We start from the raw sequence: 57,671 nt of genomic DNA on the forward strand, positions 1-57,671 counted from the left end.
CACATAAAAACCATGAGAAACTATTTCCAAACCACAAATCGACCCTGAAAGTAACCGACCCGGAACTGATCGAAGTCTTTGACAACTTCGCCTTCGACGAAGTAATTGTTCAGAGCAAGCTGGATACAAAGACAAGAGTCGTGCTGATTCTGGCATCTATCATCGGCAGCCAAGCAGTAAGTGAATACAGGCTTATGGTGGACGCTGCGCTCAATGTTGGAGTAACGCCGATTGAAATCAAAGAGATCCTGTATCAGTCAGTACCTTACGTGGGTATGGCAAAAGCATTTGATTTCGTCCATGCCACGAATGAAGTGATGTCCAACAGGGGCATTCAATTACCTTTAGAAGGGCAATCGACCACCAACCCGGAAACACGCTACGACAAAGGGCTGGCAATACAGAAAGCTGTGTTTGGCGAGACGATCGATCAAATGTATGAGCGATCGCCCAAAGACCAGCTACACATTCAAAGGTTTCTGTCTGCCAATTGCTTTGGCGATTATTACACTCGCAATGGGGTAGACATCAAAGTAAGGGAGCTGATTACACTGTCTATCCTCATAGCTCTGGGCGGGGTTGAATCGCAGATAAAGGGGCACATTCAAGGCAACCTGAATGTCGGAAACGGCAAAGACACACTACTGGATCTGATTACACAATTGTTGCCTTGGGTGGGATATCCCCGAACACTGAATGCGTTGAAATGCCTGAATGAAGTGGTGACGGAGTAATGGTGACGATCGCGATTGACTCGTGAAGAATATGTTCTCTAATTCCTTTAATTCAAAGACAGGAGTGCAAAAAATGCAAAAGCGCCAACTTGGAAACAGCAACTTAGAAGTTTCAGCGATCGGGCTTGGTTGTATGGGAATGAGCTTTTCTTATGGCCCGCCCAAAGACATACAGGAGATGACCGCCCTTCTGGGGGCTGCCGTCGATCGCGGTATTACATTCTTTGACACCGCCGAGGTCTACGGCCCGTTCTTAAACGAAGATCTGGTGGGTGAAGCCCTCGCTCCCTTCCGCGACCAAGTGGTTATCGCCACCAAATTCGGGTTCGATATCAGTCCGAATTCCGATCCGCGTGGGATGAAGGGTTCACCCGGACTGAATAGCCGACCGGAGCATATTAAGGAAGTCGTGGAAGGTTCGCTTAAGCGACTCAAGGTGGAAGCGATCGATTTGCTCTATCAGCACCGGGTTGACCCGAACGTGCCGATCGAAGATGTGGCCGGAGCAGTGAAGGAACTGATTGCGGAAGGTAAAGTGAAGCACTTTGGACTCTCGGAAGCAGGAGTGCAAACGATTCGTCGCGCCCACGCGGTTCAGCCCGTCACGGCACTTCAGAGCGAGTACTCACTGTGGTGGAGAAAGCCTGAAGCGGAAGTGATACCGACCCTGGAGGAACTTGGCATCGGCTTTGTCCCCTACAGCCCTTTGGGCAAGGGCTTTCTCACGGGCAAGATCGACGAAAGCACGACTTTTGACAGTTCCGACTTCCGCAGCACCCTGCCTCGCTTCACTAAGGAGGCTCTCAAGGTGAATCAAGCCCTGATCGATCTGCTCGGCAGCATCGCCGAACAAAAGCAAGCGACACCTGCTCAAATTGCGATCGCCTGGCTCCTTGCCCAGAAGCCGTGGATTGTTCCGATTCCAGGCACCACAAAGCTGCATCGCTTGGACGAAAACATCGGGGCAGTCTCAGTCGAACTCACACCCGACGATCTGCGTGACATCGATGACGCTGCCTCCAAGATCGAGGTGCAAGGCGCTCGGTATCCCGAAAAGCTAGAGCAAATGACTGGTCGTTAAACTGGCACTAACTTAAGCCGTATAGTAGGCAGCATAAGGGTTACAGAGGAGTAGAGGGGAAAGATGCAACAAAGCACTTTACTCAAAAGTTCCCCCTCCTCTTGTTTGCTCCTCTGCTTCCCTGCTCCCCTGCCCCCTTGCTACCTCGACAATTTACCTTTTGTTAGTGCCATTCGATACTGACACCTGTGCAACTAGCGCTTGTGATGATTTCGCATGGATTTATGAATCTTCTTCCATCGTTCTTTCTCAGCTAATTGCGCCCTTTGGTCTTGTTTGCGGTTAAGGTAGTCGAGTTCTTTTTGTAACTTTTGGTAGCTAAGAAACCTGGAATAATCAAGTTCTCCCTCAGCTAAAGCCTGCTGCACAACACAACCCGGTTCGTTATGATGCTGACAATTGCGGAAATGGCAATCTTGCGCCAAGGTTTCGATGTCTGCAAAAGTTTCTTGCAAACCTTCATCACCTGCCCAAATTTGGATTTCCCGCATTCCTGGAGTATCAATAATTAATCCGCCAGTAGAGAGCAAAATCAACTCACGATTAGTTGTTGTGTGTCTACCTCGGTCATCACCTTGCCGTACTGGTTGCACAACTTGCACTGATGCACCTTGCAGTTGGTTGGTGATGGTGGATTTACCAACACCAGAAGATCCCAACAAAGCAACTGTCTGTCCTGGTTGCAAGTAAGGTTTTAAGGCATCCAATCCTTGATGATTGGTGGCACTTAAAACTGCAATTGGTACACCCAAAGCAACTGCTTCTATTTGGGTTAAATACTCTTCTAGAGAGTTGCACAAATCTGCTTTGTTTAACACAATTACCGGATTTGCACCACTTTCCCAAGCCAGAATCAAATAACGCTCAACTCTTCTTGGGTTAAAATCGCCATCCAATCCTGAGACTAAGAAGACTGTATCAATATTTGCTGCAACAATTTGTTCTTCTGTTTTACTACCCACCGTCTTGCGAGAAAATTTGCTTTTCCTGGGTAAAATCTCGTTGATAGTGGCTCGTCCTTCAGATTCTCTGACACTAATCACAACCCAATCTCCAACGGCGGGAAAATCTTGTGGTTGAGAAGCACGATGCCGCAATTTACCTGAAACTTCTGCTGAAAGTTCCCCTTGTTCGCTATAGAGGGTGTAAGTATTTCTGTATTCAATGGCAACCCTACCAACGCTAAATCCTTGTAAGCGATAGGGTTCAAAACTGCGAGCAAAAAAGTCACTCCAGCCTAAATAATCCAAATTCATTGATGTTTCCTCGATGTGTGCTACTTGTTTTGCACAAGGTTCCACAGAGGAAGACACTTCTATGCAGGAGAACTCCCCACACCAGAATGTCTGTGAATTCTAGTTTTCATTCCTGTAGAAAAGAGGACTGAACAGAATCTCTGCGCCTTGCGTTCTTTGAGTTGGGATGGTCAAAGTAACCCGGACTGCTAGTAATTCAGTCATAGTTCGTCCTCCTTGTGTACTACAGTAAATAATCTCCATTATTACATTAGCTTATTCCAGAAAATTCGTTTAAATTATGCAATTTTAACCATAATGTAGAGACGCGATTGATCGTGTCTTGAAAGACCAATGCACAAATTTGTACATTATAAAAACAATTTTGGTAAAAAATATCTGCTCATCTTTCAGCAACTTCTAGCGAAAGAAAGAGTTTGAGGGTGAGTATCTCTGTAATCATGAATGCGGATAAGTGTTTACCTGCTAAATAACTGATATGCCGCAATATTTCGGAAAACTACCCACAACTAACCAAGCTTGGACAACTATTAGCAATGTAAAAACTGTAACTTGGGAAAATAATATTGTTAATTTTGACTGTGGCGACTCACGCCTGACTATCAGTGTACTTACTCCAAATTTAATCCGCGTGCGTTTCGCACCCAATGGGGAATTTATGCCTCGTCGCTCTTGGGCAGTAACGCCAGATGATGCAGAATGGACAATAACACCTTTTGCAGTGCGCGAAACTGAAGCAACAATCGAAATTGAAACAGCACAGATTCGGGTGTGCGTTCAGCGGGAAAAGTGTCGCATCACCTGTTTTGAGAAAGCTAATCGTCCCTTCGCCCAAGATGCGGATATGGGAATGGGTTGGCGGATGGGTGCAGTTGCAGGGTGGAAGGAAATTGCCGCCGACGAACATTTCTATGGCTTTGGTGAACGTACTGGCTTTCTGGATAAACTCAGCGAAGTAAAAACTAACTGGACAACGGATGCCTTAGATTATGATTCACTAACTGATGAAATGTACCAGGCAATTCCATTTTTTATGGCTTTGCGTCCGCAGGTAAGCTATGGCATCTTTTTCAACACCACTTTTTGGAGTCAGTTCGATATCGGTGCTGAACAACCAGGTATTTGGAAGATGGAAACTCGTGGCGGTGAATTGGATTATTACATTATCTACGGCCCTGAACCAGCCCAAATATTGGAGACTTACACTCAGCTAACTGGGAGAATGCCATTACCGCCGAAATGGGCGCTAGGTTATCATCAATGCCGTTGGAGTTACGAATCAGAAAACGTTGTGCGAGAACTAGCAAAGGAATTTCGTCAACGCCGCATTCCCTGCGATGTTATTCACTTGGATATTGACTATATGCGGGGCTATCGAGTGTTTACTTGGAGTCCTCAACGCTTTGCCAACGCGGCAAAACTGATTAGTGATTTAGCAGAAGATGGTTTCAAAACAGTCACAATTATCGATCCTGGTGTGAAGTATGAACCAGAAGGTAATTATCATGTTTTTGACCAAGGAATAGAAAACGATTATTTTGTGCGTAAAGCTGATGGTACCTTGTTTCACGGCTATGTTTGGCCTGAGAAAGCTGTTTTTCCTGATTTTTTACGTCCTGATGTGAGTAACTGGTGGGCTGATTTACACAAAAGCCTAACTGATATTGGTGTGGCAGGAATTTGGAATGATATGAATGAACCTGCCATAAACGATCGCCCTTTCGGCGATGATGGAGAAAAGATTTGGTTTCCTCTAGATGCACCGCAGGGAGGAGAAAATTCAAAATTCAAAATTCAAAATTCAAAATTAGGAATTGATGTAACTCATACAGAAGTGCATAATTTGTATGGGTTGATGATGGCTAAAGCTTCTTATGAAGGGTTGCAACGGCATCGAAGTTCACAGCGATCTTTTGTGTTAACGCGATCGGGTTATGCTGGTGTGCAACGCTGGTCTTCTGTGTGGATGGGAGATAACCAATCGTTGTGGGAGCATTTAGAAATGTCTCTGCCGATGCTTTGTAACATGGGACTTTCGGGTGTGGGGTTTGTGGGTTGCGATATTGGCGGGTTTGCTGGTAATGCCACTGCTGAATTATTCGCTCGGTGGATGCAGGTAGGAATGCTTTACCCATTGATGCGCGGTCACTCGGCAATGTCTACTGCTCGTCATGAACCTTGGGTATTTGGCGATCGCGTTGAAAATATCTGTCGAGAATACATTAATCTACGTTACCAATTACTTCCCTATATTTATAGTCTTTTCTGGGAAGCGGCAACCACGGGCGCACCGATTTTAAGACCTTTATTATATCATTTCCCCAACGATCCGAAAACCTATAGCCTCTACGATCAAGTATTGCTAGGTGCATCGCTGATGGCTGCACCAATTTACCGCCCTGGAGTGGAGCATCGAGCTGTCTACTTACCCGCTGGCACTTGGTATGATTGGTGGAGTGGCGATCGCTATGAAGGCCCGATTCACATTCTTGCTCATGCACCATTAGAAAGAATGCCATTGTATGTCGGTAGCGGTGCGATCGTTCCTATGCAACCTGTCAGGCAATACGTTGATGAATCGCCACTCGACCAGATTCGGTTACGAATTTGGCCTGGTAACAACGAATATCAGTTATTTGAAGATGATGGACAGACAAGCAAGTATCAAGATAATAACCACTCAATAACTAACATCCGTGTATTTACCCAGGCAAGCCAAACAGTAGTGGAAATTGCAGCAAGAGTTGGAAAGTGGACACCTCCAACACGCGAAGCGATTGTAGAGCTTGTTGGTGTTGGAGAGCAACGCTTTCAAGATGACGGTAAGCCACATAGTCTGCAATTCTGAAATACTCGTAATGGTGGTTTTTGAGCCACCATTATTTTTTATTTTAAATTATGCACGAAAAAATATGCATAGAGGTAGATGAAAAAGCAGCGGAAGTGTAATTTAAAATACAAGGAACATGAATGATTAGCTCGTAAGAAATACGTAAGTTTACTACGCTAGATAGATGCGGTTAGAGAACACTCAATGTTAAATATTAACCGCTTGCGGCTGCAAGATAGATTTAAAATCTCTACAAATGCACTTGTGGCAAGAGTCGCAAGTGCGATCGCTGTTTTTGTTGGTAGCTTGGTATTAGTTGGCTGGTGTCTTGGTATTGAAGTTCTTAAGCGCGGCTTCCCTGGTAGTCCTGCCACGATGAAAGTCAACACAGCGCTTTGTTTTGTGTTGTGTGGTGTGTCGCTGTGGCTATTTTTAAAAGGGGAGCAGGGGGGCAGGGGAGCAGGGGAGCAGGGGAGCAGGGGGGAAAGAAGAATTCAAAATTACCCGCACAGTTCTACAGCCTCCTTGCCCGTACTTACTTTTCTAATCTCTCAGGTCTGTGCAATAGCTGTCACCACAATTGCGGCGCTTACTCTGTGTCAATATATATTCGGTTGGAATCTGGGCATTGATGAGTTGGTGTTCCGTGATTCGCAAACTAGTATAGCGACATTGCATCCGGGGCGAATGGGGGCGAACACAGGACTGAACTTTATCCTGGTCAGTGTCGCCCTACAGATTCTGATTCATCTAAAAACCCACCGCAGTTATTGGTATGCCCAAATTATTGCTCTGATTGCTACTTTAATTTCCTTTCAAGCGCTGATGGGCTATGCCTACCAAGTGAAAGTTCTCTACGGACTCGCCCCTTATACAACATCAATGGCGTTACACACAGCGATGTTGTTCCTCTTCCTAAGTATAGGTATTCTGTGGGCGCGGGCAGAACATGGCTTAATGAAGGTAGTTACAAGTGATAGTTACGGCGGCTTACTTGCACGTCGTTTACTAGTTGCCGCGATCGCAGTACCTTTTATATTAGGGTGGGTAATTGTCGAAGGACAACGAGCAGGACAATACGATCCGGCATTTGCAGTATCGGTATTTGCGATCGTTCTGATTGTAATTTTTACTATTTTGATTTGGCAAAGTGCCAGGGTTATTGAACGCCTCAGCTATCAACGCGACCTTGCTCAAGAAGCACTGAGAACCTATGAAGCTAAACTAGGGAGTTTTGTAGATGCTAACGTCATCGGTATCCTCTTTAGCGATGTGTATGGCGGTATCCAGCAGGCAAACGACGAATTCTTAAGGATGATTGGTTACGCGCGGGAAGATTTGTTAGCTGGTAAGTTAAGTTGGCGCAATCTCACACCACCAGAGTATTTATATTTAGACGAGCAAGGTATCGCTGAAGCCCAAGGAAACACCAACGCTGCTTGTACGCCCTACGAGAAAGAATTTATTCGTAAGGATGGTAGCCGTATCCCGATTTTAGTTGGTTACGTGCTGCTAGGAGAAAACCGCGAAGAATCAGTAGCTTTTATCCTCGATTTGAGCGAACGCAAACAAGCAGAAGCAGAACAACAAAAATTAGCATTGCTGGTAGAAAATAGCTCTGACTTTATCGGCATTGCCACCCTTGAGGGTCAATTACTCTACATAAATGATGCAGGCCAAAAGTTGGTAGGGTTTGCCAACCTGAATGAAGTAAGACAAAAAGCAGTATTAGATTACTTCATGCCCAAAGACAAAGTTTATTTTCAAAAATATATACTGCCGACTGTACTATCAGAAGGACGCTGGCAGGGAGAATTCTGCTTCCGGCATCTGCAAACAGGTCAACCGATACCAGTTGATTACAACGTCTTCACTGTTACAGATAACAAAACAGGTCAGCCAATTGCCTTAGCAACTGTGACTCGCGACATCAGCAAGCAAAAGCAGACCCAAGAACAAATCTTACAGCTAAACAGGGATCTACAGCGCCGCATTACTGAATTACAAACTTTGTTGGAGGTAATTCCCATTGGAATTGGCATTGCCGAAGATCCAAAATGCCAAAATATCAAGGTCAACCCTGCTTTTGCCAAGCAGTTGGGGATATCGTCAGATACAAATGCTTCCCTTACCGCTCCCTTGGATGAAAAACCTACAAGCTTTAAAGTATACCGCCAGGGAAGGGAACTTTCAACAGAAGAACTCCCAATGCAGTACTCTGCTGCTCATGGTGTTGAGGTTATCAATTATGAACTTGATGTAATTCATGAAAATGGCAAAATTGTCAAGCTGTTGGAGTACGTTGCACCCTTGTTTGACGAAGAGGGTAAAACCAGAGGCAGCGTTGGCACATTTTTAGATATTACGGAGCGCAAACAGGCAGAAGAAGTACTCCTAAATCAGCAGAAATGGCTAGAGGATGTGTTAAATCTGATGCCAAGACCATTGCTGTTTATCGAACCAGGAACGGCGCGGGTAACTTTTGCCAATCGCTCTGCTGACGAATTAGCTGGGGGCGAATTTCCCAAAGGGATACCCGCCGAAGATTATCACACAGCTTACTACTATACAGATGCCGCTGGCGATCGCATCCCCAATGAACTGATGCCAGGAGTACGGGTTTCCCGTGGCGAACGCCTGAATGGATTGGAGGTGGACTGGCACACTCCCGCTGGCGTGCTATCTATACTAGTATTTGCTGATACCTTGCCAGCAATGCACGGTCATCCGGCTACCTGTATCTTGGTGTTCCAAGAAATCAGCAACCTCAAGGATGCACAAAAAGCCCTCTCATTAAGTTACAAAAGGTTAAAGCTACTATTTGACACAGCCAACGATTTATTATCGAGTCAGCAACCAGTAGTACTAATCGATAGCTTCTACCAAAAACTAAGAGACCAAATTGGTTTAGATATTTACTTTAACTATTTGGTTGAGGATAACTCTCAGCTAATGCGGCTACAGTCTTACAGCGGCTTTTCCCAGGAGATAGCAAAGCAAATCGAGTCCTTGGAATTTGGTGAAGCGGTTTGTGGGACTGTCGCCCAGGAGCGTTGTGCAATTGCTGTAGAGAATGTGCAGCAATCAATTGACCCGAAAACAGAATTGATTCGTTCTTTAGGAATTACAGCTTATTATGCATACCCATTAATCGCCCAAGGACGGTTGTTGGGTACTCTTTCTTTTGGCAGCCGCACTCGGTTAAGCTTCACCGACAATCAAAAAGGGATGATGCAAGCAGTATGCGACCAAATAGCGATCGCAATGGAACGGGCTAGTTTAATTGCTTCTTTGCAACAACAAACTGAGCAGTTACAACAAGCCAACCGGATGAAGGATGAGTTTCTAGGGATATTATCGCACGAATTGCGATCGCCCCTCAATGCCATCCTTGGCTGGGCGCAATTACTGCAACGAAGCAAGCTCAGTGATAGCCAAATGGCTAGAGCAACGGAGACAATTGAGCGCAACGCCAAAGCGCAAACCCAGTTAATTGAAGACCTGCTGGATATATCGCGGATGAGTAGAGGTCAGTTACGCCTCAATATCCGTACTTGTAATTTGGTTCCCATAATTGAGTCAGCCATCAAGACTGTTAGTTTAGCCGCTCAATCCAAGGAAATCGATTTGAGATTTTCCCTAATTTCCTCATGGGAATTAGGAGTTAATCACGAAAATCTCGAATTTCCAGCAGCACAATCCCAAACTAATCAACATTCAAATGACAGCAAGCCGAGTAAAAATTCTCAATATTTAGTTTCCGGCGATTTCGAGCGCTTGCAACAAATCATCTGGAATCTCCTATCCAATGCCATCAAATTTACCCCCGTTGGCGGAAGGGTAGAGTTGCAATTGTCAGTGGTTAGCGGACAAGAAAAACAACAGACAACGGATAAATATGCCCAAATTCAGGTGATTGATACAGGCATTGGTATCAGTCCTGATTTTCTTCCTTACGTTTTCGATCGCTTTCGTCAAGCTGATAGTTCTAGTACTAGAATCTATGGTGGATTAGGACTAGGATTAGCGATCGTCCGTCATTTAGTAGAATTACATGGCGGTACTGTCCGCGCGGATAGCCCAGGCAAAGAACAAGGAGCGACGTTTATCGTCAAACTACCACTTCTGAAGAATGCCCACCTCGGCTCTTTTGCCCCTCTGCCCCCACCCCCTGGAGTTTAGTCAGCGACATCAGTATGCCCCACGAGGATGTGAGAACAAAAGAGAATTCCAGCCGCAACGTTGACAAATGATGCTATTACGAAAGACCAATTATTATTGTAGAGACGGCGATTCATCGCGTCTCTTGCCTTAACCGAATAGTATTAGGACGGACTTAGAAGTGGGGCATTGGGGAATATGAATTAAATTCACCCCTATGTCTCCTAGAGAAAGAGGTTCGTTGCCTTATCTATATTCTCATGAATCAAATAGGACTACGATAATGTCCGAATAATTGAGTTTTGATTCCCATAGTAATTAGCCACTTTCTTACTAAGTGCCTTAATTGAAGTAGCCCCTTCTACTTATCGAGACTCAGCAGGTTGTTGCAGGCGTAATAGGGTATTGTAAACCTGCCTTTTTAAAATAGTATTATTTTGTAATTCTATAGTAATTTTATTGAACTGTTCAAATTTTAAACCATTATCTTCGACAATTTTTTGAGCGTGGTTACAGTAGTTAACTGCGATATCTTGAGCCTTCTTTGGAAGACCATTTATGCTATTAGAATCGTTGCAAACAATTTGAGGAATTTCTCCATTGCCAATAAGTTTTTTAATTTCTTCAAAAGCATTTTGACGGGCTGGCTCCATTGCTAGCACAGCTTGAGCGTAACTGTCGATTTCAGTATTGTTAACTATTGGTGCTGGAGTTTGAGCGTCAGCTTTAGAACTCAATGAAAAACCATTGAAAATCAAACTTGCAGTAGCGATCGCACCGAAAAATAACGATCGCGACAGGGTTCGCTTTCGGCCAGTTCCGGAAATTAAATCAGAAATTTTCTTCATATAGTGTATGACACGAAACTACATCAGGGATATTATAAGAACTTTGAATTATTTTCAGAGTTGGAAGTTCCAGGAACTGCTCAATAGATTAAGCTTTTATATTTGATTGTCAATTTCCTCGGCATACTTGACAAAGTTCGATTACTTTTGTCTGGAGTGTTGACATTTCTGATGCTCCTTGCTTAAGGCTAACCTCTAATTCCAGCAGTAGGGGTAAGCAAAAGATTAACTGTTGCACAGAAAGCAGCTTAATTTCTTGCTGTAAGAAGTAAATTCGTTTGGGATTACCGATGTCAGCAGCAAGAGCGATCGCTTGTTGATTGCGTTCACCACTTTCTATCATAATCTTCACCCACAGCCAGGTGCGAAATTGTCCAATCAGTATCGCAACTATCCGTAATCCCGGCTCGTCAGCATTGCTCAAATCTGCTAGTGTTGTCAAAGCTTTACCTGTATCTCCTGTTCTGATTGCTGCTGCTAATTGTAAGCTATTTTGGGTAGTATTTCTTACTAACTTTGTAACAGTATCTGTGTCTAAAGGCTGATTGCTATCTTGGACATATAGCCGTAATTTCTCTAACTCATTGTAAAGAAGCCGTGTATCATTTCCTACGGCTTCTGCCAACAGATGGGAAGTATTGGCAGTCAGTTTCACGCCCACTGTTTGGGCTGCTTGATTAACAGATTGCACCAGTAATTCTGTTTTCCAAGGTGGAATGAGAGGAAATTCTCGGAATTCGGTAGCAAACTGTTTTAACAATTTCGTGGATTTGAGGCGTTCATCTGGCTTATTGCGGCTGGTGAGCAATAAAAATGAGTTTTCGGGAATGACACTTAGCGATCGCCCCAATTCTGCCAACACGTTCTCTGGACAGTGCTGAAACAGAGTAGTGTTTATCAGCCATACCAAACGCCCACCAGCGCCAAAAGTCGGCGTCATCGCTTGATTTAACGCCTGGATAGCAGCATCAGCTCGATCTGGGGAGAATGCAGTGTAATTAAAACTTGTCCATTGAGGATCGAGGACGCGATTGCGCAAAAGTGCGATCGCCTTTTCCATCGCAAAATCATCTTCACCCCAGTAAACATAGATTGGCATAGAAAAACCTCTAAATGGGCATTGGGCATTGGAAAGAGGACAAGGGGCAGGGAGCGGGGAGCAGAGGGGAAAGAGGTAATTTTTATTCTCCCCCAGCAAGAACTGCCCCCTGCTCCCCTGCTTCTTCCCCACTCCCAACTCCTAAAGATTAAATACTTTTGAAATCATTCTCTTAATCAAGGTAATTTTCCCTAAAATCTATCAAGTGAGAGCGTGAGGCTATGAAGATTGGACGACAACTATCAAACTTACTTAAATCGGTTAGCAAGACTGACGCTGCCAGAAGCCTACAGATCCCAAGCCCAGCATATTCAGGAATCTTCTAAATTTCAGCTAAATTCTGGGTTGAGACAAGCGGCATCCTTTCCTGGCTATACGCTAATTACCCCGCCGGCAGAAGAAGAATCACACAATTCTGCTTTCTATGCCAAATTACAGACTTATCAACAGGAACTTTTGCAGTTGCCTGTAAACCGTAATTTGATTGTACCTGTACCTCCTGCTAGCTTCCATCTGACTTTAGCGGATTTAATTTGGGACAATGCTTACCTTGATGCCTACGAAAATAATCCTAAATTTGACGAGGAGTTACACTCTTGTTTAGCTGAAATATTTCAAAAATATCAACAATTGATGACAAACAGAAGTCATCCAATTAAATGGCAAATGCTGGGACTAATACTGATGCCAAGAGCCATAGCCATTTGTTTAGTCCCCCAAGATGAACGCTGTTACGAGGAAATTATTCAATTTCGCCGAACAATTTATCAAAATCCCAAGTTAATTGCTTTGGGTATTGAGCAGCATTATCACTTCACAGCCCATGTTACATTAGCCTATTTTGGGGAGGTTCCATCTGACCTAGACCGCATAAACTTCAGCACAATGCTTTCTCAATTGAATGAACAATGGCTGTTGAATTTGCCAGAATTCTCGATCGATCGTGTTGAATTACGAAAGTTTGACAACATGACACGTTATTATCGTGAATCAGACTGGCCGATTTTGGATTTTTAAGTAATTAGGAACTTCCAAGAAATAAATTATCCAATCTTGTGGGGTGGGCATCTTGCCCGCCTTTGGTTACTGGGCGCTCGTGTCGCCCATCCCACAATAAATAGTTGGATATTTTTTTATTTGAAAGTCCCTTAATTAGTAGTCAGTAGTTTCCATTCACTGACTACTGACTACTCATTAGTAATTAGCTTAAAATTTCGGTTGTTGATAACCGAGGTAAATTGCTTCTAAAAATACATCAGGCGTAACAGCTTCTGGCAATTTTTCTAAATTAATAATAGCTTTAACTTGCTCGGCTAGCTTTAGAGATAGTGAGGTTCTTGCCTTTAACGACATTGCACCGCGTCGCTGTAAATACTCACGAATAACAGCAAAATCATCTGGCATCAATTGCGAGAAATCAGCAATTTCGATTAACTGTTCGTGAAGTCCTTTTGCCTGTTCCGAAATTGTCAATTTTGCAGATGCAGTGGGTGCTTGGGTTTGAATTACAATTGTGCCAGCAGCCAAATCACCTAAGCGCTTTTCACGGCTACCCAACATAATTAAAAACGCACCGATAAACAAAGTTTCATCAAAGGGTCGCAGTAAAGCACGTAGCGTTGCTTGTTGTAACCCGATCAGTCTGCCATCATCTCGAACTACACGAATTTTAGCAAACCGTTTACCAGGAGTTTCTCCAAACCATAAGGTTTCAAAAAATACAAAATAGCCGATGTAAATTGCAAAGGCGATAATAAAGAAAATTGCTAACAGCCAAATATCTAAACTTGTTAAATTTTTAAAAAAATATTCAACAAAATTTAACAACTGTGTCGAGAAGACACTCCAAGTAAGGACAAACAGAAGCAAAGTTACACCCAACACTGTATAGTCAATCAAGAGTGCCAAAACTCGATTACCGATTCCCGCTAGAGTGAATTCCAACTCTACACTTTCTGGAGTCTGGAATGTGATGCGATTAAAAAAGCGCATATTTTAACTAATTCAAAATTAATAGAGTTGGATTAAGGTATTGAGTTAACGAAAATCTTGCGAGGGAGGTTCTCGTAATTGCAAACCTAGACCTTCACGCCGACTACGCAAGTCCAAGTATAAAACAGCTTTTAGTGCTTGCCAAAATGGCATGACTAAAACTCCACCGATCAAGCTGCCAATCACAGAAATAAGATTAACAATTGAGTAAATAGCAGTACCAGGCTCAAGCTTAAGTAGAAATAAGCTAGGTATATAGTTTAATACAAACACCAACGGCATTGTAACGATAAAACCAACTAAAACAATGCCTTGAATGCGAAAGACTGAGGCTTTAGTTAGCTCCCAACTTCTGGCAACACTTTCGCCACCATTGATATTTTCCTCAACTGCTAAGGGCACTTCAGCTACTATCCAACGGGAGTAGAACCAGGTTAGTCCTAACAATATAATGCCTGCCGTTACAATTATTACCAATGTGGTTATGACTATAACGCCTGAAGTACCTAATATTCCTCCTAATACTACTCCGATCAAGCTAGCTACTACACCGCCCACGATCGCTAATCCAATATAAATTAGCAGTAAATATATACCTACTTGCAAACCAACTCTTAAAAATGACCAAAGACGTGGATTAATATGGCTTCTGGCAGTTTGAACACCTTCAGGTTGGTAAATCAATTCTCCAAAAGCCAAGCGTGAAATGAGTCCAGAAATGGCTGCATATTTTGCCCAACCATACACAGGAACTAGAACCCATAAGTGAGCGATCGCAGCTAGGTTAAGATAAGTCTTCAAATGAGAACGATACAACCGTACCGCAGCACTGACAACGTTACCGATACTCAGTGGTTGTATCTGGCCGGAAGATCCAAAGTTTTCAGACATAATGCTAAATTTCCCTTGAAATTACGGAGATCGATTTGAGGCTATCTTAAGCTAAGTTAAACTCAGTGTTCCCAAAATTCATGAATATTCAACGTTGGATTGCGCGACGAGAACCGAATTGGCAGCGTTTGGATGCTTTATTAAGGCAGATAGAAAAAAAAGGGTTAAAGTCCTTACAAGCAGCAGAAATTAGAGAGTTAGCGAGTTTGTATCGTTCCGTAGCGGCAGATTTGGCACGTGCCCGCACTCAGCAAATCGGCAATACTTTAATCCAAAGTTTACAATCTTTAACAACTCGTGCTTACACGCAGATTTACCAAGGTTCGCGGCGGCAGGAATGGCAGGCAATCTTAGAATTTTATCGTTGGGGATTACCATCTGTAGTCCAGAAAACATTTGTATATATTGCTGCTGCCACGACACTGTTTTTACTAGGCGCACTAGTGGCTTGGTGGTATTCCTGGCAAAACCCCAGCTTTATGCCTTTGATTGTACCTGAAAGCTTGATTACCAAAGTGCGAGATGAGCATAAATTATGGATGGGTTCAATTGTCGGTGTTGAACCTCTGGCATCCAGCGGCATCGCAATCAATAATTTGTCGGTGTCTTTTGGGGCTGTCGCTGGTGGCATGACAGGTGGAGCATACACAGCCTATTTGATGGTATTTAATGGTTTATTAATTGGCGCTGTTAGTACTTTAGTCGGTCAAAATAATCTGGCTTATCCTTTTTGGGCCTTTGTATTTCCGCATGGTTCTTTGGAATTACCCGCAATCTTTTTTGCTGGGGGTGCGGGATTTTTATTAGCAAGAGCAATTTTATTTCCTGGGAAATATCGCCGTGGAGATGCACTGAAATTCTATGGATATCAAGCGGTGCAGCTAGTATTTGGGATTGTACCAATGTTGATTATTGCTGGTGCGATCGAAGGCTTTTTCTCTCCTAATCCTAATGTACCTGATGCAATTAAATATCTGGCAGGGATAGGATTATTTATACTTTTAGTGCTGTATTGTAACCGCAAGCAAACAGTAAATAATTTAAATGGCGGCTGATTGGTAAATTTAAAAAGTATTTTAGAATAAGGTAAATACTAACTATGTAAATAAATCATCATAAATTGAAGTTAGGATAATCATGGTACAAACATCAAATAAAATATTGACTCTAGAAGAGTTTCTCACACTACCAGAAACTAAACCGTATTGCGAATACATCGACGGTAAAATCATTACAAAACCTATGCCTCAAGGAAAACATAGCACTATTCAAGGAGAACTTTGTCCCACAATCAATTCTGTTATCAAAGTCCAAAAAATGGGTTGGGCTTTTCCAGAATTACGTTGCACTTTTGCAGGATGTTCTATAGTTCCCGATGTCGCTGTATTCTCTTGGGCAAGGCTTCCTGTAGACGAAAATGGTGATATTGCCAATACATTTTCCGCAGCACCCGACTGGATAATCGAAATTCTCTCCCCCGAACAAAGCCATACAAAAGTTACAAAAAAAATCTTACACGCTCTCAATCACGGGACTCAAATGGGTTGGTTAATTGACCCTGATGAGCGCTTCATTGCTGCTTATCCTGCGGGACAACAACCTTTACCTTTTGAGGAAATTGAGTCTGTTTTACCAGTGCCAGAATTTTGTCAGGGGTTACAGTTGACGGTAGGTGATATTTTTGGATGGTTAAAGGTGACTGCATAACAAATATTTTGTTCAACCTAACTTACTATTTTTACACTGAAAATATATATGCCAAAACGCATCATCACCGAACTATCTGATGAACAAGAGGCAATGCTTCCTATCTATAGAGATAAGTGGCGATCGATACAAATATCAACTGAATCAATTGAGCAAGAAAAAGTTGCAGCAATAATCAAAACTGCTTATGCGGTGAGTGATTATCCTGAGCCTGAGATATTATTCTATAGCAATCCTATGACCGCAATTGAGAATATTCTTACTATTGAGAACTTTAAGGCATATCTAGGGCGCGATATCCACATCAAATTCCTTAAAAGAGTGGTACATCACCTTCTACATGGAATAACGCAACAACTTGACAAGCATCTCTATATCAGATTGCGGAACCAAATTCAACACCCTGAATTTCCGTACTACTCAACTGAGAGTCATCCACTAGTTTCATACTTTCCGTATACAGGAAGATGTCTTGAACATCAATTAATTGCCGATCTCGACAAGCTTAAATTTGAATTTACTGATATTTCATACTTTACAAATAACCTGAATAGACCAGCAGAATGGGCAATTTTGGGTTGTATGTTAGATTTTTGTATCTCAGTTCTTAAGCTTCAACACGACAAGAAAAAATGGAATGTACTTCAAGAATTCATTCAACATTGTGGTTTAATATTCCAATTTGAAAAGGTTTGTATAGTCTGCGATCGCCCTTGTAAGTTGTCTTTTGATGAAGAAAATATGCTTCATGCGGAGGGGCAAGCTGCTCTTCAATTTGGTGATGGCTATAGTGTTTATGCTTGCCACGGAAAACATCCTTCTCAAGAAGAGCGATATTATCAGGGGCAAGATCCTGAATCTGTTTAGATGTGCAATTCCAGGGACTCACCGATAAATATTGAAGTGATAATTTTTAGATTGCAATGATTTACTCAATTTTAATTATTTAAATTAAACTTTAAAATTTTATTAATTTTTAATCAAATAACTTAGTCAATCAAAATCAATAATAAAAAATTTTTAATTGAATATTTAAATATATCTTAATTTCTTGCACATCAATTGTTAAATAAGCTTTAACCATACCAAATGTAGCCTATTTAAGACTGAAATTACAGCAGTTAAATATTCCTTTAATCAGAGGTAATATGATTTTTTCGACCGCCATATTGAATCGTGTCGTTGCTACTTCAATGGTGACAACTTCTGTTGCACTTAGTCCATTTTTTGGTGCGATCGCACAAGCTGAAACTCTCAATGGTGCAGGAGCAACTTTCCCGGCTCCGCTTTACGAACGCTATGCTCGTGAAGTGAAGAAGAAATATCCAGACTTAAAAATTAACTACCAAGCAATTGGTAGTGGTGGTGGTATTCGTCAAGTCATCGCTGGAACCGTTGACTTTGGTGGTAGTGATGCTGCAATGAAAGATGATGAAATCGCTAAAGTCAAGAATGGTGCAATTTTAGTACCTACAGCAGGCGGTGCTGTTTCTGTTGTTTACAATCTTCCAGGCGTTAACAATCTCAAATTATCCCGCGCTACATTACCAGCAATTTATTCAGGTCAAATTACCAAATGGAATGACGCGAAAATTAAAGCTGATAATCCAGGCGTTAATCTACCAAATCAAACAATTAAATTTGCTGTTCGTGCCGATGGTAGCGGTACAACTTTCATTTTTACGAATCACTTGAGTGCCATCAGCGGTTATTTTAAAGGCAGAGTTGGAACTAACACTGCTCCAAAATGGAATCTGCCAAATGTCCTCAAAGGCAAAGGAAATCCAGGTGTAGCTGCTATAGTAGCTCGGACTCCTGGTTCTATTGGTTATGTTGAATATAGCTACGCTGTCAAAAACAATCTGAAATCAGCATTGGTACAAAATAAGAACGGAGAATTTGTTGCTCCTTCTTTAGAATCTGCAAATGCAGCTTTATCAACTGTCACTTTCCCAGACAACTACCGCGTTTTTATAGGAGATCCAGGACAAGGTTATCCTATCGTTGGTCTTACTTGGATGATGGTTTACAAACAGTATGCTAATGCTGCTAAAGCTGATGCAATTAAGAAATGGATTAATTGGGTATTGAAAGACGGTCAACAGTATAACGACGATCTTAATTACACCAAAATTCCATCTGATGTAGCAAATCGAGTGCTTCAGACAGTGAATAGCTCTGTCAAGCCTTAATTTATAATCTTTAGGACTTACTCACAAGAGTTCCCCAATTCCCTTAAAAAAAGAAGGGTGCTTTGAATATAGCAATCCTAAATGAGTTTGTGAGAATTTTTGTTATGGTCGTCCTTGGTCATTTGTCCTTTGTAATTACAAATAACAAAGGACAAATGACTAATGACTAATGACAGACTGAGCTAATAACTCGCTCTACTAGTAAGGAAAATCTATTTTACTGATTTGTAATGGCAAATTTATCAGATGATTCCAATCTCAGCGATGAAAATTTCAATCTAACTACTACTAGCGGCACAAATTTCTGGTTTGACCAAGGTTTTACACGGCTAGTATACTTTTTTGCTGTGATTACCGTTGCACTACTATTGTTGATGACTTGGGTAATTTTACACGAAGCTCTACCAGCCATTAAGCAGTTTGGAATGGGGTTTTTGTGGGGACAAGATTGGGATACAGGTAATCAGATTTTTGGTGCATTACCCTATATTTATGGAACTTTGGTAAGTAGTGCGATCGCTATTTTATTTGCTGTTCCAGTGGGAATAGCAGTAGCCTTAGTCACGAGTGAAAATTTCTTACCTACATCACTGCGAATCATCCTAGCATTTGTTGTTGAATTAATTGCTGCAATTCCTAGTGTAATTATTGGTTTATGGGCGATTTTTGTCTTTATTCCAGTTCTAGAACCTCTCCAAAAGTGGTTAGCCAGTACTTTTAAATGGATACCACTGTTTAATACAGAAGATCCTTCTGGGACTAATATGTTGACTGCCGGGGTTATTCTTGCCATCATGATTTTGCCGACAATGGCAGCAATTAGTCGTGATGTCTTAATGGCTATCCCGAAAGAATTACGTTCTGCATCTATGGCTTTGGGTGGCACTCGTTGGGAAACAATTTTTCGAGTCTTGCTACCATCTGGATTTTCTGGAATAGTCAGTGCAGCAATGCTTGCTCTAGGACGGGCTTTGGGTGAAACAATGGCTGTTACTATGGTGATTGGTAACTCTGCTCAAATCAGCGCTTCTTTACTCGATCCAGCTTATACAATTCCCTCTGTATTAGCTAATGAATTTGCTGAAGCTGAACCAGGTTTGCATATAGGTGCTTTAAGTTTTTTAGCATTAATTTTATTTGGGTTGACTTTAGCTGTAAATATTGGTGCTGTCATCTTGGTGAAGTGGGTTGGCAGAAAAAATAAATAACACTATCTCATTTTTAAATTACTACAAATACCTCAGTTAATAAGACATTTATCAATCAAACTTTGTCAAATTTATGAGTGGTTACATTCAATCAGAAAAAGATGAATTTTTGGCGGCAGAATTATGCAGCCCTCTGCCAAGAAAGCGAGTAATATTCACCTATGCAATGAATGCGATCGCCTTTGGTCTTACAGGTCTAGTACTCATTCCTTTATTATCAATTTTGTGGGAAATTTTTATCCGGGGAATATCTGGACTCAAATCAGAAATGTTTGTCAAAGCAGTTATTGATAATGGCTTTGGCAATGCCATCTTGGGAACTATAATCATGGTGGTAATTGGTGCTATTTTAAGCATTCCCACAGGGATAATAACAGGAATTTTCTTAGCAGAATTTGGTCAAGCTAACCCAGTTGCTAGTATTGTTCGCTTTGTCACCAGCATTCTTACAGGCGTACCTTCAATTGTTGTCGGCGTGTTTGCTTATGGTGTGATAGTTTTGGTAACTAAAGGGTTTAGTGCGATCGCAGGTGGTTTTGCTTTAGCTGTGATTATGCTACCTGTAATTATACTGACAACAGAAGAATCCTTAAAACTGATTCCTACATCTCAACGCCTCGCCTCTGCTGCTTTAGGTGGAACTCGCTTCCAAACTACTTTTCGCATTGTTGTAACTACTGCAATCCCCGGAATTACTACAGGCATTTTATTAGCTGTAGCTCGTGCAGCTGGTGAAACAGCACCCTTAATTTTTACTGCTTTATTTAGTCTAGATTGGTCAGAAGGATTGTTAAGTCCTACAGCTTCTTTACCAGTATTAATTTTTAACCTCTACAACGACCCCGATCCACAAAAAAGTCAATTGGTATGGACTACTTCTATAGTTTTACTCGGCTTAATTTTATGTGTCAGTATTCTTTCTCGCTTAGTTATTAGGCAGAGAAAAATAAAATGAGAATTCTATAATATTCATCTGACTCCTGAATTCTGTTTTTATAAATTTTTATTTCGCACCTTGGGCAAGTATGAGTAACCTAATTCCAGCTATCAAAGTTAAAAACATCAGCTTTTATTATGGGACAACAAAAGCTATTGAAAAGGTGTCAATAGATATTTATCAGAACCAAGTAACCGCAATTATTGGCCCTAGTGGTTGTGGTAAATCTACCTTCATCAAAATTCTTAATCGCATTAGCGAATTAGAAGGGCCTGTCAAAGTTGAAGGAGATGTAGAATTTTTTGGTCAAAATATTTACGATTGTCGTGTCAACATCAATCGATTACGCCGCCAAATTGGTATGGTGTTTCAAAAACCAAATCCTTTTGGGATCAGTATTTACGAAAATGTTGCCTACGGGATGAGAATAGCAGGTAGGCATTCAAAATTAGAATTAGATGAAATTGTCGAATCTGCACTTCACAGCGCTGTTCTTTGGGATGAAGTCAAAGATAAGCTCGATAAATCAGCTTTAGGGCTTTCTGGTGGTCAGCAACAAAGATTATGTATTGCTCGTGCTTTAGCAGTCAAGCCGAAAGTTCTGCTAATGGATGAGCCTTGCTCGGCTCTTGACCCCATCGCCACCATGAAAGTTGAAGAACTACTCCACAGTTTACAGTCTGAGTTGACAATTGCGATCGTCACCCATAATATGCAGCAAGCCGCTCGCGTTTCTGATTTTACGGCTTTCTTTAGCACCGATGAAAGTCGGATTGGTCAAATGGTTGAATTTGGCGCTACAGAGCAAATCTTTAACAACCCAATAGACCCCCGCACCCGCGACTACATTTCCGGGCGTTTCGGTTAAGGTACGTTCTAGCGTGACTTATTGATTTTTGTCGAGCTATCTTGCACTAGAGAATACTCATAATGTGTAATTTAAAAAAGTTACTAATTTATCTTTATAAATAAATAAACTCCTCACTACCCATGAAAAGTATATGATATTCAGATTTGATTTCTACATAGCTAATTTTAAATCGAATCATATCTAATCCTTTTGATCGGAAAGGATGGTATATAGTTGAGGTGTGAAAGGTGGTATAAAAAGCCTGTAAAAGATAAATTTTGGAGCATAACTTTAATATAAGTATCGACTAACAGTTTATTTGCTGTATAGCTACCGCATGGTTACGTAATTTCCATGAATATCTCCTTTTGGGGGTAACATAGTGAAACAGCGGCGCTAATTTGTACTACTTTACCTAGTCAGGTTTTGTTTCACACGTTTTAGGAATATGAGTAAACTAATTCCAGCCATCAGAGTCAAAAACTTCAGCTTTTCTTACGACACTCAAAAGATAGTTGAAGGCGTGTCAATGGATATTTACCAAAACAAAGTCACGGCAATTATTGGTTCTAGTGGTTGTGGAAAGTCTACTTTTCTTAAATCGTTAAATCGCATGAGTGAATTAGAAGCAGAAGTAAAGGTTGAAGGAAAAGTAGAATTTTTTGGGCAGAGTATTTATGAGCGTCGCGTTAACATCAATCGCTTACGTCGCCAAGTTAGTATGGTTTTTCCCAAACCAAATCTTTTTCCCATGAGCGTTTACGATAATGTTGCTTATGGGGTGAAGTTAATTGGATGGCATCCGAAAGTAGAATTAGATGGAATTGTTGAATCTGCTATCAAAGCTGCCGAACTTTGGGATGAAGTGAAAAATAAACTGCACAAATCTGCTTTAGAGCTTTCTGGTGGTCAACAGCAAAGATTATGTATTGCCCGTGCTTTAGCAGTCAAACCTAACGTTTTGTTGATGGATGAACCTTGTTCAGGTCTCGACCCTATGGGTAGTATGAAAATCGAGAATTTGATCCATAACTTGCGTTCTGAGTTGACAATTGTGATTGTTACTCACAATATGCAGCAAGTTGCTCGCCTATCTGATTTTACGGCTTTCTTTTATAGTAATGAAAATCGGATTACTCAAATGGTTGAATTTGGTACTACCAATAAAATCTTTACTAACCCTGTAGACTCTCGTACCCGCGACTATGTTTTCGCTCGCGTCGGTTGAAGTGTTTTTTTTATTTTAGCTATTGAGAGAGTTCATACATAGTGCAAGCACAAATGAGGGGTTAAATTGAATTTCCGCTTGTTTTAAGTTTTTCTGGTGTTAGGCAATGCAATCTCATATTGACAGTATTCTTTTATACTATATATTTAAAGACAAGTATTTGCTCTAGACCACCTAAATCATAAAATGAAATGTCCCCGGTGCGAATCTACTTCATATCGTAAAAATGGTCGTCGGAATGACAAGCAGAATTACCTCTGCAAAAATTGTGGTAAACAATTCCTAGAATCTGTATTCTCTCGTTCCTTAGAAACTGACTTGCTTGCTAACAGCAACGGACATACTAAAGTATCTACGGCTGAAACGACGGAACTTTCTTTATTAAAAAACCTGCCCGAAGAAAAAATCACAGAGAAAAGTCTTAGCTCTTTTAGTTTGACATTAGCTGAACAACTGCTGCAAACGATATTATCGCCTGATTGCTTAGAATCTGCTGCTTTGAGCCAATTTATTCAAAAGATTCAACAAATAACTGAAATAAAACCTCAATTAGAAACAGGAATATCACTTCTACTTTTGGATGCAGAGAACTTAAAATTAGATATTAATTCAGAATTATTTTTAGCTAGTGTCTGCAAATATCCTCTTCAATTTAAAATGGCATTTGCTAACTGGAAAAATCCAAGTATTGGAAAGCAAGATATTGAACTATATAACCGTGGCTATCAACTTGTCCATGTGCCAGAGGGTAAGGATAGTGCTGATGCAAAAATGATCGCTTTCGGGGCTTGTATTGTACGCTCTTATCCAACAGTTAAAGAAATATTAGTCTGTTCTAGCGATGGAATTTTAATTCACCTTTGCAATGAACTCCAAAACCAAGGATTAATTGTCTATTGGGTACGTAGACAAGGGCAAACTTTGCATATAGAAAACCGGAATACTGGCAAATTAACTCATTATTCTTTAGCAATGGCAACAAAAGTTCCATCCTTGGAAAAAGTGGTTGAGCAAATTCAAGATTTAATTAAAAATGAACAAGAATCAATCAATACTCGATTACACAAGCTAACAACTATTGCAAGTTTATTTCAAGAAAGCTCCAATATCAATAATAAATCTAATTCTAAGCGACCAGAAATTGAAGAAATTACCCCTATTATAGATAATTCATTTGTACAATCAATTCCAGAAGAAGATTCTGCAAAAATCCCTAATGAAAAAACATTAGATAAATTACTATTAAAAATTATTCAAGATATACAAACCAAGTCTCCTCAAACTAAATTGTCTGTGTCTAAATTAGGTACAGAATTACAGAAAATAACTGGAGAATCTCCTAATTCAATTATTAAAAAATTAAAGTTAGGTTCCAATTTTACCAAATATTTAGAATCATCTCCTACATTTACATTAAAGGCTAGTGGCAAGGAATATGAGGTAATGCCGCTACTCTTTGAATAGATACTTTCTGAATGTTTACGTACAACCTGAGCCTGTAATTCTGTATTATGTAAAAGGATGTAAAGAAATGTAAATAATACAATGCAGGATAAAGTTGTTGTTATCGTTGGTGCTACTGGTGGTATTGGTTCAGCTTTAACACAAAAACTTGCGCCTACCGGAGTCCGGTTGGTACTGGCTGCGAGAGATACAGTTCGTTTAACCACATTGACTGCTGATTTACCAGGACAAGTTTTGACTGTTCCCACCGATATTACTGACCCCAAACAGGTAGATACTTTGATAGAAAAGACGATCGCTGAGTTTGGTCAAATTGATATTTTAGTGAATGCAGCTGGCGCTGGTATACTCAAACCCTACAACAGCCTAGAACCCGCTGATTTAGACAAAATGTTAGATGTCAACTTAAAAGGTAGCTTTTACACCACTCAGGCGGCTGCTGAAGAGATGCAAAAGCACAAGTCTGGTCACATCTGTAATATTGTAGGAATTCTGGGCAAGCATTCGATGGGGATGGCAGCGGCTTATTCGGCTTCTAAGTTTGGTGTTGTCGGTTTTAGCAAGTGCATGGCAGAGGAACTCAAGCGTTTTGGTATCAAGTTCACGCTATTCTACTTTGGTGGGGTAGATTCTCCTTTTTGGGATAACGTCAACCTAAAAGTAGACCGAAAAAAAATGCTTAGTCCTGAAACTGCTGCCAATGCAATTTTCTTTGCTCTTTCTGCCGAACCGCAGGCTGTGCCAATGGAAATTAACATTCAACCTGATAGTCATTTGTTCTTTTAGAGCGGGAGTACGCTTACATAATTCTTGCTTAGGAAAGACGTGAAAATCTAGTAGAAAAGGCAAAATTTACAGATATATAAACTGTTATGCTGGATTTTCAATATCTATGAAAATTGATCGCGTTCATTTCTATGTAGAAGACGCTAAAGTTTGGCGAGATTGGTTTGTACGCCATCTTGGTTTTCAAGCAGTAACCAACGATCGCATCAGTTCATTTCACACTTGTACAGAAGTAGTGAAAAGTGGTGATGTCTGCTTTTTTCTATCTTCACCCCTGTTGCCTACAAGTCCAGTAGCGGAATTTCTGCGTCAATATCCACCTGGTGTGGCAGATGTCGCTTTTGCTATCGAAGATGTCGAAGGCGCGATCGCCCTAGCTCAAAAACACGGTGCGACAATCCTACAACCCATCCAGGAACGCCAGATAGGTACGGCGTCGATCAAATGTGGCAAAATTGCCGCTTGGGGTGGACTGACTCATACGTTAATAGAAAGGTCATTAGTTTTCGACAAAGGACAAATGACTAATGACATAGACGCGCCAGCGGCTTCCCGTAGGGTAGGACAAATGACAAATGACAACACTATTACTGCTATAGATCACATAGTGCTAAACGTGGCTGTTGGTGAATTAGATCGTGCCGTCGCTTGGTACGAAAAAATTCTAGATTTTCAACCCCAGCAGGCATTTAAAATTAAAACCGATCGCTCTGCTTTACACAGCCAGGTGATGGTTTCGCGCAACGGTAGCGTCCAATTGCCAATTAATGAACCGGCTTCTAATAATTCTCAAATTCAGGAATTTCTAGATGTCAATCGGGGACCAGGAATTCAACATATTGCCTTGCGGACGACTAATCTTGTGAATGCGATCGCTAAATTTCGTGCCAGTGGTTTATCCTTACTCTCGGTTCCTCAAACCTATTACTCGCAGCTAAAACAGCGACCAGGAATCACGCTATCACCTCTAGAACTAGAAGCGATCGCTCAACAAGAAATTCTCGTGGACTGGCAAGAATATACTCCTTTAGAGGGAGGAAATACCGCGCCTTTATTACTGCAAATTTTTACCCAGCCCATTTTTGAACAGCCGACATTTTTCTTTGAGTTTATTGAACGTCGTTACCAAGCTCAAGGTTTTGGCGAAGGTAACTTTCGCGCTTTATTTGAAGCCATTGAAAGCGAACAAATCAAACGCGGTACGCTGCAATGAGGTCATTATCGATACTTTCTTAAAAAAGTTTACAAAAAAAACCTTTAGCTAGACTTAATACCCTCAAAAAATAGCCATACATCTGAGATAAACTTAATAAAAATTAACTTTTACCGCCGATGCTAAGACTTATTACTGACTTCGACGGCCCAATTATTGATGTTTCTGAACGGTACTACCGTGTTTATCAATTCTGCTTAGATAAAACCCGTCGCCCAGATCAAGTAGTGCAAGAACTTCCGAAAGCGGAATTTTGGCAGTTAAAGCGATCGCGTGTTCCCGAAAAACAAATTGCGCTAAATTCTGGGTTAGACGAAGCCCAAGCTAAAGAATTTGCCAAGCTGCGGCGACAAACTGTACATACAGAACCTTACTTTCACTATGACACCCTCGCGCCTGGTGCTGTGGATGCACTGTTAAAAATTCAACAAGCTGGAATTGATTTAGCAGTGATGACAATGCGCCGATTTCGGGAACTAGATTATGCCTTCCAAAAACACGATTTAGGGAGATTTTTCCCAGAAAATCGTTGTTTTTGCTTGACTAACGACTACGTTAAAACTCGCGATATTGAAGATAAGCCCTTGTTGATGGCTAGGGCATTAAAAGAACTGCCTCCGGCTGCTGATACTTGGATGGTAGGCGATACGGAAGCTGACATTACCGCTGCAAAAAATTATGGTATCAAGGTAATGGCTGTAGAATCCGGGATTCGCGATCGCACCCAATTAGAACTTTACCACCCCGACTTAATTGTTCAGGATTTTAGCGCTGCTGTAGATTTAGTTCTAAAAGCTAAATACCTTGTCTAAAAGGCTCTGTACCTGCCACAGATTCAATTAATCAGCATTCGGGTTGTAGATTAAAATAGGAGTCAGAATAGGTATTCTGACTCCTGACTTTTTATTTTAGAAGAACACACATAAACCATGTCTTCTTTATAGAAACCTGCTTAGGGCAGTGGTTTAACGTAGAAAACTACTAACTAACCACAACAATATAAACGTCACTACAGTAGAGAACTGATTCGTTTCCAGACTGATAAATGATATTTGTGGTAAGAGCCAGCTAGCAATTAGTCCCCCAACGATTAGGCCAATTATTAAACTGATTAGGGTGAACAAAACTGCTCGGCCAAATTTGCCTTCCTTGCGGTTAAGAAAGTAAATACTAGTGCCCACACCAACCACCAATGCTAACTGCAAAACCCGATCGCCTCCCTCTGGATAGAACAGGCTAATAGAACTCAAACCGAGAAACCAAGCTCCTGGTAAGAGTATATCCGCAGGCGTTGGCTGATCCAGCATCCGTTGCAGCCATGCGGGTGACTGTTCGCGAGGGGTTGGACTTTCTTTAGGAGGCAATTGCACTCGCAACTCTGGAAACCGTATCCGCTCAGGGACTTTGATTTTACCTTCCTGGCGCATCCGTAAGCGATCCATTAAAATCGCATCGTAAGCTGCCTCAATCACTTCCAAATGCTTGGCATCGCCATTATGTTGCTCGAATAGGCGATTACGAGCATCCTGAATTTCATCGAAGCTAGCCTCTTCTGATACCCCAAGTTTTTCGTAGGGATTTTGATCGCTCATGGGAGTTTGTTACTTCAGCCTCAATCAGCGGCAGTCTTTTATCGAATAAAAAACAATTTTAGGTTTTATTTCGATCGAAACTAAAATCTCGACCTATTTATATGCCCTACCAGGATAGTAGCACGGGTTAGTTTGATCGACTTTGTAATTTCAACTATAGTCACTTTAACATATCGCTATAACTCCGTGTATACCCTCATGTCGTTGTCTAATTCTGGCTCTAATCTAGAATTTGAACAGGAGAGTACCTAAAAGTCATGGTTTTTATGAAAAAATCAACTTTAATGTTTCAAATTTGGCAACTTACTGTGCCCTAAAAGAGTCTTTTTAATTATACTGAATAATCGCTTGTGGTATATATCCACATATCGATTTAAAATTGAAACGTTTTAAGTTACCAGCTAACTGGGATCGAGAAGGTGTCTTGCTATCAAGAAAGGTTGCAGTTCAAGTCAGAGCGCTTATATACTGTTGGCTAACAGAAGTTTCGCCTTCTCATTGCCTACAATCCTGATTAGAGTATTTATTTTAAAATAATCGGGATTGTTATACCGTTGCCATGTAGATTCTTAGTTAGTCCTAAAGTGGCAACTGCGTTTTTACGCAACTCTCTTGTTAATCTTACGAATTTTTGTGCAAAGTAATGGTCACGGCTCCTGCCAAAATTCTTGTAGTTGACGACGACCCTGCGGTTCGGAATTTAATCCAACGCTTTTTGATTAAACAGAACTATCAGGTGGAGGCTGCCGAAGACGGAAAAACAGCCTTAAATCTATTTGAGCAATTTAACCCTGATTTGGTGATTCTAGATGTGAATTTACCAGATGTCACAGGGTTTAACCTCTGCCAAGAGATGCAAAGTCGTAATGGTGTTTTTGTTTTGATGTTGACTAGCCGTGCTGACGAAGCTGATAAAATTCGTGGCTTTGCTAAAGGTGCTGACGACTATCTCACCAAGCCTTTTGGACTAGGAGAGCTAGAAGTCAGAGTCGGAGCTATTTTAAGGCGTCAGCGAGTGATAACTACGGCCGAGCAGAAACGCTTGGTATTTGAAAAACTTATGATCGATCCAGTGCGACGGGAGGTAGCACTTAATAACCAACCAGTACCTTTAACTGCTCTGGAATTTGACTTGTTGCATTTTTTAGCTAGTCATCCAGGCCGAGTTTGGCGGCGGGCAGAACTAATCCAAGAGGTGTGGGATTATGAATATGTCGGCGACCAGCGGGTTGTAGATGTTCATATCGGCCAAATTCGCAAGAAGATTGAAATTGATGCTAGTCAGCCAGCATTAATTCAAACTGTACGTGGCGTAGGCTATAAGTTTGAATCTGCTGCTCACCCCCAGCAGTTGGAAGCCAAGTCCTGAGTTTATAGTCTAGAGTTTTTTAACTCTTGACTGTTAACTCTTGGGGGAGCCATTAGTGAATTTTTTTAGTTTTAGTAAAAGACAAATTTAGACAATCAAAATAAGTAGATATTCCTCAAATACACGCCAAACAGTTATTTGAGATATTTATCTATCTATTTCAGATAGTAGACAGGGGAGAGAGTCTACTGGAAAATATTTCTTGGTATGTAACCGTTTTGGTAGGTATAACGGTGCTGAGATTGGAGTTCATCGGGTACATAGCTGTGCATTGGTAGTCAAATGAAGCTCAAGTCCTCTTAAAAGCCCGTTTCTAGCCTCTGTCTGGAAATGCTGCTGTAAGTCAGAGAAGCGGCAGCCTGAAAATAGATATTTCCAGTTAGAGACTGAGAACAAAGGTAAATCCCGCTATATTACCAACTACTTTTGGCAATAAAAGAAACTATTAGAACTTTTTTATGGATCGGAATCTACCGATCTTTTTTATTGTAATATTGCCGATCGCTATCAGCTGAAAATCCCGTTAATGGGGTACGGTATGCCGTACCCCATTAATAAATAGGGGAATAACGCCCTTTATACCAGTAGCTATGGGGTGTCTAGTAAATTAGCTGTTGCTGGTGAATCGGTACAGGGCATTTCTACTGTGGAGTGATGGAACAAAGTTTCCAGATAGACTCGAGCAGCACGGCGATCGCTATCTCCATTTTGGAGTAAAAACAATGATAGTGCCGCCGTCAGTACTCTGTTTTCATCCCAATCGGGATGGGTTTCTAAGTAGTTTTTTAAGGATTCGTGGAGTGTTTCAGGAATTTCTGTAAAGATGCTAACCGTTGATTTCATGAGATTTTCCTCCTATGAGGATAATCAAGAGGGACAAGTTGCTTGCGGTAAAGCAGTTTAGGGCTTTACACGCTCTTTCGCTATCCCGACAATCTGCACTTACATCTAGTAGTAATATATTTTACACATTTGATGCTAGCCGATTGAACGGATTATAAAAGCAAGCCGCATCATTGTGCGCCAAGAGGGGGTGGGTTTGTCAATGCTGCGAAATGTTAAAAACGATGGTATAAAAAATAAATGCGAACGACAGAATAGGCATTTAAGGCGATTTTTTGTTACCTTACTTCATAAAAACTCAGTCCTTAAACTTCTTTGCTACTTGTAATCAACAATCCCCAGTAAGACAGTAAGAAGCCTATTAGCTCGTATAGCACCTGTGGAAAACTGCTAAAATCCCTGTGGAAACCCTGTGGAATCAGTGAGGAAAATAGTAACCAATGATAAGAATTACAAAAATGTCATCAAATTATGACATTTAAACTCATGAAATTAGCTTCTCAATCTCAGTTATCATCGTGGTTGCCTTCGATACATCCCCAGGTCTGGATTTTCGCAATTGGGAGATTTCTCTCGGAAGTTGGTACCGGCTTTACCCTGTTTTACGCCCCCATCTTTTTTGTCAATCAACTTGGTTTATCTGCAACCAGTGTTGGGGTAGCCTTGGGTAGCGCCTCGATTTCCGGCATCGTAGGGCGGATTGCGGGTGGTTCTTTGGCTGATTCTGAATATTGGGGACGCCGCCGCACTTTGTTGCTAGCGACGGCGATTTCAGCAATTGCTTCTCTAGTTTTAGCTGCAACCAATAATTTCACTTCTTTGGTAATCGGTAGCTTGATTAGCGGTTTAGGGATAGGTTTCTATTGGCCGGCGGCTGAAGCTGTGGTTGCTGACGCTAGCCAAATTGACAATCGGCGGGAAACTTTTGCGATCGCCAGACTAGCTGATAATCTGGGGTTAGCAATTGGAATTGTGCTGGCTGGGTTTTTGATTGCGATCATTGGGAGTTATCGCTGGCTATTTGTGATTGATGCCATCTCTTTTATGCTATTTTTTGGAGTTGTCTATGTAGGGATTAGTGAAACTGAACAACAGCAGATAGAGGAACCTGAAAAGACAGAACTTTTTGCTGCTTGGATGGCAGTATTAAGAGATGGGCGTTTTTTAGTCTACATCGCAGTTAATATATTTTTTACAATCTATATTTCTCAAATCCACAGCACCCTACCGCTTTACTTCAAAAATTTTGTTTTTGTCGAAAGTACTACCGAAGGATTTGCTCAAACTACGATTAGCGGATTATTTGCTTGGCATCTGTTGTTCGCTATTATTTGTCAGTTGCCTGTCACCACCATCTTAAAACGCTGTTCTCATACACTCGCACTCACTGTTTCTGGCATTTTCTGGGCAATTGGTTTTGGACTGATTTGGGTAAGCGGTACAGTCTCATCTCATCATCTGCTTTGGGTAACATTAGCATTGGGAGTATTTGCTGTGGCGATTGTTTCCTATACCCCATCTGCTGCTTCTTTAGTGACTGAGTTAGCCCCGGAAAATCAACGCGGCGTGTATTTTTCTATCAACGCTTTGTGCTGGGCTATTGGCTCTTTTATTGGTCATCCCTTGGGCGGATGGGCATTAGACCAACCACAAATTATTACTAATACTTACTGGCTAGGTTTCATCTTCAGTGTAGCGATCGCTGCGGCAATTTTACAGTATCTCAATCGAATTTTGGCTGAGTAACATAACTCCCCACGGTAAGATGACCTGTTTTTTTACCTATTGACGACGTTCTTGCAGCTTGCGATACACCGATTTTAAATCAACTTGATGGTGAGCTAAGGCAACCAAAGTATGATATAGCAAATCAGCCACTTCACCTGCGATCGCATCTGCTTCATCATCCTTAAAAGCCATTACCACCTCAGCGGTTTCCTCACCAATCTTTTTTAAAATTTTATTATCGCCACCTGCAAATAGTTTACAAGTGTAAGAACTTTCAGTAGGATTGTCGCGGCGATCGCATATTATTTGAAACAATTGTGACAATGTATCACCTGGAGGGGAGGCAATTTTTCCTTCTATTTGATGAAAACAACTGCGCTCTCCAGTATGACAGGCAACATCTCCTAATTGTTCTACCCCGATGAGCAGCGCATCACTATCACAGTCATAACGGATACTCTGCACTTTTTGAAGATGTCCAGAAGTCGCCCCCTTGTGCCACAATTCTTGCCGAGAACGGCTCCAAAACCAAGTTTCTTCAGTTTCTAAAGTCTTTTGTAACGACTCCTGATTCATCCACGCCATCATCAGGACAGTACCATCTAGATAGTCTTGGACAATTGCAGGCACTAGACCCCGTTCATCGTAGCGAATTTTCTCAACCGGGATAGTGTAATGCAGCGATCGCGAATCGTAAGAAGACATACCAGCTAGTTTGCTCTCATGAGAATAATTTATGGATTCACGATACCATTCAAAATAGGACAGCCGATATGTTTTTTTGAATTAAATATCTCAAGTCAAGTCTTCACTCGACTTGCATAACATAATGTTATTTTTTTGGTTCCGCTAATTTTATAGGATAGAAATTCTAAGCAGTGTTTGACTTTATCCTAAGATAGAGCGTTTTATTGCCCACTGTTAGGAGAGAACTTTGGTAAATACCACAATTAAAACAACAAAATCACAAGAAGTCTTCGCCGCCGCTCAAAATCTTATGCCCGGAGGAGTCAGTTCTCCAGTTCGTGCTTTTAAATCTGTGGGCGGACAACCCATCGTTTTTGATCGTGTCAAAGGCGCGTATATTTGGGATGTAGATGGCAATAAATACATAGACTATGTAGGCACTTGGGGCCCAGCTATTTGTGGTCATGCTCATCCAGAAGTCATTGCAGCATTGCATGAAGCTTTAGAAAAAGGCACCAGTTTCGGCGCTCCCTCAGTCCTAGAAAATGTTTTGGCAGAAATGGTCATTGATGCCGTTCCTAGCATCGAAATGGTCAGATTTGTCAACTCTGGAACTGAAGCCTGTATGGGAGTTTTGCGGCTGATGCGGGCTTTCACCAACCGAGACAAAATCATCAAATTTGAAGGTTGCTACCACGGACACGCCGATACGTTTCTAGTGAAAGCAGGTTCTGGTGTTGCCACACTTGGCTTGCCAGATTCACCAGGAGTACCTAAAGCAGCAACTAGCACTACTCTAACTGCACCTTTCAATGACCTAGAAGCAGTCAAAGCTTTATTTGAAGAAAACCGCGACGAGGTTGCCGGTGTCATTCTTGAGCCAGTCGTCGGCAATGCTGGATTTATCGCACCTGATGCTGGCTTTCTAGAAGGGTTACGGGAACTAACTCACGAATATGGAGCGTTGTTGGTATTTGACGAAGTGATGACAGGCTTCCGCATAGCTTACGGTGGCGCTCAAGAAAAATTTGGTGTCACTCCTGATTTAACAACTTTGGGTAAGGTGATTGGTGGTGGTTTGCCAGTAGGGGCTTATGGTGGTCGCCGGGATATTATGTCAATGGTTGCGCCCGCCGGCCCCGTATATCAAGCTGGGACTCTTTCCGGTAATCCCTTGGCGATGACTGCTGGGATTAAGACTTTAGAATTGCTGCAAAAGCCAGGTACTTATGAGTCTCTTGAGCGAATTACTAAAAAACTAGCAGATGGTTTGCTGCAAATTGCCAAAGAAACTGGTCATGCTGCTTGCGGCGGTCAAATCAGCGCTATGTTCGGCTTATTCTTTACCCCTGGTCCAGTTCATAACTACGAAGATGCGAAAAAGTCTGATACAGCCAAATTTGGACGTTTCCATCGTGGAATGTTAGAGCGTGGTGTTTACTTAGCACCCTCTCAATTTGAAGCTGGGTTTACATCTTTTGCTCACACCGAAGAAGACATTGAGCAGACTTTAGCAGTTGCACGGGATGTAATGTCTAGTCTGTAACCTTTTAAGATAAGGGATTTCCAAATAAAAGTATCCTGTTAACTCTTGTGGGGTGGGCCGAAAAGCCCCACAAAATGGATGATTTATAGGAAGTCCCTTTTTTGAGACACAAACAAGCGTGCGGAGTTTTCGGACTCACTTTAAAACATTATTTGCAGAATTTTCAGCAGTGAATGGTGTTCAATCCTCTGACACTGCTGAGGAGCGAAGAAATTTTTTAACAGATTTGCTCTCTACCGTCATTACTCAAGAAAGGTCACATCTTCGTCATCATTTCGCAATGGCTTCGTCAATGGAATATGCAATATTTGGCCTACATTAAGATTCATAGTTAATGAGGCAGGATTAATAAATTATTAGGGGGTTAAGTCCCTCGCAACTAAGAAATGTCAAGTTTTATGGCTCTTGTCTAAATCTCCGTTGCAAAACTTAACTTAATTACAAATTATTTTACTTGCCTTTTACAGTTCTCGAAATTCCCTCATACCCCATAGATTACAAAAATTAATGCGTAAGCAGGTTCTCACCTTTATGGTGAGGGTTTTGCTTATAGATATTAAATTATTCATCGGGTAATACCAATTTGAAAAATGATTACGACAGATGGGAAACTGAAACACTTATCCAATGAATGTTTCACAATCCAAAATCTAAAATCCAAAATGGTATAAGGTATTTTTTCAGAGTCAGGGTTGAACCTAACTTTAAAAAATAGACCAGTCATAACTGTAGCTTGTATGGCAAGGCTTACAGAGTAGAAAAAGCTGCCATAAGTATTGTGAAAAAAAATGGTTCGACCTTGAAGGAGCTATGAAGTGGACGACAATAAGTCATTTTTTGGTCTGCAAAAAATATTAGTTACGTTGCTTGTATTGAGTGGGAGTGTGAGTGTCAGCACGATGATGCTTATTAAGTCAAGCTCTTCTAATGCTCAAAGTACAGAGAATATAAATGTAAACAATCAACCAAGCAAAGTTGGAATTCAGCAGCAGATTGAAGAACTCAAAGCGACGATGCTTAGAAGTTGGCAGCAGCAAGTACAAACAAAAGGTTTTTCATATACTGTGCCACAGCGTTTTCAAGGGGCAATAGTTGATGCGGCAAAATTGACTCCCGACCAGAAAGTAATTGCGCTCACCTTTGATGATGGGCCATGGCCTGAAAGTACCGGGGAAGTACTAGATATTCTCAAAAAAAATCAGATAAAAGGCACATTTTTTCTCATTGGGCAAAACGTGAAGAATTATCCAGGCTTAGTAAAGCGGGAAATTGCTGAAGGTCACGTAATTGGTAATCACACTTGGCATCATTGGTATCAATTCTTAAATCCACAAGCAGCTGCCTATGAAATTGACCACACAGCAGACTTGATTTATCAAGTGACAGGTATTAAAACAAATTTATTTCGACCACCAGGGGGAATCATGCACAATGGGGTGGCTAGTTACGCTAGAAATAGCAAATATGCCATCATTCGCTGGTCATCTGATTCTGTAGACTACTCACGTCCTGCTGTACCAAAATTAATTAATAATGTGTTTAGGAGGGCCAAGCCAGGTGGAATTGTGCTAATGCATGATGGTGGTGGTAATCGCTCTAAAACTGTGCAAGCTTTACCAGAAATTATTGCCAACTTTCGGAAACAGGGCTATAAATTTGTTACTATTCCTGAACTTTTAGAAATGCAAGATAAAGATCAAAAGCTGACAGCAAACAAAAAAACCGTCCAAAACTAACATCTGAACGGAATTTTAACGTATTAATACTTTATGCCAATCTAGTTATGTTACCAGTTGTGCTGATACCTTACAACTACAAGTCAGGAGGTAAAATCACCTGATCGATCGCGTGGATTACGCCGTTACTACCTGTGATATCTGCCTGTGTTACTTTAGCATCATTAACAGTTACACCAGTAGCAGGATCGACTTTAACGTTGATTGCACCACCTTCAAGGCTTTTAACTTCGCCAGACTTTAAGTCAGTAGACAATACCTTACCAGCCACCACATGGTAAGTCAAAATCTTGAGCAATACTTCTTTGTTAGCTGGCTTTAATAATTCTTGCAAAGCATCTGCTGGTAACTTAGCAAAAGCTGCATCTGTGGGTGCAAAAATAGTCAAGTTATCTTTGCCTTGCAGAGTTGTGCTTAACCCTGCTGCTTTCAAAGCCTTGGTCAAGGTGGTAAAGGAAGCGTTTGACTCTGCCAAAGCTAACAAGTTTTTGCCTTGATTGCTACTTGCCCCTGGTTTTGGTGGAGTTGTGGTCGGTGTCTCAGTGGGTGGAGTACCTGGGGTAAGGGGTGTAGGTTCACTAGGTGTAACAGGTGTAACACTACCACCTCCACGATTATAAGGAGGCTCGTTGAAAATACTTGGTTTGGGATTTAGCGTTGCACCACTCTGTGCTACTGGTTTGCGTTTGGTATTGCCCTTTTCGACTTGGGAAACGGTTTCAACAGGTGCGTATTGAGTGTTTGCTTGAAGACGTTGACCTTGGTTATAGGGAGCTTCGTTGAAAATACTGGGGTTAGGATTTAGTACCTCTTTCGCATCAGATGGTAAAGTAATGAGGACGCTGAAACTAGTAAATCCTGCTATGCCTGCCAACGCGGTCAGAAATTTGCTGTAATTTGTCTTCATAAATTTTGTTTTTCTTTTTGTTCACACATTACATAAAGATTTATAACATTTTGCTATGCACAAAATCTAACTCAAGAGGGAAGTAAGGTTTTTCTCTAGAATAGTTTGTGCTAGAGAGGTTAAATATTTAACCTCGATTCACGCAGGTCGGGATGAAATATATCTACCATATATTTCATGTAAATTGAGCAAATTTTATCCATCACACAAAAATTTAAAACTCCCACTCGGTATAAAGTAAATTCTCAGAAAGTGTGAAAATCTCACCTCTACAAGTTATGAGTTACGATGAGCTTCGAGAAAGATTATACTTAAAATACAATTTATACACATACCTGCACGTAAATTAATAGTTGATTTATAAATCCTGAATTACATAGAGAAGAAGGCTATATTTCCGAATGAACCATTGATTATTCAGCAAAAGCACAGAAATTAATTACCGAAATATTTTAACGTAGGCTAACGTTGACAAAAATTGAATTAAATGTTAAAGGGCCACGAATGAGGGGTTATGTCTATTTAAACCTCGTCTACCTTGAGAACTGTAGTTTTGTAGGTTGGGTGCAGCGATAGCGTAACCCAACATAAAATTTGGTGGTAATGTTGGGTTGCGTTTCACTCCACCCAACCTACATAAATATATCTTTTAAAAAACTCTAGGTTTCAACATAGATGAGGTTTCTATATAGGAATCCGCTTTGATTTGGAGAAATTATTTGCGTAGGGAAGGGATACGGAACAGGGAAGAAGGAATAAAAGTGTACTGAATTTTTTTCACGCAATCAAATACGAGTCCTATATATACTGAATTAAATTACTTATAGCGATTACCAGTTACGTGAGGTACAGATAATATTTTGAAACGCAAAGGAGAGGCAGCGCGGTCTTGGGGGTCTCCCCCATGAACGACTGCCGTCGCAAGGTAAAGCGCAGAGGTACGCAGAGATTTGTACCTCAGCAGATTATGAAACGCTATAGTTATTTGATATTTTAATCAATCAAAAAACAATATTTTTTAAATCGATAATTTTATTTTGCCAAAAATCAGGCATCGGTTAAACCTTAGAGCCTATTTATAAAGTAAATATTAAGTAGGATGTGTTACGGCTATGTAAGGATTTGGGAGTTTCAGAAAATCAGGATTAGCCGTAACGCATCATATCTGTCGGTGCGTTAAGCGTTGCCATAACGCACCCTACAATTTAAGCTTTACTTTATAAATCATCTCTTAATGTCAATTAAATAGACAGCTAACCAACTAATACCAATAAAAATTACTTAAACTAAAGATACAATTGTAAAGTTAATAAGTTGACCAGTTACAAGAGATAGAACACATGCTGGAATTATACCAATGGGAACTCTCTCAATACTCAGAGAAAGTGCGCCTAATTCTAGATTTTAAAGGACTAGATTACCGCAAAATAGAGGTTACGCCTGGGATTGGACAAGTAGAACTGTTCCGGCTGACTGGTCAAAGACAAGTGCCTGTATTAAAGGATCGTAATAAATATATTGCGGATTCTACGGAAATAGCTAAGTATTTAGACTTAGAGTATCCCGATCGCCCCATAATACCGCAAGATCCTAAACAACGGGGTTTAACTTTATTAATAGAAGAATGGGCGGATGAGTCCATAGGCATCAAAGGTCGCAAAGCACTATTTGCAGCCATAAGTCAAGATCAAAATTTCCGTAAGTCTTTATTACCTACCTCAACACCAGATATATTTAAAAGTCTGGTTCAAGGAGTACCTAGTGACTTACTGACAGTGTTGGGTTTTGGCGTAGGTTACAGCCCAGATGTGATACAGTCAGCGATCGCATCTTTAAAACAAGACTTGGAAGCCTTAACGTTATTATTGGCAGATAGTCCTTATTTAACAGGAGATGAGCCGACTTTAGCTGACTTAGCGGTGGCTGGCTTATCGATATTACTCAAGTTCCCCTCTGGGCCTTATCTGGATTTACCAGCTTCTATTAGAGGTAAAGGATTGCCAATCTTTGCTGAAAATATAGATTATCAACCATTCTTTAACTGGCGCGATCGCCTTTACGCCCAATTCCGCAAACCGTTAATTAGTACCACTCCATCAACAGGAAGTGCGCCAACCTCGATTCAGATTGATTAGATAATAGGGCATAGGGAATTGGGCATGGGGCATAGGGGATGGAAAAGAAAAACAAATGACCAATGACCAATGACCAATGACAAATGACAAATGACAAATGACTAATCAGATGAATTCCGCACAGCCATTAGGTTCGGTCATTCAAGGTTCTCTAACTGAAGGTTTAGAAGTCCGATTGCATCCTGACATTTCTGTAGAAGATATGCGGGTGGGTAAATTTCTTGTTGTGCAAGGGATGCGATCGCGTTTTTTTTGTATGCTGACAGATGTAGCATTAGGAGCTGCTAATGCCCGAATTATTGCTAATCCCCCCAATTGGGAAGACACTTTTTTACGAGATGTTTTAGCCGGAAGTGGTACTTACGGTACTATCAACCTCGCGCCGATGTTGATGTTCACTCCCGAAACTGAAGAATCTTTCTCCCCAACAAATGGCAAATCGGCCAATCCTTTCCTCCCATCGGTGACGGGTTTAGCTTCATTTGTGCCCCAAACCAGCACGACGATAGAATTGTTGCCGGTGAAAACTATTCCTAGCCACTTTAGCCAAGTTTACGATGCAAGTGTTGACGATTTTCGCCGTGTATTTGGTTGGGAAGATGACCCCCAAAGGCGCAATTTTTCCATCGGCAAACCTTTGGATATGGATGTACCCGTTTGTATCGATTTGAATCGCTTTGTGGAACGGAGTAATGGAGTTTTTGGGAAATCTGGTACTGGTAAATCTTTTCTAACTCGGCTACTTTTAGCTGGCGTTATCCGGAAAAATGCGGCAGTAAACTTGATTTTTGATATGCACTCTGAGTATGGCTGGGAAGCCGTTGCAGAAGGTAAAAATGTCAATACTGTTAAAGGCTTAAAGCAACTTTTTCCTAGTAAGGTAGAAGTTTATACCCTCGACCCGGAATCGACCAAGCGTCGGGGTGTGCGTGATGCCCAAGAACTTTATTTGAGTTACGAGCAAATAGAAGTTGAAGATATTAAGTTATGTGGTCGAGATTTAGGACTTTCTGACGCAGCCTTGGATAATGCCAATATTTTGTTTAATGAATTTGGCAAGTCTTGGATTGTCCAGCTGTTAAATATGACTGGTGAGGACATTAAGATGTTCTGTGAGGAAAAGCCAGGACACCCAGGTTCAATTAACTCTTTACAGCGCAAACTCCTACGCTTAGACAGCTTGAAGTATATGCGAGCCGTTTGCCCCCAGAATTACATTAGTAAAATTGTGCAATGCCTGGAATCTGGGAAGAATGTTGTGATAGAATTTGGTTCCCAGTCTAATATGCTCTCTTATATGTTGGTGACGAATATGATCACCAGACGTATTCACGAGCATTACGTCAAGAAAGCAGATAAATTTTTGCAAAGCAAAAATCCTAGCGATCGCCCCACGCCATTGATGATTACCATTGAAGAGGCGCACCGTTTCCTTGACCCGGCGATCGTTCAAAGTACTATCTTTGGAACTATTGCCCGCGAGCTGCGAAAGTATTTTGTCACACTTTTGGTAGTCGATCAACGTCCATCAGGCATAGATAATGAAGTTATGTCCCAAATTGGGACTCGCATTACCGCTTTGCTGAATGATGAAAAAGACATTGAGGCAATTTTTACAGGTGTATCTGGTGGTAGCGGACTGCGATCGGTATTGGCAAAGCTAGACTCGAAACAACAAGCTTTAATATTGGGTCACGCCGTTCCTATGCCCGTAGTAGTCCGTACCCGTCCTTATGACGCAACTTTTTATGCCGAAATTGGTGAGCCAGCTTGGGAAGAAAAACCTGACGCAGAAGTATTCGCCGCTGCGGAACTAGCCAAAGCTGACCTGGGATTTTAGATTGTCCTTTGTCCTTTGTCATTTGTCATTTGTCATTTGTCATTTGTAAATGACCAATACTTCTCTGCGAACCTAACAGCGTGTCAAAGACAGAGATTGCGCCAACGACTAACTTCGGCTCCACTACCTCGACTTCGCTCGGCACAAGTCGGCAAGAGTCGTTCAGTACAAGTGACAAATGACCAATGACCAATGACCAATGACAAATGACCAATGACAAATGACCAATGACCAATGACAAATGACTAATTCGTGACATCCCTCCATTATCACAGCAAATTAAGTTCGGTTATCCCGCTAGTTTTGGCAACAGAAGAGGGGTTTTTGGCGTCACTATAGAAGTAATCAGCAATTTCGAGGAAATTTAAAAATTTTTTATATAACGGCTGCTTTTAAATTATAATAATAGGTTTTATCTTAAGAGAGTTTACTATTTGCCTGATTTATCGTATCATAAGTTAAGTAGAACTCATACCGACTTCGGATTTACCGATTGGTGTTAGTAACTGTCCAAGAGAAGAATTCTCAAAAATAACCAGCGTGCTTATAAAAAATTGAAAATTTAGGGAAGGTAGGGGAACCTATCAATGGGGGCTTACCGTCTTAACAACGGCTGTATCAATTAACTAATTGCTTTTGATAGCTCCCGATATTTCGTGATAGATGTACTACTTCTCCCCATCCATTTTAGTAATAAAACATACATTATCTTTACGAAGTAGAGGACATCGCACCAATGCCTACTGTCAATACCCAAACGGAAAACCTCAACACCAAATTCACGGCTGATATGGTGCGAACCTATCTGCGAGAAATTGGTCGTGTACCACTGCTAACCCGCGAACAAGAAATTGTCTTTGGGAAGCAAGTGCAACAAATGATGACGCTGCTTGATGCCAAGGAAGCTTTGGCGAAAAAATTGCAACGCGAACCGGATATTTCAGAGTGGGCCGATTACGTTAAACAATCGGAAACTGATGTGCAGCAAACAGTGGCACAAGGTAAGCGGGCAAAGCAAAAAATGATCGAAGCGAATTTGCGCTTGGTTGTCGCTATTGCTAAAAAGTATCAAAAGCGAAATATGGAGTTTCTGGATTTAATCCAGGAAGGAACACTAGGGTTAGAGCGGGGTGTGGAGAAATTTGACCCGATGAGGGGTTATAAGTTCTCGACTTACGCTTACTGGTGGATTCGCCAAGCCATTACTCGGGCAATCGCTCAACAAGGACGTACTATTCGTTTACCGATCCACATTACCGAGAAACTGAACAAAATCAAAAAAGTGCAGCGCGAGTTAGCTCAAAGTTTGGGGCGATCGCCGACTCCAGCCGAAATTGCCAATGCACTAGAACTAGAACCTGCTCAGATTCGCGAGTACCTGAATATGGCTCGTCAACCAGTGTCTTTGGATGTGCGAGTTGGTGAGAACCAGGATACTGAGTTGCAAGAAATGCTCGAAGATGATGGCCCATCACCAGAGTATTACACCAACCAGGAATTCTTACGCCAAGACTTGAACAATCTGCTAGCAGAACTAACCCCGCAACAGCGAGAAGTTGTAGCTTTACGCTTTGGTTTAGAAGATGGCAATGAAATGTCATTGGCGAAAGTAGGTGAGAGATTGAATCTCAGCCGCGAACGCGTTCGTCAGTTAGAGCATCAAGCTTTGGCTCATCTGCGTCGCCGTCGTGCCAATGTCAAAGAATACGTTGCTAGCTAAAACAATAGACGCGAAATCTCGCGTCTCTACACCACCTTGGTGATGCGCCTCCTGAATTCAGGGGGCGATTTTTTTTGCTGAAAATCAGAAAAATGTGTGCTTGCTTCTCTGTAGGCGAATTTTTTATTGCTCATTGTTTATCAGCTGTAAAGGTCAAAAGGCTTTGAATTTGAAACCCCCATTCACTAGTAGGGAATGGGGGCTAGGGGGGTTAGATTTTTGAGGTTCAGATGTGAACAATAATGCTTTTCAAACAACCTCTTAGGAGACTGGGTTAGAGAATGATGAGAGTTATCAAACTTTTTCCGCAATTGGAATGCTCCCCTTACAAGTGGATTTTTAACTTCCTTGGTTGTAGATACAAAAGTGTAAATTCAGATAAATAAAGCTGAGGAGCGAGCTAAAATTGCGTTGCTGTAAACTCATCAAAGATTTGTAACTGTAGTAGGACTAGACAAAGCTAAAATAATAGCTGGTTAACTGTATATCAGTCCGATCTTGAACTACTGCTAACAAGTCACCATCATTCTGATATATGAGTGTATCAAGGTCACTAGTTCCCTCATAATTTGCAGTACCAAGATAAAAAGAACTTGCACTTCCTTTCAGTTGGATATAGTCATTCGCAGGATTGTAGTCTTGTATCGTAGCATAGCCACCTCCCTGATAATAGTTTCCACTGTAGGATGTACCTAAAACAAACCTATCGTAGCCATCGCCACCATTTAAGACATCATATTCATAACTGTTGTAGACAGTTGAGCTAGAACCGTATAAGGTGTCACTACCAGATCCGCCGTATAAGGTGTCACTACCAGAGTCTCCGTATAAGACATCGTTACCTGTGTAACCATATAGGTAGTCATTGCCACCATATCCATAGATGTAATCGTCGTTAGTATTGCCATAGATGGTATCATTTCCATCATACCCATAAGCAAAAAGACTTTCTGAACCAGTGTAGTTATAATAATCATTTCCACTTGTGCCGAAATAAGTAGCCATGTCTTTGCCCTCAATAATTTGGTTATATTCTCGATCGCTTTGATCTTAGATAGATTCTAAAGGGCTAGTATCAAGTTTGTCGGTCGGAAAAGGTCGGGAAAAGGTCGGGTTCTTTTTCGTAGATTTACGTAAACTTTTGACAAAAATTCAAGTTTATGCTGTGAATATTGTAGTAAGACTGTATTACCACCGAAAGAAATGACGGTTGAAGAAGCGATCGCAATAGTTGAGCAATTATTGGAACGAGGACGCTTAACGAGAACGCAAGAGATTGTATTTCGCTACGCTTGGGAAGGGAAAACTTATCTCGAAATGGCGCGAGCAGTCACTTATGACCCCGGTCACATCAAAGATGTTGGCTCGGAATTATGGCGATCGCTCTCTCAAGCTTTGGGCGAAAAAGTTACCAAAAATAACCTGCAAGGAGTGCTGAAGCGAACCGCACAGCGACAACACTTTCAACCCTTTACGAACTATACAAATTGGGGGGAAGCAATCGACGTTTCCCAGTTCTATGGACGTACTACAGAATTAGAAACCCTCAGCCAATGGATTGTGAGAGATCGCGCTCGTGTAGTCACACTATTAGGTATGGGTGGTATGGGCAAAACCGCGCTCTCAGTGAAGTTAGCAGAACAATTGCAGGGAGAATTTGAATATGTGATTTGGCGATCGCTCCGACACGCACCTTTTTTTCACGACAAGGTTACGGAGTGCATCAAAATCCTTTGCGATCGACAAGTTACCACATTGCCTGCTTCCCCCTATGAGCAAATTACTTGTTTAATCGAGTATCTCCGCAAATATCGATGCTTGCTGATTCTGGATAATTTCGACACATTATTGGAGCAAGGTAAAGGGACAGGCTGTTACCGTGAGGGCTACGAACCCTACGGCGAACTTCTGTGGCGATTAGGAGAAACTGGGCATCAAAGCTCTGTCCTGCTCACCAGCCGGGAAAAACCTACTGAAGTCGCTGCCTTGGAAGGTGATGGTTTGCCAGTCCGTACCCTTGCTTTATCAGGATTACAAGTCGCAGCTGGGCAAACAATTCTGAAACTCAAAGGGCTATCAGGCTCCGAGGACGAAACCCGCCAACTGGTTGAATGTTACGGTGGTAATCCCCTAGCTTTGAAAATTGCCGCCACTTCCATTCGGGACTTACATGAAGGTAACATTGCTTGCTTCTTTGCCGAAGGCACAACTGTATTTCAGGGCATTGGCAATCTTCTAGAACAACAATTCAAAAGACTCTCCACGTCTGAGCAGCTAGTGATGTACTGGCTGGCAATTAATCGGGGCAAGCTTTCCTCGACAGAATTGCAAACAGCTTTCACACCAATATTGCCTAAACCTAAGTTAATGTCAGTCCTCGAATCTTTACGCTGGCGTAGCTTGATAGAAAGCAATACTGGAGGATTCACACAGCAACCTGTAGTGATGGAATATGTGACAAAGTGCTTGATTGAGCAAGTCTGCGAGGAAATCGTCACAGAATCACCGCAATATCTGCTGACTTTTGCTTCGATGCAAGCCCAAGCAGAAGACTACATCCATAATAGTCAAATTCATCTGATTGTAATACCTATCCTAAATCAACTACGAATAACCCTTGGCTCTGCCGCTCGGCTTGAGGATAAACTTGACAGACTAGTTAGAAAGCTCCAAAATGAAAAACCCTATTCACAAGGGAATGAAGTTTTTAGGCATGGGGAATGGGATAAGGAGATAAGAGGAGGCGGGAACAAGGCAGACTCAAACCATGTTTGGGCAGTTGCGGTGCAGTCTAGATTGTCAACAAACGTTAAGACTAGCCTGCACTTATGAAGGCATGATTATTACTAGGGTGACAGGGTTGACTGAAGCAGAAGGTAGTAACTTTAAAAACCTTTAGGAGCGCTAGAAATGAATTGATACAGCAGAATTCAGAATTCAGAATTCAGGGGTGTGTACCTCACTTTTCTTGAAATCTACTGTATATGTCCCAGTCCCTAATCCCCAGTCACCAGTTCACTTAGTTGAAAAACGTTTTAAATCTTGTAAAACTGCGGTGGCTGATTGATAGCGATCGCTAAAATGATAGCAAACCATTTTATCTAAAATTGCCGCTAATTCTTCACTTACTTGCACCGTTTGCCGCCACATCGCATTACCCGTTTCTGGATCTGGGTGGAGTTCTTGCGGTGGTATTCCAGTTATGGCTTGAATAGCAATCATTCCTAAAGCATAAATGTCACTGCATAAACGGGGATGACCGGCAAATTGTTCTGGAGGTGCATAACCCCGCGTCCCAATGGCTACTGTGGCTAATTCTGTTTGCTCGCTACTCGACGGTTGCATCAATTTGACAGCACCAAAGTCAATCAATACCAGTCGATTATTTTGAACGCATCTAATAATATTAGTCGGTTTGAGATCCCGATGAATCACTCGATGTTGATGAACAAATTCTAGAACTTCTAAAACTTGTTTGAGCATTTCCATTACAAATGATTCGTTTTGCAGATTTTGTACGGGTGGTAATTCTTCACTTAGAGTATGTCCCTCAATATATTGTTGGATTAAATAAAATTCTTGATTATCTTCAAAATAAGCAAGTAGTTCAGGAATTTGATGGTGTTTACCCAAAATTTCTAAAATTCCAGCTTCACTATGAAACAATCTGCGAGCGACTTGCAAAAATCGTGTATCTTGACGAGCTGGCATTAACTTTTTAACTACACAAGTAGGATTACCCGGTCGTTGAGTATCCTGTGCTAAATAAGTCCGACCAAATCCACCAGCGCCGAGAGTTTGAGAGATTTTATAGCGTCCACTCAAAAGCAAATCACCTGATTTTATTTCTAGTGAATCAACTGGGGGAGGAAAGTCAACAGACGAGTCGGGAATTGCTGTTTTATCTTCTAAGAGTATATTTAATTGGGCGATCGCTTCTTGTTGTTTTTCAACTTGCAGAACAATCACCTGAGTTTGCTGCTGATTTTGGTAGCTAGTATAAGCGATCGCACAGATACTACTGATCGCCAAAGCAAGAGCAGGAGGGATTAATGGCACCCATCCAGCTTGTAAAAACAAAGCAACGCAGATTACTACTAAGCCAAATAGAGTTATCCCTAACACCGCTAGTAAAAGCAGCGGATTTTGCCACCGCAATACTAAAACACCACCTAATAGCGACCAGCCCCACACCCAAATAAGTTCCACCCAGTCGGGCCAATACCAAATCAAGGGTCGCCCATCCAACACTGTACTGATGAGTTGACTTGCTATTTGTGCATGAATAAACAGAGCAGGCATTCTAGCTGGTTGATCTGGTAAAGCGCTGTAGGGCGTATAAAAGCCACTTGGAGGGATATTAGCTGCTGTAGTGCCAATAATTACCAGACGGTCTTTGAATAAACTGGGGTTGACTCGATCGCTAAGAACATCTGTGAGGCTTACTTGGTCGGCGAGGCTATTGGGGTGACGGTAATTTAATAATATTTGATAGCCCTGTGTATCCAAATGTTGGTAGCCACCAGAATTAGGTTGTAAACGCACAAACAAGGTTTTACCTAATATAAAATCTCCTTTTTTAGTAAAATCATATTCAATACCTTGTTTTTCTAAATAATTAATTGCAATTAATGCACCAAATGCAAATTGTGTTGTACATTTCTTGTCTGTAGAGTTAGCAAATAATAAAGTGCGGCGGAGACTTTGGTCGTTTTCATTGTCAGCGACCACATCGCTAAACCCGACATTATCTATAGGGACATTCGGCGGCGGGGGAATTTCATCTCTACCCAAACTGCTGAACAAACAGGTAGTGACAATGTTATCTTGATTTTGGAAATTAGCCGTCAAATTATTGTCTTCTGGTCGGAAAAGATATAAACCAACAATTCGCGGTTGATAAGACTCTATTTTTTTTAATAGCTGATTGATTGTCCGATCTGATAAAGGCCATTTCTCGCTTTTGAGATCCTTATCAGTAATTTTTACTAGCACAATCCGCCGATCGGGTGCTTCTGATGGACGCGATCGCAACATCTGGTCATAAACTCTTAACTCCCAAGGCTGTAACCATTTGAGTTCCCGAATTCCCCAGATAAAGGCGGTAACTCCTATACTGGTAACAAAAATAATTTGTAGCCAACTTTTGCTCTTAGAAGTTTCACGGGAATCCTGAACTTTGACAAAAGGTACGCGGAGTTTTTCTAATAGTCCACTAATCACGGCGTTGAGGCGGTAGCCTGAATTGGGTAGATGTTGTCGGTACAAAAGTCAATTTTGGGAATCTAGGTTGAAAGCTAATTAACCTAAAGCTCCTATTAATGTAACAATTTACTTGTTAGTTAGAGATTTTGACGTATTCCTACTTTTAAAGCAAGCTTACGCCCAGCTTCAACCATAGAATCAGACAAGCCCTAATCATCTGTTTGAGATGTTTGAACATCTTCAACAGGATTGCTAATTGGGAAAGAAATCGGATTAGTAGATGGAGTTAGTGAATCTAACTGAGGTTGTTCAAGTGATGCTTCAATGCTGGAATCTGCAAAATAGGAGCCGACAATTTTATCATAGTTAGAAGCAACAGCTAAAAAAGCGCCACCCAAAATATAAATAGGTAACGGCAGATTAAACTCTTGCAACCAGTCAAACAGTTCTGCTAAGGCAAACAGCACTAAAAAGCAAGCAAGCCAAACCTTCATATTCTTATCCCCTGAATTGAAACAATTCTATTACTAGCTTAAATAGCTTGCATCATAGTTGATGTAATACATAATCACCAACTTACAAGGTCTATAGCTGTAGATAGATAAAGTCAAAGTTATCGCAGATGCTATATTCCAATATTTAAGTAGGTGGGTGGGAAAATTTATTGTTGAAATAAGGCAGGAGGTAGGGGAGCGGGGGAGCAGCACTTCGGCTACGCTCAGTGACCAGGGAGCGGGGGAGCAGAGGAGCAGGGGGAGAATTTATAACTCCTAACTCTTGGAAAGACTTGGGTTAATCGCGTCTCTAATGGCGCTACACCTACTTAATGACAAGCTAGCTGAATTAGCTAACATAAATAAGGAAGACTTCTGAGGCAAGAGTATTTGGGAGTTTTCTGACACAGTTAATGGCCTACTCTACACTGAACTGCACCGGGCTGTTGCTGAACATCGAATTTTTCAGCGCTCAAATTTTAGAACCTGACACCAATTTACTCCAAATCATCAGTGCGATCGCCACTCAAATCGATCGGTTCATTGAGCAGCAGCGAAGCTCGTCACTACTGCCAGAAACGGAGGAAAAATATCGTCAGATTTTTGAAATTCCAGGTGTCTCGATTGGAGAAGAAAATTCTACCATTGTTAAGTAGGTGGGTGGAAAAATTTATCGTTGAGATCGGGCAGGAGGAAAGAGAGTTTTAGCCTAGTTAATTTTTCTTCATATAGTATGGTTTTATTGTGCCGACTTACTTAAAGATTTAATTGATAACCTGAAAGCTCGAGAGGTTACAGATTTGCGACAAGATTTGGATGAACAGCAGCAAGTAGAAGAAAATCTGCGTCATAGTGAAGCACGCTACCGCTCACTGGCAGAAGCAAGCGCATCCATCGTCTGGAGCGCCGGGCCTTGGGGCAACGTTGTTGACGAGATTCCGACTTGGGAGGCGTTCACTGGGCAAAGTCTTGAACAATACAAAGGATGGGGTTGGTTTGAGGCACTACACCCAGATGACCGGACATCTGTAGCTGCTATTTGGAGACAAGCCTTTTATGGGCGCAGCGTTGCAGTTGCCGAGTATCGCGTTTTGCGGCATGACGGCGAATACCGTTACATGGCTATACGTGGTGTGCCCATACTTGACGAATCAGGCGAAATCCAGGAATGGGTGGGAATGTGTGTGGATATCAGCGAACGCAAGCAAGCTGAGGCAGAACGCGAGCAGCTGCTGGCGCTACTGAAAACAGAACAGACTCGTTTGGTTGAAGCTAACGTTCTGCTTGATACCCTCTTTAATAACGCTCCTGTAGGTATTGGTCTATGGGATGAGAAATTGAGATACGTTCGCTTGAATGACGCTTTAGCTGAGATTAACGGTTTTCCCCAAGAAGCGCATATCGGTAAGACCGTCGCTCAAGTGCTACCTGGGGTAGATCCTGCGGTGATGGAAGCTTTACACCATGCGCTCGAGACGGGAGAACCTATTACCCAAGAGGCCAGTGGAGAGACACCCGCCGCACCTGGAAAGCAGCGGCACTGGTTGGTAAATTATTATCCGATTAAACTACCAAGTGATATTACTTGGGTGGGTGCAATCTGCCAAGAAATCACGGAGCGCAAGCAAGCAGAAGCCGAGCGGGAACAGCTGTTTGAGCGAGAGCAAGCGGCTCGTGTTGAGGCTGAAACTGCCAAAGAGCAAGTGACCAAGATTTTAGAGAGCATAACTGACGGTTTTCTTGCTTTTGATCGTGAGTGGCGCTTTACCTATCTCAATCATGAGGGAAGCAGAACTCTGGGGCGTTCCTGCGAGGATCTGCTCGGAAAAAATTTGTGGTCAGAGTTTCCAGAACTGGCTAATACTAGCTTTGGTCAACTTTATCAAAGCGCAGTTGCTCTAGGAATGCCGCTTGAGCTTGAAGATTATTACCCACCCTTTGATACATGGTTTGCGTTTCGCGCCTATCCTTCAGCCACAGGGTTATCACTTTATTTCCGTAACGTTAATCTACGCAAGCAGGCAGAAGCAAAACTGCGGGAGAGTGAGGCGTGTTTTCGGCTGCTGGCTGAGAATTCAACTGATATTATTTCCCGTCACACAGTAGATGGAATTCTTCTGTATATTTCACCAGCTTGCTACACAGTATTGGGGTATCAACCAGAGGAACTAGTCGGTCATCCCAGCCAGGAGTTAGTTCACCCAAAAGATTTGGCAGAGATTGCCAGGAATTACCCAGTCAATGCCGATTTACCAGATATTTATACCGTTACTCACCGCGCTCGTCACAAAGAGGGGCATTATATCTGGTTGGAAGCAACTATTCGAGCTATTCGCGATCGCCAAACTCAAGAAATTTTAGAGATGCAAGGGTCTTCGCGAGATATCACTAAGCGCAAACAAGTGGAAGAGGAGCAGCGTTTCTTAGCTGAAGCTAGTGGGATTTTGGCTGCATCATTGGACTACGAAACAACCCTAGCAGGTTTGGCGCGTTTAGCAGTGCCGGAAATCGCTGATTGGTGCTTAGTTGATATTATTGGTGACAATCAATTAGTTCGCCGACTTGCAACAGCCCATGCCAATCCAGAGAAACAAGAATTGGTAGAACAGTTACAAAATTATCCGCCTGATTTGGCACAAACAGCAGGTGTTGCGAAGGTAGTACGGACAGGCAAATCACAAATTACTCATTTTATTTCTGAGGAACAGCTCCAAGGGTTAACCCACAACGCCAGTCACTTCAAAGTCCTGCAAGAACTAAATCCAACATCTGGTATGAGTGTACCACTGATCCTTCGAGGACGAGTGCTGGGAGCTATGACTTTGGTATCTTCTTCAGGTCGTTTATACGATAACAAAAGCCTGATGTTAGCTGAGGAGTTAGCTGGCCGAGCGGCGATCGCAGTTGATAATGCCCGACTCTACAGAGAAGCCCAGCAGTCTCAACAGGCGGCTTTACGCGCAGCATCTCGCACTACCCGTCTGCAAGCCATTACCGCTGCCCTTTCTGAAACTTTAACTGCGACACAAGTTGTTGAAGTAATTGTAGAGCAAGGTATGGCAGCTTTGGGAGCTAGTTCTGTTTTTGTGGCACTACTGACTCAAAGCGGCACTGAATTAGAACTTATCCGCACTGTTGGCGGGCAACAAGAAATAGTAGATTCATGGCGTCGATTCTCGATTAATGCATCCGCGCCACTGGCAGAAGCAGTAAGAACTAAGCAGCCTATTTGGGAACAGCCAACCGAAGCGAGGATTGCTCGTTACTCAAATCTTGCCAAGGAATATACTCAGTCCAACTACAACGCTTGGATTTCGATTCCATTGCTGATCGAGGCACAAGCTATTGGGGGAATGTCTCTAGCTTTTACCGAAATTCAGAAGTTTAATCAAGACGATCGAGCCTTTATGCTGGCACTCGCACAGCAGTGCGCACAAGCGATGGAACGTGCCCGTCTATACGAGGCAGAACAAACCGCTCGGAAAGTAGCAGAAAACGCCAACCGGATAAAAGATGAGTTTTTGGCGGTACTTTCTCATGAATTGCGATCGCCACTCAACCCAATTTTAGGTTGGTCAAAGCTACTCCAAACCAAAAAACTTGATGAAAAGACAATTCCTCAAGCGCTGAAGACTATTGAGCGAAATGCGAAATTACAGGCTCAACTGATTGAAGATTTACTGGATATCTCCCGGATTTTACAAGGTAAAATCAGCTTGAATATCTACCCAGTCGATCTGACATCTGTGATTTCGGCAGCAATGGAGACAGTGCGGCTATCAGCAGAAGCTAAATCAATAGAGATGCACATCAGCCTGGAACCAAATTTGGGACAAGTTTTGGGAGACTCCAGCCGATTGCAGCAAATCGTTTGGAACTTGCTCTCAAATGCAGTTAAATTTACACCAGAAGGCGGACGGGTTGATATTCGACTATCGTCATATTCTAAGTCAAATTCCAACTCAGCACTGATTCAAGTCAGCGACACAGGGAAAGGCATCGACCCCAATTTTCTGCCTTACGTGTTTGAATATTTTCGTCAGGAGAATAGCAGCACCACCAGAAAATTTGGTGGATTGGGGTTAGGATTAGCGATCGTCCGTCACTTAGTCGAATTGCATGGCGGGACAGTCGAGGTAGAAAGTGGAGGCGAAGATCGGGGGGCAACTTTTACTGTCAGATTACCGTTAATCCAAAATCAATTAGAGATTAAACAAGATAGTAGTAATTCTGAGCCATCTTCAAATTTGAATGGTGTGAAAATTTTAGTAGTGGATGATGATACAGATACGCGAGAATTTATTGTCTTCTTACTGGAGCAGTATGGGGCAAATGTCACAGCAGTAACATCAGCAAATGAAGCCCTTGCTACTTTAGCCCAATCCTTGCCAGATATACTTTTAAGCGATATTGGGATGCCAGAAGTGGATGGATGTATGTTTATCCGACAGTTAAGAACACTGCCACCAGAGCAGGGAGGAAAAATTCGCGCGATCGCACTTACCGCCTATGCTGGAGAAATGAACGCTCAACAAGTGCTAAGAGCCGGATTTAACAAGCATATTGCCAAACCAGTAGAGCCAAGCGAGTTAGTAGATGCGATCGCTAACTTAATCGCTGAATAAACCTGTCTCTACCTGTTTACTGTTTACGAGAAGAATTTGAGATTATGCTAATTAACAAATCTCCTTTTTAATTTAATAAATTGGTATTTGAGTTTGTTTAAAAAAGCAAACTTCATATCTGATTATTCTCTACTTTTCACTTATCAGTGTCGGTGGAGTAATAGCTACATATTCTTGAGGCGTGAGTAATGCTTCTTTAACATCAATTTTTTTGGGTAAGATTTTTTCGTTATAGAACAAATCAGCAACATTTTGTTGAGCTTGCATTAGTTCTGGAGTAATTCCTCTTAAACGATAAGTAGCACGGCTAGAAATTACTTCCTGAATAGGTAGATCAATTTTGAGTACAGGTGCTATGAGTTTCGCTACTTCTTTACGATTCGCTTCTGCCCATTCACCATTTTTCTCAATTTCTTCTAAAACGATCCGAACTAATTCGGGATTTTCCTTAGCAAATTCTCGTGTTCCTACATAGTATCCGCCTGGAGTACCGATATTGGTTGCATCTCTCAGTACACGCGCACCGTGGAGTTTTTCTACCAAAGCTAAATGAGGATCGCCAGTTACCCAAACTGGAATAGTGCCTTGAATAAATGCGCCACGGGCTTCGACATTGGGCATACTTAAGACTTGAATATCACTATATTTTAAACCTACTTCTTTTAAGGCTTGGATGATAAAATAATGAGAAGCAGAACCTTTTTGAAAGACTACTTTTTGACCTTTAATATCAGCTAATTTTTTAATTAAAGAGTTTTTCGGAACTGCGATCGCACTACCTTTACCTGAATTAGGCCCAAGTCTTCTCCCAGCTAAATAAATGATTCTTGCACCCGCAGCTTGGGCAAAGATTGGAGGCGTTTCTCCAACAGAGCCAATGTCAATTTTGCCCACGTTCATTGCTTCCATAAGTTGTGGCCCTTGAGCAAATTGTGACCACTCAACTTTCAAGCCCAAAGGCTCCAAACGTTTTTCTAAAACTCCTCTGACTCTAACCAAATCACCAGAGCTTTGATACCCTATTCGCAGTAACTTTGTTTTAAAAGTTATAGTCTTAGCTCCTGCTGGTTCTGCTTTCGGTTCAGTTCCCGTATTTGTATTAGATACAGTTGACGTACAACTTATTAAAGTACTAGATAAAGCCACAAAACCAGGGATTAGAAATAAGGCTATCTTACTGATTACTGTTGTCTTATTTATCACGAATTTATTAAACATTTTTGCACCCTCAATTTTCTACTTTTATTTGTATAAAACTATCATTCAATAAATTAAGATATTCAATTTTTTAAAGTTAATTACAATGAGTTACAGCAATTTGCATCTAAATAAAGTACATCTTTTACCCTCCTTAATCCCCCCAATATATTGGGGAAAAATTTATAATCTAGTTCCCTCCCCTTAGAAAGGGGAGGGTTAGGGAGGGGTATTTTTGTACTTCATTAACTTGTAATCTGCTGTACTTATTAGATTTAATTGAATCAGGTGTGAATGCTGCATATTCTTCTGGAGAAAGTACTCCATCTTTGACATTAACCTTTTTTGGTAAAAGTCCTTGTGTATACCATAAATCAGCTATTTGTTGTTGTTTTTTAACAACTTCATCGGTTATTGGTAGTAGACCATATACTGCTTTACTATGAATTGTTTTGAGAGTAGGTATATCAATACCAACTTCACCAGTCTCAAGTTCTGCTAACTTATCAATATTTTTCTGTTGGTTTTGAGTATTTTTAGTTTCTTGACTACAACCAAGTATGCTCATTGGTATAGTGAGAGTACAAGCAGCAATTAATAAAGATATATGTTTAGGCTCAATTTTATATTTGGCTTCTATAAATTTAATATTTAGGCTATATTCACATACTATCTTGGTATTTTTAATTTTTGATTGCAAAAATTTATTGCTAGACAAACTTAGCCTTTGCAAAGATTTTAAAAGCTCCATAATATTTTTATAGTTAAACTTAATAATTCTCGTGTTAGCGCTTTTAAGGAGTGCTAACAACTATGATTTTCAGTCTAGAGTCTATCAAGTTTGGTTTAAAAATAAAGTATTCATGAACACTTGTTTTTAACCAAAAAAATAATTTTTACTATTTTGGATTGACAAGCATAGAGTATGATATTTAGACAAATTTTATTGGTCAAAAGTCCAGAATAACTCTTGACTTTTGACCAATAAAAGGTATATTTAAACGCTCATCAACTCAATCTTCTGAGCTATAAATCCTAAAAGGGACGACTACCTGCAAGGCTAACCCGCTTTAATACTCGTCGCTCATTTGGATCGAATGCTTGACGGTAATGTAAGGTAGCTTGATTATCCCAATAGACAATATCGCCTACAGACCATTTGTGTTGGTAGTAGAACTTGGGTTGAGTTAGATGTTGCCTCAATTGTTCAATCAGTTTAGATCCTTCTTCCGGCTCTAACCCGACAATTTCCACTTCTGTAGCTGCATCCAAGTAAAGATGCTTTTTCCCACTCTCTGGATGGGTTCTAACTAAAGGATGGGGAAAGATCGGACTGATTAAAGGAATAGTTTTGTCTAAACGATACAAAGACCGGGGTGCATTCCGATCTCGCAAAAATGGGTTGTAGGTAATTAACTGTAAATCTGCAATCCGTTCTTTGGTGGCTTCATCTAATGCCTCATAAGCTAAATTGGTATTTAACCAATAAGTATCTCCACCATGAGTTGGTATTTCCAACGCATAAAGAAGCGAACCACTAGATGGGATAGGAGTCCATTTGTGATCGGAATGGAAAGTGAGTTCTCCAGTACCGGTATAGCCACCATCGACATTGGAAATCGGAATCACTACCGGAGTTTCTCCTGGTTTAGAAGCCAATACTGGAGTTTCATCAGATGGTACAAAAAGCGCGCCAAAGTATAGAGAAAAGTTCAAAAGCTGTTCATCGGAGAGCTTTTGGTCTTTGAAAATTAAGATGTGGCGATCGCGCAGAGCTGCTTTAAGTTGTAATATGACTTCAGGTGCGATCGCTTGACTGGCATCAAGATCGGTAACTATCGCTCCCAAGGGAGCATCAATCGGCCTAATTTTAACCTTTGTCAAAGTCGAGGTAGACATAATATTCTCCTGAAATTTAGTTTCTTCTTGGGAATAACTACTTATTCGCTAGAACCTCTGAAGGAGTAATTTTGGCGTACTCTTCAGGTGTCAAAAAACCCTCTCTAACATTTACTTTCTTGGGGATAAGCCCTAAGCTGTACCACTTATCTGCAACTTCTTGTTGCTTAGTAATAGTTTTATCAGTGATTGGTAGCAACCCATAGTCATATTTTTTATGCATTATTTCTAGAGTTGGTGGGTCTAGTTGAGTTACAGGAGCAAGTAATTGTGCAACTTCTTTGGGATGATCCTTAGTCCAGATTTCTGCCTTTTCTAACTCCTCTAGAAACACTTTGATAACATCAGGATGAGCCTGATAAAATTGGCGTGAAGTCGAGTAAAAGTTGCCCGTATCCCGCAACTTTCCACCATCTGCTAAAACACGAGCTATTTTATTTTGTACATTTCTGGTAGCAAATGGCTCCCAAATATACCAAGCATCCACCTTGTTCTGACTAAATGCTGCATTTGCATCTGCCGGTGCGAGAAAAACTGATTGGACATCGCTCAGTTTTAGTCCGGTATCTTCTAACGCTTTAACTAATAAGTAGTGACCGATAGAAGCTTTCTGGAAAGCTACTTTTTTACCCTTCAAATCGGCAACACTTTTAGCAGGAGAGTTTACAGGAACTAAAAGTGAAATAGCTTTACCACTGGGGCGTGTAGTAGCTAGATAAACAAGAGGCGCTCCGGCTGCTTGTGAAAATACAGGAGGCGATTCGGCTGTAGATGCGATATCTAATCCATTGGCATTCAAGGCTTCTAGCTGTTGTGGCCCAGCCGCAAACTCAGCCCACTGTACTTTAAAACCCAGAGGCTCTAATCGCTTTTCTAAGGAACCCTGTTTTTCTAAAATTGCTAAAGCAGTAAGTTGTTTTGAACGTACAATCCGCACTACTTGCTTTTCAGTTGACTTCTGTGTAGTGCTAGATGCAGCTACAGACTCAGGGGAAACTGATGATTGCTGAGTGTTATTTTTGGCTTCACCGCAACTTGATAAAACCGTCGATAGCATTAAGCAGTAGCCCAAAGCAAACAACAATGAACGACGCGTTGTTCTCTGGTTTTTCCTGAATTCAAATTTTCCTTTTAAAGCTGGCATGGATTGTTTTATTGATTTCCCTCTAAGTGGTCAAAACGTGATGATTAATTGCTATGTGAAAAAACAAAAAATCTTTTTTATTAAGTTATTTAATAATTACAAGAAATATTTTTTACTCAAAATACCTTATCTATTAAATTAAGAAATAGGTGGGTATAACCCACCCTGAAACGACTCGAGGAACTGAGAATTTAATAGTTAGGAGGCAAAAGTTAGGAAGTGGAGTGAGAAAGACCCACTCCAAGGGGGTGCTAGTGGAAGATTGAAATTTGTGAATGAAGCTCTGTTTTATTTGCTTACAATTTTGTTAGTGCTTCCAAGCGACTAAAATTGTAGCTTTGAGTTCTTCTGTAAAATTTCCAGACGGCTCAACTGCTAGTAGCGCTTCTCTAAGATCCTTTTCAAATGCTGGAGCGTTATCGCCATAGAAAATTTTCAGAGAGAAGGCTGTAGTGTATAAATAACCGAGATAGCTATCGACAGTCCAAGATTTTTCAAATAGCACTTCATAGTTTTCTTGACGAGCA

Annotated in this window: 44 protein-coding genes and 1 pseudogene (2 of these 45 cut by a window edge); 27 read left to right on the forward strand and 18 right to left on the reverse strand. The window is 41.4% G+C overall.

Features of this window, described 5'->3' with window-relative positions; all coding sequences use genetic code 11:
* On the forward strand, positions 1-734 hold the 3' portion of the coding sequence (locus RM368_RS05205) for a carboxymuconolactone decarboxylase family protein (RefSeq protein WP_322693065.1). Its footprint begins 46 nt before the window's first position; the window shows 734 of its 780 coding nt (coding positions 47-780); its start codon lies beyond the left edge, outside the window; the stop codon is at positions 732-734.
* 73 nt (positions 735-807) lie between these two features.
* Complete coding sequence (locus tag RM368_RS05210) at positions 808-1,815, forward strand: aldo/keto reductase (RefSeq protein ID WP_322693066.1); 1,008 nt, start codon at positions 808-810, stop codon at positions 1,813-1,815.
* A 194-nt stretch (positions 1,816-2,009) separates the two neighbouring features.
* Here RM368_RS05210 and rsgA read toward each other — a convergent pair whose 3' ends face one another.
* Positions 2,010-3,071, reverse strand: a complete 1,062-nt coding sequence (gene rsgA / locus RM368_RS05215; RefSeq protein WP_322693067.1) for a ribosome small subunit-dependent GTPase A — start codon at positions 3,069-3,071, stop codon at positions 2,010-2,012.
* 478 nt (positions 3,072-3,549) lie between these two features.
* Here rsgA and RM368_RS05220 point away from each other — a divergent pair, with 478 nt between their 5' ends.
* Together RM368_RS05220 and RM368_RS05225 are read left to right on the forward strand one after the other, a co-directional pair.
* Positions 3,550-5,919 carry a glycoside hydrolase family 31 protein gene (locus RM368_RS05220; RefSeq protein WP_322693068.1) on the forward strand — a complete coding sequence of 790 codons (2,370 nt, stop codon included), beginning with the start codon at positions 3,550-3,552 and terminating at the stop codon, positions 5,917-5,919.
* Between the two features lie 186 nt (positions 5,920-6,105).
* Complete coding sequence (locus tag RM368_RS05225; protein WP_322693069.1) at positions 6,106-10,083, forward strand: PAS domain S-box protein; 3,978 nt, start codon at positions 6,106-6,108, stop codon at positions 10,081-10,083.
* 344 nt (positions 10,084-10,427) lie between these two features.
* Here the strand turns inward: RM368_RS05225 and RM368_RS05230 are convergent, their stop codons facing one another.
* Together RM368_RS05230 and holA are read right to left on the reverse strand one after the other, a co-directional pair.
* The gene (locus RM368_RS05230; protein ID WP_322693070.1) at positions 10,428-10,910 is read right to left on the reverse strand and encodes a DUF4168 domain-containing protein; all 483 of its coding nucleotides are present in this window, start codon (positions 10,908-10,910) and stop codon (positions 10,428-10,430) included.
* A 109-nt stretch (positions 10,911-11,019) separates the two neighbouring features.
* Positions 11,020-12,009 (reverse strand): DNA polymerase III subunit delta, encoded by a 990-nt coding sequence (gene holA, locus RM368_RS05235; RefSeq protein ID WP_322693071.1) that lies wholly within the window; start codon positions 12,007-12,009, stop codon positions 11,020-11,022.
* 228 nt (positions 12,010-12,237) lie between these two features.
* Here holA and RM368_RS05240 point away from each other — a divergent pair, with 228 nt between their 5' ends.
* Positions 12,238-13,026: a DUF1868 domain-containing protein gene (locus tag RM368_RS05240; protein ID WP_322693072.1), complete on the forward strand. Its 789-nt coding sequence runs from the start codon at positions 12,238-12,240 to the stop codon at positions 13,024-13,026.
* A gap of 189 nt (positions 13,027-13,215) precedes the next feature.
* Here the strand turns inward: RM368_RS05240 and RM368_RS05245 are convergent, their stop codons facing one another.
* Both RM368_RS05245 and RM368_RS05250 read right to left on the reverse strand, forming a co-directional pair.
* On the reverse strand, positions 13,216-14,001 hold the full coding sequence (locus RM368_RS05245) for an RDD family protein (RefSeq protein WP_322693073.1): 786 nt from the start codon (positions 13,999-14,001) through the stop codon (positions 13,216-13,218).
* 45 nt (positions 14,002-14,046) lie between these two features.
* Positions 14,047-14,892, reverse strand: coding sequence for a hypothetical protein (locus RM368_RS05250; protein ID WP_322693074.1), 846 nt, complete (start codon positions 14,890-14,892; stop codon positions 14,047-14,049).
* Between the two features lie 80 nt (positions 14,893-14,972).
* Between RM368_RS05250 and RM368_RS05255 the strand changes: the two genes are divergently transcribed.
* From RM368_RS05255 to RM368_RS05310, 12 genes are all read left to right on the forward strand, one after another.
* Positions 14,973-15,947, forward strand: a complete 975-nt coding sequence (locus RM368_RS05255; protein ID WP_322693075.1) for a stage II sporulation protein M — start codon at positions 14,973-14,975, stop codon at positions 15,945-15,947.
* Between the two features lie 82 nt (positions 15,948-16,029).
* Entirely contained in the window at positions 16,030-16,599 is a 570-nt protein-coding gene (locus RM368_RS05260; RefSeq protein ID WP_322693076.1) for a Uma2 family endonuclease, read from the forward strand.
* A 48-nt stretch (positions 16,600-16,647) separates the two neighbouring features.
* On the forward strand, positions 16,648-17,466 hold the full coding sequence (locus RM368_RS05265) for a DUF6745 domain-containing protein (protein ID WP_322693077.1): 819 nt from the start codon (positions 16,648-16,650) through the stop codon (positions 17,464-17,466).
* A 281-nt stretch (positions 17,467-17,747) separates the two neighbouring features.
* Positions 17,748-18,791 carry a phosphate ABC transporter substrate-binding protein PstS gene (gene pstS, locus RM368_RS05270; protein WP_322693078.1) on the forward strand — a complete coding sequence of 348 codons (1,044 nt, stop codon included), beginning with the start codon at positions 17,748-17,750 and terminating at the stop codon, positions 18,789-18,791.
* Positions 18,792-19,021: 230 nt separating this feature from the next.
* The gene (pstC, locus tag RM368_RS05275; RefSeq protein WP_322693079.1) at positions 19,022-19,999 is read left to right on the forward strand and encodes a phosphate ABC transporter permease subunit PstC; all 978 of its coding nucleotides are present in this window, start codon (positions 19,022-19,024) and stop codon (positions 19,997-19,999) included.
* A gap of 73 nt (positions 20,000-20,072) precedes the next feature.
* Positions 20,073-20,954: a phosphate ABC transporter permease PstA gene (gene pstA, locus RM368_RS05280; protein WP_322693080.1), complete on the forward strand. Its 882-nt coding sequence runs from the start codon at positions 20,073-20,075 to the stop codon at positions 20,952-20,954.
* 70 nt (positions 20,955-21,024) lie between these two features.
* Entirely contained in the window at positions 21,025-21,804 is a 780-nt protein-coding gene (pstB, locus tag RM368_RS05285; protein ID WP_322693081.1) for a phosphate ABC transporter ATP-binding protein PstB, read from the forward strand.
* 430 nt (positions 21,805-22,234) lie between these two features.
* Complete coding sequence (gene pstB, locus RM368_RS05290) at positions 22,235-23,014, forward strand: phosphate ABC transporter ATP-binding protein PstB (RefSeq protein WP_322693082.1); 780 nt, start codon at positions 22,235-22,237, stop codon at positions 23,012-23,014.
* A 186-nt stretch (positions 23,015-23,200) separates the two neighbouring features.
* Entirely contained in the window at positions 23,201-24,478 is a 1,278-nt protein-coding gene (locus RM368_RS05295; protein ID WP_416212213.1) for a transposase-like zinc-binding domain-containing protein, read from the forward strand.
* Between the two features lie 81 nt (positions 24,479-24,559).
* Positions 24,560-25,264, forward strand: coding sequence for an SDR family oxidoreductase (locus RM368_RS05300; protein ID WP_322693084.1), 705 nt, complete (start codon positions 24,560-24,562; stop codon positions 25,262-25,264).
* A 106-nt stretch (positions 25,265-25,370) separates the two neighbouring features.
* The gene (gene hppD, locus RM368_RS05305; protein ID WP_322693085.1) at positions 25,371-26,477 is read left to right on the forward strand and encodes a 4-hydroxyphenylpyruvate dioxygenase; all 1,107 of its coding nucleotides are present in this window, start codon (positions 25,371-25,373) and stop codon (positions 26,475-26,477) included.
* 119 nt (positions 26,478-26,596) lie between these two features.
* Positions 26,597-27,289: an HAD family hydrolase gene (locus RM368_RS05310; protein ID WP_322693086.1), complete on the forward strand. Its 693-nt coding sequence runs from the start codon at positions 26,597-26,599 to the stop codon at positions 27,287-27,289.
* A gap of 153 nt (positions 27,290-27,442) precedes the next feature.
* Here the strand turns inward: RM368_RS05310 and RM368_RS05315 are convergent, their stop codons facing one another.
* Positions 27,443-28,069 carry a CPP1-like family protein gene (locus tag RM368_RS05315; RefSeq protein ID WP_322693087.1) on the reverse strand — a complete coding sequence of 209 codons (627 nt, stop codon included), beginning with the start codon at positions 28,067-28,069 and terminating at the stop codon, positions 27,443-27,445.
* 643 nt (positions 28,070-28,712) lie between these two features.
* Between RM368_RS05315 and RM368_RS05320 the strand changes: the two genes are divergently transcribed.
* On the forward strand, positions 28,713-29,438 hold the full coding sequence (locus tag RM368_RS05320) for a response regulator transcription factor (protein WP_322693088.1): 726 nt from the start codon (positions 28,713-28,715) through the stop codon (positions 29,436-29,438).
* A 651-nt stretch (positions 29,439-30,089) separates the two neighbouring features.
* On the opposite strand, the pseudogene RM368_RS05325 reads toward RM368_RS05320, so the two are convergent.
* A pseudogene (locus RM368_RS05325) lies at positions 30,090-30,281 on the reverse strand (DUF2811 domain-containing protein); the annotation flags it as partial.
* A gap of 486 nt (positions 30,282-30,767) precedes the next feature.
* Between RM368_RS05325 and RM368_RS05330 the strand changes: the two are divergent.
* Positions 30,768-32,027: an MFS transporter gene (locus RM368_RS05330; protein WP_322693089.1), complete on the forward strand. Its 1,260-nt coding sequence runs from the start codon at positions 30,768-30,770 to the stop codon at positions 32,025-32,027.
* 36 nt (positions 32,028-32,063) lie between these two features.
* On the opposite strand, the gene hisIE is transcribed toward RM368_RS05330, so the two are convergent.
* On the reverse strand, positions 32,064-32,714 hold the full coding sequence (gene hisIE, locus RM368_RS05335; RefSeq protein WP_322693090.1) for a bifunctional phosphoribosyl-AMP cyclohydrolase/phosphoribosyl-ATP diphosphatase HisIE: 651 nt from the start codon (positions 32,712-32,714) through the stop codon (positions 32,064-32,066).
* A gap of 229 nt (positions 32,715-32,943) precedes the next feature.
* On the opposite strand from hisIE, the gene hemL reads away from it, so the two are divergent.
* Positions 32,944-34,242, forward strand: a complete 1,299-nt coding sequence (hemL, locus tag RM368_RS05340) for a glutamate-1-semialdehyde 2,1-aminomutase (protein WP_322693091.1) — start codon at positions 32,944-32,946, stop codon at positions 34,240-34,242.
* Between the two features lie 815 nt (positions 34,243-35,057).
* A complete protein-coding gene (locus RM368_RS05345) occupies positions 35,058-35,978 on the forward strand; it encodes a polysaccharide deacetylase family protein (RefSeq protein ID WP_322693092.1) in 921 nt (306 codons plus the stop codon).
* 76 nt (positions 35,979-36,054) lie between these two features.
* On the opposite strand, the gene RM368_RS05350 is transcribed toward RM368_RS05345, so the two are convergent.
* Complete coding sequence (locus tag RM368_RS05350; protein WP_322693093.1) at positions 36,055-36,885, reverse strand: fasciclin domain-containing protein; 831 nt, start codon at positions 36,883-36,885, stop codon at positions 36,055-36,057.
* 1,340 nt (positions 36,886-38,225) lie between these two features.
* Here RM368_RS05350 and RM368_RS05355 point away from each other — a divergent pair.
* Both RM368_RS05355 and RM368_RS05360 read left to right on the forward strand, forming a co-directional pair.
* Entirely contained in the window at positions 38,226-39,020 is a 795-nt protein-coding gene (locus RM368_RS05355; RefSeq protein WP_322693094.1) for a glutathione S-transferase family protein, read from the forward strand.
* Positions 39,021-39,129: 109 nt separating this feature from the next.
* A complete protein-coding gene (locus tag RM368_RS05360) occupies positions 39,130-40,860 on the forward strand; it encodes an ATP-binding protein (protein WP_322693142.1) in 1,731 nt (576 codons plus the stop codon).
* Between the two features lie 25 nt (positions 40,861-40,885).
* On the opposite strand, the gene RM368_RS05365 is transcribed toward RM368_RS05360, so the two are convergent.
* Positions 40,886-41,119, reverse strand: coding sequence for a hypothetical protein (locus RM368_RS05365; protein ID WP_322693095.1), 234 nt, complete (start codon positions 41,117-41,119; stop codon positions 40,886-40,888).
* A 477-nt stretch (positions 41,120-41,596) separates the two neighbouring features.
* Between RM368_RS05365 and RM368_RS05370 the strand changes: the two genes are divergently transcribed.
* Positions 41,597-42,580 carry an RNA polymerase sigma factor, RpoD/SigA family gene (locus tag RM368_RS05370; protein ID WP_322693096.1) on the forward strand — a complete coding sequence of 328 codons (984 nt, stop codon included), beginning with the start codon at positions 41,597-41,599 and terminating at the stop codon, positions 42,578-42,580.
* Between the two features lie 450 nt (positions 42,581-43,030).
* On the opposite strand, the gene RM368_RS05375 is transcribed toward RM368_RS05370, so the two are convergent.
* A complete protein-coding gene (locus RM368_RS05375) occupies positions 43,031-43,585 on the reverse strand; it encodes a hypothetical protein (protein ID WP_322693097.1) in 555 nt (184 codons plus the stop codon).
* Between the two features lie 198 nt (positions 43,586-43,783).
* Between RM368_RS05375 and RM368_RS05380 the strand changes: the two genes are divergently transcribed.
* Positions 43,784-45,412, forward strand: coding sequence for an NB-ARC domain-containing protein (locus tag RM368_RS05380; protein WP_322693098.1), 1,629 nt, complete (start codon positions 43,784-43,786; stop codon positions 45,410-45,412).
* A 183-nt stretch (positions 45,413-45,595) separates the two neighbouring features.
* On the opposite strand, the gene RM368_RS05385 is transcribed toward RM368_RS05380, so the two are convergent.
* Both RM368_RS05385 and RM368_RS05390 read right to left on the reverse strand, forming a co-directional pair.
* Positions 45,596-47,803: a CHASE2 domain-containing serine/threonine-protein kinase gene (locus RM368_RS05385; RefSeq protein ID WP_322693143.1), complete on the reverse strand. Its 2,208-nt coding sequence runs from the start codon at positions 47,801-47,803 to the stop codon at positions 45,596-45,598.
* Positions 47,804-47,994: 191 nt separating this feature from the next.
* The gene (locus RM368_RS05390; protein WP_322693099.1) at positions 47,995-48,279 is read right to left on the reverse strand and encodes a hypothetical protein; all 285 of its coding nucleotides are present in this window, start codon (positions 48,277-48,279) and stop codon (positions 47,995-47,997) included.
* Between the two features lie 413 nt (positions 48,280-48,692).
* Here RM368_RS05390 and RM368_RS05395 point away from each other — a divergent pair, with 413 nt between their 5' ends.
* Complete coding sequence (locus RM368_RS05395) at positions 48,693-48,935, forward strand: hypothetical protein (RefSeq protein WP_322693100.1); 243 nt, start codon at positions 48,693-48,695, stop codon at positions 48,933-48,935.
* Positions 48,936-49,079: 144 nt separating this feature from the next.
* Positions 49,080-52,904 carry a PAS domain S-box protein gene (locus RM368_RS05400; protein ID WP_322693101.1) on the forward strand — a complete coding sequence of 1,275 codons (3,825 nt, stop codon included), beginning with the start codon at positions 49,080-49,082 and terminating at the stop codon, positions 52,902-52,904.
* Positions 52,905-53,033: 129 nt separating this feature from the next.
* Here the strand turns inward: RM368_RS05400 and RM368_RS05405 are convergent, their stop codons facing one another.
* The 5 genes from RM368_RS05405 to RM368_RS05425 all read right to left on the reverse strand — a co-directional run.
* Positions 53,034-54,122: a sulfonate ABC transporter substrate-binding protein gene (locus tag RM368_RS05405; protein WP_322693102.1), complete on the reverse strand. Its 1,089-nt coding sequence runs from the start codon at positions 54,120-54,122 to the stop codon at positions 53,034-53,036.
* Between the two features lie 169 nt (positions 54,123-54,291).
* On the reverse strand, positions 54,292-54,852 hold the full coding sequence (locus tag RM368_RS05410; RefSeq protein ID WP_322693103.1) for a hypothetical protein: 561 nt from the start codon (positions 54,850-54,852) through the stop codon (positions 54,292-54,294).
* A gap of 284 nt (positions 54,853-55,136) precedes the next feature.
* The gene (locus RM368_RS05415; RefSeq protein WP_322693104.1) at positions 55,137-56,000 is read right to left on the reverse strand and encodes a TauD/TfdA family dioxygenase; all 864 of its coding nucleotides are present in this window, start codon (positions 55,998-56,000) and stop codon (positions 55,137-55,139) included.
* 37 nt (positions 56,001-56,037) lie between these two features.
* On the reverse strand, positions 56,038-57,144 hold the full coding sequence (locus tag RM368_RS05420) for an aliphatic sulfonate ABC transporter substrate-binding protein (protein ID WP_322693105.1): 1,107 nt from the start codon (positions 57,142-57,144) through the stop codon (positions 56,038-56,040).
* Positions 57,145-57,451: 307 nt separating this feature from the next.
* Positions 57,452-57,671: the end of a class I SAM-dependent methyltransferase gene (locus RM368_RS05425; RefSeq protein ID WP_322693106.1), read on the reverse strand. It continues 602 nt past the right edge of the window; the window shows 220 of its 822 coding nt (coding positions 603-822); its start codon lies off the right edge, out of view — the gene reads right to left on this strand; the stop codon is at positions 57,452-57,454.

This window comes from Nostoc sp. DedSLP03, assembly GCF_034530815.1.
Taxonomy (GTDB): domain Bacteria; phylum Cyanobacteriota; class Cyanobacteriia; order Cyanobacteriales; family Nostocaceae; genus Nostoc.

Coding starts and splice junctions, on each gene's coding strand:
- RM368_RS05210 (WP_322693066.1), top strand. CDS start 808: ATGCAAAAGCGCCAACTTGGAAACAGCAACTTAGAAGTTTCAGCGATC.
- rsgA (WP_322693067.1), bottom strand. CDS start 3,071: ATGAATTTGGATTATTTAGGCTGGAGTGACTTTTTTGCTCGCAGTTTT.
- RM368_RS05220 (WP_322693068.1), top strand. CDS start 3,550: ATGCCGCAATATTTCGGAAAACTACCCACAACTAACCAAGCTTGGACA.
- RM368_RS05225 (WP_322693069.1), top strand. CDS start 6,106: ATGTTAAATATTAACCGCTTGCGGCTGCAAGATAGATTTAAAATCTCT.
- RM368_RS05230 (WP_322693070.1), bottom strand. CDS start 10,910: ATGAAGAAAATTTCTGATTTAATTTCCGGAACTGGCCGAAAGCGAACC.
- holA (WP_322693071.1), bottom strand. CDS start 12,009: ATGCCAATCTATGTTTACTGGGGTGAAGATGATTTTGCGATGGAAAAG.
- RM368_RS05245 (WP_322693073.1), bottom strand. CDS start 14,001: ATGCGCTTTTTTAATCGCATCACATTCCAGACTCCAGAAAGTGTAGAG.
- RM368_RS05250 (WP_322693074.1), bottom strand. CDS start 14,892: ATGTCTGAAAACTTTGGATCTTCCGGCCAGATACAACCACTGAGTATC.
- RM368_RS05255 (WP_322693075.1), top strand. CDS start 14,973: ATGAATATTCAACGTTGGATTGCGCGACGAGAACCGAATTGGCAGCGT.
- RM368_RS05260 (WP_322693076.1), top strand. CDS start 16,030: ATGGTACAAACATCAAATAAAATATTGACTCTAGAAGAGTTTCTCACA.
- RM368_RS05265 (WP_322693077.1), top strand. CDS start 16,648: ATGCCAAAACGCATCATCACCGAACTATCTGATGAACAAGAGGCAATG.
- pstS (WP_322693078.1), top strand. CDS start 17,748: ATGATTTTTTCGACCGCCATATTGAATCGTGTCGTTGCTACTTCAATG.
- pstC (WP_322693079.1), top strand. CDS start 19,022: ATGGCAAATTTATCAGATGATTCCAATCTCAGCGATGAAAATTTCAAT.
- pstA (WP_322693080.1), top strand. CDS start 20,073: ATGAGTGGTTACATTCAATCAGAAAAAGATGAATTTTTGGCGGCAGAA.
- pstB (WP_322693081.1), top strand. CDS start 21,025: ATGAGTAACCTAATTCCAGCTATCAAAGTTAAAAACATCAGCTTTTAT.
- pstB (WP_322693082.1), top strand. CDS start 22,235: ATGAGTAAACTAATTCCAGCCATCAGAGTCAAAAACTTCAGCTTTTCT.
- RM368_RS05295 (WP_416212213.1), top strand. CDS start 23,201: ATGAAATGTCCCCGGTGCGAATCTACTTCATATCGTAAAAATGGTCGT.
- RM368_RS05300 (WP_322693084.1), top strand. CDS start 24,560: ATGCAGGATAAAGTTGTTGTTATCGTTGGTGCTACTGGTGGTATTGGT.
- hppD (WP_322693085.1), top strand. CDS start 25,371: ATGAAAATTGATCGCGTTCATTTCTATGTAGAAGACGCTAAAGTTTGG.
- RM368_RS05310 (WP_322693086.1), top strand. CDS start 26,597: ATGCTAAGACTTATTACTGACTTCGACGGCCCAATTATTGATGTTTCT.
- RM368_RS05315 (WP_322693087.1), bottom strand. CDS start 28,069: ATGAGCGATCAAAATCCCTACGAAAAACTTGGGGTATCAGAAGAGGCT.
- RM368_RS05320 (WP_322693088.1), top strand. CDS start 28,713: ATGGTCACGGCTCCTGCCAAAATTCTTGTAGTTGACGACGACCCTGCG.
- RM368_RS05330 (WP_322693089.1), top strand. CDS start 30,768: ATGAAATTAGCTTCTCAATCTCAGTTATCATCGTGGTTGCCTTCGATA.
- hisIE (WP_322693090.1), bottom strand. CDS start 32,714: ATGTCTTCTTACGATTCGCGATCGCTGCATTACACTATCCCGGTTGAG.
- RM368_RS05350 (WP_322693093.1), bottom strand. CDS start 36,885: ATGAAGACAAATTACAGCAAATTTCTGACCGCGTTGGCAGGCATAGCA.
- RM368_RS05355 (WP_322693094.1), top strand. CDS start 38,226: ATGCTGGAATTATACCAATGGGAACTCTCTCAATACTCAGAGAAAGTG.
- RM368_RS05360 (WP_322693142.1), top strand. CDS start 39,130: ATGAATTCCGCACAGCCATTAGGTTCGGTCATTCAAGGTTCTCTAACT.
- RM368_RS05365 (WP_322693095.1), bottom strand. CDS start 41,119: ATGTCACGAATTAGTCATTTGTCATTGGTCATTGGTCATTTGTCATTG.
- RM368_RS05370 (WP_322693096.1), top strand. CDS start 41,597: ATGCCTACTGTCAATACCCAAACGGAAAACCTCAACACCAAATTCACG.
- RM368_RS05375 (WP_322693097.1), bottom strand. CDS start 43,585: ATGGCTACTTATTTCGGCACAAGTGGAAATGATTATTATAACTACACT.
- RM368_RS05380 (WP_322693098.1), top strand. CDS start 43,784: ATGACGGTTGAAGAAGCGATCGCAATAGTTGAGCAATTATTGGAACGA.
- RM368_RS05390 (WP_322693099.1), bottom strand. CDS start 48,279: ATGAAGGTTTGGCTTGCTTGCTTTTTAGTGCTGTTTGCCTTAGCAGAA.
- RM368_RS05395 (WP_322693100.1), top strand. CDS start 48,693: ATGGCCTACTCTACACTGAACTGCACCGGGCTGTTGCTGAACATCGAA.
- RM368_RS05405 (WP_322693102.1), bottom strand. CDS start 54,122: ATGTTTAATAAATTCGTGATAAATAAGACAACAGTAATCAGTAAGATA.
- RM368_RS05410 (WP_322693103.1), bottom strand. CDS start 54,852: ATGGAGCTTTTAAAATCTTTGCAAAGGCTAAGTTTGTCTAGCAATAAA.
- RM368_RS05415 (WP_322693104.1), bottom strand. CDS start 56,000: ATGTCTACCTCGACTTTGACAAAGGTTAAAATTAGGCCGATTGATGCT.
- RM368_RS05420 (WP_322693105.1), bottom strand. CDS start 57,144: ATGCCAGCTTTAAAAGGAAAATTTGAATTCAGGAAAAACCAGAGAACA.